This window comes from Spirosoma migulaei (assembly GCF_054776855.1).
The window spans coordinates 734563-792233 of the sequence record NZ_BAAHBG010000010.1 but is presented as its reverse complement, the minus strand read 5'-3'; the positions used below and the strand labels follow the sequence as shown (position 1 = coordinate 792233).

Sequence of the window (57671 nt, the reverse complement as noted above, 5' to 3'; positions counted from 1 at the left end):
GTAACGGCACCAATCACTGGCTTCGTAAGGGTACGAACCGTAGCGGCAATAACGGGTTCATGAGTTAGGCTGTCTTCGACCCGAACAATACGGCTGGTCTGGCCGAAAGCTGGCGCAATGGCCACAATGAATAGCGTAAAAAGAAGGATAACTTTCATCAGTACTTGCAGAATTTATCGGCAAGTAAAGGGTGAATTATGAAGAGAATTTGAAGAACGGCTTAAGGTCCAGCTAGAAAACGTCTTTGGTAGACGTTATCCATACAGGTTTTCGGCAACCCAAATAATTAGATAGGCGAATGGGGCCAGTAAAAACTGAGCTAGAATTGTGCCTAATACTCGGGCGAACAGAATCAGGATAATATAGCGTCGGAAATAGCCTTCACTGTATCGACCGGCTCCTACCTCATCAGCAAGCAGGGCGATAGTCGGATCAATAAAAAGTACGAGCATAAGCGTCGCAATTCCATTAATTAGTCCCGACATGGACGCGGCTGTTGAGCGTAGGCTTGGATTCAGATAGCCAGCATAAAGTGTTGCCAACACACTTATTGTGATAATAGCGTTGGCCAGTACATTGAGTACAAAAATAGAAAAAGGTACATTTCTATTTTTGCTAACAGTCTGCCAGTTAGCCTGATCAGGCCATTTCAAATACATTGGAATAGAGTGCATGACTCGGGGCGAAACGCTCCGAACGATCAACTTTCCGATCGAACGGTGATGGTAGTAGCTATCGACCGCTCGAGTCATAAGCCGCTGAAACGAGGGGAAAAATACCCCAGCCACCAGCGTAGCGAGTGTAGCAAAGCTAATAATCCACCGAAAATCTGCGATTTCATCAAAACGGCCCGCCCGAATATTTGTTTCAACAGTTTTGGCCAGTAATGGAGCCTGTAAGGTGTTTGCTAAGCGCGATACGAGCACCATAACATTGAAGAGCGCGAAGGAGACGGCCCAACGCAACGTTCGTAGGCCAACAATCCGCACACCGAGAGACAGGCTCGCTATTAGATGAATGACAAACGTAAGCAATGCCACCAGGGCAATCTGAGTACTCATCAATTAATAGGGTAAATCACGTTTGGGCCAGTCGAGCCGGAACCGTATCTGATCATACATCCAGTGACTTATTGGAGGAACAGGTTTCCCTTTTCTAAATAACTGATAGGCCAACTGATTTCTCTTTAAGCCGCGAATCACTTTGCTAACCAGATTCGATGATTTTTTTCGCACTAAAGTAAAGTACGACTTTTCAACGCTGCTCAGCGGCATCTGTTCTAATCGCTCATGCACATCAACAGGCAAAGCCAGCTGAAATTGAGCCTGCAATAGGCGTAGAGATTGCCGAATTGGATAAGTAAGCTGAAACCCTTCTGCCATATCCAGCAAAGCATGCCAGTTGATCGTAATGTCGGATTTTGTATAAATGACATAACTATCGGCTATCCAACGTATAGGGGGTGGTTCCGTTGTATTCCAGCCAAACCCGTGAACGAAATTGTGAAATAACTGATGGGTTGGCGATAGCGTATTTGTGAACAGACTGTTCGTTAGAGCCAGTGGCTGTTTTGATGCCCAGAATGAGGTATCTGCTCCCATGTAAGCGTGCTGAGATAAAACATTCCAGTGTAAATCAACATCCACTTTTCGAGTATCCCACAAATGCATGGCATGGTGTAGATGGCGGTATGTATACTCGAACTTGCTTGATTGTAGATCAAGAGGAGCTGCCAGAAGCACTTGTAAAGCCTGATCTGCCTCGGTAGTTGGTACTAGCACGTCCAGGTCATACATCAGCCGAACACCCATATCCTTGTAATACAGGAGTGAAAGCGGTATTCCCTTCAGTACAACCGTATCAATTTTCGCCTGATGCAATGTATTAATCACCTGCTTCATTTTCTCCAAAAAACGCTGGTTGGTCATCCAGGTGTACCGGTAAATACCTCGCAGGTGCGGAATCAGTGGATCACCGGACTTCTCCAGATTGCGGTACACTAGAGGCATCAACCGTTGCGAATCGCCATCGAGCGGATCGAAAATACTGGGTAGCAGGTTCTCATTGGTGGCTGTGAATTGGTCCAGCTGTCGGGCTTTTTTCCAGAGTTGCCAGCAAGAAAGTGCTTCGTTTGCCGGAAATAGGGCCGCTTTTAGTAAAAGAACCTGTTCAGGATGGATGTCGAATTGGGTAAAGCTGCGGGTCATAAGGAATTAGTGAATGGTGCGTCGATCAAGAGCGGCTTTCAAAATATGGGCAAACTCTTTCTGGTATTGTACCTGCGAGGCCAGGCCATTACGATGTAGGCGCCGGAGGGCTACTGTGCTGGGGAGCATGTGGTATTGCAGGCCAGCTTCTTTAGCACGAATAAACCAGTCGATAAAGTCACCGGTATGGTAGGCCGTATTGAACCGACCCGTTTTGTCAAACACCGACCGCCGGATCAGCATTGTTTGCTTTAACCAGCCGGGTTGTGGTTGTGGCGGGCAGCTAATGCCAGCCTGCACATCAGCTGGTAAGTCGGGACTGATAAATTGCCGGACATGCCCAAAACAAGCATCGACTGCAGGCTGACTTTGTAAATAAGCGATCTGCTGACGCAGCTTATCCGGAACCCAGACATCGTCGGCGTCCAGAAATGCAACCAGATCGCCCGAGGCCAGATCTATCGCTTCATTTAAGGTATACGCAACGCCCCGGTTTTCGCGCGTGTGTAATTGTATCAGAGAATTTTGGGCATAGGACGCTAATTTTTCAAGCGACGGATCGGTTGACCCATCGTTGATCACAATGATTTCATCGGCTTGACGAGTCTGTGCCAGGACAGACTCGATACATTCCACAACGTAGGGTGCCGCATTATACACCGGAATTACAACACTGATGGATAAACTCATTGGGTATCGGAATTTGGCGATTGTCGGAAATCAGCGAATTTGGGCAGGGTACGAACTCCCGCATCACTACGTCGTCTGTCGAGCGAGTATTTAATTGCTTTCAGTAATGTGCTTTTAACAAGGTCCTGATCGCGGGTATAGTTAGTATCATGATGGCGATAGAGCAGCATGACATCGTCTGTTGTTTGAATGTGTACACCCTGTTCTTTGGCCCGGTTATACCAATCCAGGTCTTCCCCAATTTTTAGCTCTTCGTTGAATAAGCCAATTCGGTGAAACACGTCAGTACGGAAGAGCCCTGCACCTAACAGAATATTCCAGACCGTTTGCGTTTGATCCGGGAAATGAAACCGTTCGGGATTGGAGCCATCCAGAAATACATACTGGGTTTTTCCAAATACGACTTCCAGCGATGGATCGGCCTCAAAAAGAGCTAGTTGGCGTGTTAATTTATAGGCCGGGAATAAGTCATCATTATCCAGAAACGTGACAAACTGCCCCCTGACGAAAGAAAAGGCGTTGTTACGGGCAGCAGCTGGTCCCTGGTTTTCCTGGCGATAGTATCGTACTACGGGTCCGAATGACTGCACAATAGCTGCTGACTGATCGGTTGAACCGTCGTCTACGCAAATGATTTCAACAGACTCGATTCCCTGATTCAGGACACTGGCAATTGCCTCCGCCACGAAACGCTCGGCATTATAAACCGGCATAATAACACTAACGAGTGGCTGGTTCATGAGTTGACAGGGATTGTAACGTGTTGAGAATTTGTTCCGGAATCTGGGTCAGATCAGTACCTGTCTCTAGCCAGAAAAGCGGCAGCTTGTGAACCAGTTGACTCATTTTCTGGAAGGTACGCTGATCGGCACGCAGGAGAGCAAGGGTGGATGGGGCCAGCGCTTTAAGGGCTTCGGCGGGCGTTGCTGATCGAATTGTAGTGGTTGTCGTGCCCGAGAAACGAGGGAGCATAATGGCTTTCAGCGGAAAACCCGCCGTGACAGCCTCCGGATAGTGTTGATGCAGATAGACCTGAAATTTTTGATCCAATGCTGCATCTGGATTAGCTACCAGTGGCTGAAAATGTGGGAAACGATGCAGGTTATCCACATTGAGCTTGGCAACATTGTACAAACTGTGTACAAACAAGGCCTCCAGGTCAATCATCACAAAATCATCACCAGCGTAGTGAAGAGCTGTGTTGATACAAGCCAGTGTACTGGTCGATTTTCCGGCACCACCGGCACCCGTCAGCAAAACCCCACCGGATACTGTGCCAACCGCCCCTGCGTGAACCAGCACATACCGACTCGTACGTTCCTGCCATTTGTGCAGTACATAACGAAACGGAAAACTTCGTTCCCACTCGGGCAATGTTGCCAAGTCGGTTCCCCACACAATGGCGATCTGTTCTGCATATGCTACCCAAGTAAATACGCCGGTATCCTGCTGGAAATAACCCGCGTAGCCATCTGTTAAGCCGTGAATCGTTCCATGCCCATCTGCCTGCTGCCAGTCCCAGCAGGGAGGGGGCAACATGATGGTCGACGTTTTATAGTCTATGACAAAAACGGTCAGATCTGCCGGGCTGGAAGGGATTTCCCGATGAGCAATGGCATTGGTGAAAAAATCAGCATGATTTGTTCCGATAAAAGCCACGTTTAGTGTTGTGCTTCCAAAATGGAATGAGCGGGCAGAGGGTTGCTGTCGATTTGACAAACAACGATCCAGAAGCTGTTGCGTAAACGCCTGAGCAGTTGGGAGGGCCGCTAGAGTTTGCATGGCTGTTATTTCTTAATGGGCCATCCTTCAACTGGGCTAACATCGTGGATTGGGTCAAGGGCCAGCAAATCAGCCATATCGGTATAAACCTCCAGAGTAGGGGGCGTAAACGGTTGTGGGTTCAGGGATATTGATGGGCTGTTAACGTTAGCAGGGATGCCCTCAAGAATTAAGCCTTCTGCTTCGAGTTGGTTCAGGAAATGGCTAATGGGCTGGCGGAGCGTTTCGGTATCAACTCCATATATACTGGTCAGATGAGCGAGTAGGGCTTCTGGAGAAAGACCCGATTCGAGCCCTTGCCAAACATGAAAGGAAGAATCGCGGAGGCTATAATAATGTCCCCGGCTCATGTTGACAATAATTACCTCGTTATCGAAATTTTCACTAACAATAGCAGGAGATATGATGTATTGGTTGACTATCATAACAAGTCGATGTAAGTAGGGATACGGTAGGGTTGTCAAAGGTAAGGAAGGAACAATTTAGTTAATGTGTCCAATTGTAAGATTTTGTTGAAAAATGAAGTCTCCGCTCAATAATGCACCTTACTCGATTATGAGAGTTACTTATGTATCTATTGATTAACCTCTAGGTTTGCATTATGAGTTACCAAGTTAATATAAATAAATGGGTGTTTTTAGCAGTATGATACTTATATTGTAGTTGTAAGCCGTAACGGTCTGCAATCTGTTTCACTAAAGCCAGTCCTAAGCCTGTCGAGTCGGGCCGGGCTGGGTTTTTAACAAATCGATTGAAGAGTTGACTCTCAGGGAAAGGGAGTGGATCGCCTGTATTGCAAATTGTTAGCTCATTTGTGGTTAAGTCAATATAAATGAAACCGCCAGCCGAGCCATGCCGTGCCGCATTTTTAAGCAGGTTAGTAACGAGCACGCTCGCTAGCTGCCGGTTTACATGTAGCAGTACACCAGGAGCGATTGACCGGTCAACTACCATGCTTTTGTGCTCGAAGAAGGGTTCATACTCATCAATGTGTTGAGTTACTAATGCGCTCAAATCCAGTGGCTCATCGGCCGAAAACTGATCATTCTCAACCTGTGCGAGCAGTAGGAGCGAACGGTTCAACTGACTTAGTCGGCTGAGTGCATCGGTGGCCCGTTGCAGGTGGGCGTGGTCAACTTCATTGAGCCGTTCCGACTGCATCAGGAAATCTAATTCTGCCGAGGCTACGGCCAGCGGTGTTTGCAGTTCGTGCGATGCGTTTTCGGTGAACTGTTTCTGCAACGAGAACTGTCGGCGTAGTTTCTGGGTGAGTTCGCTGAGTGACTGACTGAGCAAACTAAACTCCTGAACCCGACTTTCGGGAAAAGGCTGGTCGATGGCTCGATCGAGCCGGAAACTGCCGAGCTGATCAATTGTGGCATAAAATGGGCTCCACAATCGGCGGGATAGCCCCAAGCCTACGGGAACCGACAACGCCATAAGGATCAGTAAGCCAAGAATGATACCCACTGACATCTCGCGTGCTAGTTCATTGAACTCATAGTAAGGCTGCCGGACGGTTATCAGATACGTCTGTCCTTTTGCCGACACCGTTTGCCTGAGCTGGCGCATCTGAATCGGTTCATTATGATCTAACGAATCGAGCAGAACAATATCCGTAAATTCAGGGCAGATCGACGTTCGAGTGCGCTCAATGTGTGGGTTATCATCCCAATCAGAAAACTGATCGAAGGATTGATGCTGGAGCCGTTGCCTGGCTTGTTTTACTTCTGCCGTTAGAATCTCATCGACCTCGTGCCGGATTTTTCGGTGGATAAGCGCGTAAAATCCCACCGACCCAATCAGCGCAATAGCCAGTGCTGTTAGCAGCAGATAACGGGCGGTTTGATTAAGCAGACTCATGGCGTTCGGGTCGAGAAAACGTAGCCTGCACCGTAGCGTGTCTGGATATAATCGGGACAACCCGCGTTAATCAATTTCCGACGCAGATTTTTGACGTGGGTGTACAGAAACTCATGCGAGTCGGCAGCATCCATAGCATCGCCCCAAACGTGTTCGGCAATCGCCGATTTTGATAAGAGTCGCTCGGCATTCGTGACTAAAAACAACAGGAGCTCATACTCTTTGCCCGTTAATTTTAGATCGGTATCGTGGATGCTCACCCGCTGCTGGTCGGGCCAGAGCGTAATATCCCCCGCCTGCACCTGCGCCTGCCCACCAAACAGTCGTCGGCGAAGTACGGATCGTAGCCGGGCGTTTAATTCGGGCAGGTGAAAGGGTTTGGTCAGGTAATCATCGGCCCCAGCATCGAGACCCGTGAGTTTGTCGGCCAGAGCATCTTTAGCTGTTACGACAATAATGCCCGCCGTTGACTGCCGCCGTTTCAGCGCCCGAACCAGATCGAGGCCGTTTCCGCCGGGCAGCATCAAATCGACCACAATACAGTCGTAGTCATAGTCGTGAGCTTTTTCAGTAGCCTGCTGGTACGTGTCGGCCGTAGTGACTGTATACCCTTCACTTTCCAGATACTGGCATACGGCTTTCTGTAAATCAGGCTCGTCTTCGACTAAAAGAATTTTCATTCCGAAAAGTAGACTGTAGAATGAATAATGAATAATGTAAAATGGGTAATGAATTACCTGTTCATTCTGCATTCTGCATTCTGCATTGTTCATTCTACATTATTCATTATCCATTCTACATTATTACTGGCTCCACTCAGTAGGGGTACGATCCCAGCGGTGACCTTTCAATTCACGTAATAATTCAGGCGATAAACCAGCTCCATCACTCGCTGCGGTATTAGCCTCTACATTTCGAATCTGGCGCATACCGGGAATGGTCGTATGCACATCGGGATTGCTCAGGATGAAGCGAAGGGCCATTTCGGGCATGGTCATGCCGGCCGGGATAAGGGGCTTGAGGGCATCGGCATGGTCGACGCTGCTGTTCAGGTTCTCGGGCACGAAATAAGTCGAACGCCAGTCGCTGGCCGGAAACGTAGTTTCTTTCGTGAACGTGCCGGTAAGGGTGCCCTCATCGAACGGGACACGGGCAATGACGCCGATGTTCATTTCGCGGCAAAGTGGAAACAGATTATCTTCCGGATTCTGGTCGAAGATGTTGTAAATGACCTGCACCGCATCAATGAGCCCTGTGCGGATCGTGTTCAGGCAATTGTCTGGTTCCCAGCGATTCACCGAAACGCCCCACGCCCGAACTTTACCCTGCTGGGTGAGCTTCGTGACGGCTTCCTGCCATTCGTCGTGGTTGGCCCAACTGTCTTCCCAGACGTGAAACTGCTGCAAATCAATGGTTTCGACACCGAGATTCTTCAGACTTTTTTCGGTGTATTCTACAATGTAATCGGCCGGGAAGACATCTTCCAGTTTAAAATCCGGTTTCGATGGCCATTTACGATTTTTGGGTGGAATCTTGGTGGCGGCATACAACTGCTTGTCGGTGTTGTTTTTCAGTAGTTGATTAAGGATTTCTTCGCTAACGCCATCGGCGTAGGCCCAGGCGGTGTCGAAAAAATTGCAGCCCAGTTCAACGGAGCGTTGGAGGGCACGTAGCACTTCCTGTTTGTCGGAGCCAGTCCAGCCAGCGAGGCCCCACATACCATAGCCAATTTCAGAAACTTGCCAGCCCGTTCGGCCAAATGTACGGTAATTCATGAAGTAAGGGTTTTATTTAAACACAGAGCAGTGTACAATTTATCATTATACTACAAAGAACACTGCGTCATCAAAAGTATAAAGTAAGTTAGTGGGCGAATTACTAATAAAAAACTTAGTGTTCTCTTTCTCTCTGGGTTCAACTAGATACAAATCGTAAAAGACTATGCTGGTTCGTATTGTTCGTATGACGTTTCAGGAAGGTAAGCTCGCTGACTTTCATGCCATTTTTGATGCTTCCAAACAGCACATTCGCTCATTTCCGGGCAACTGTCATCTGGAGCTTCTACGCGACCCCGACCACCCCAATGTCCGGATGACCTATAGCCTGTGGTCATCGGCCGAAGCGCTCGAAGCCTACCGACAAAGCGATCTGTTTCGTACGACCTGGGCAGCAACAAAGGCCTTATTTGCCGAGCGGACAGTGGCCTTTTCGGGCGAAAAACTGGAAGAGGTAATCCCTTTTGACCGTATGAGTAAAATCACTTAGTGAATGTCTTCTCCATACCGAAAAACTAACTGTTAACTTCTCATGAGTCGCTGGCTATCTGTCGTTTATCTGACTATCTGCCTGCTGAATGGGCTGGCCCCACAGGCGTTTGCCCAAACTGCCACGACTACACTAACGGGCTCCGTAGCCGATGCCACTACCGGCAAACCAATGCCCTTCGCCAACGTATATCTGAACGGGAGTACGCGCGGCACATTGACCAATGAACAAGGCTATTATTCGCTCACGGGTGTACCACTGGGTACCGTAGAGATTGTGGCTTCTTTTGTTGGCTACCAACCCCAACGGGCCTCTTTACGCTTAACAACTGGCCAGGAGAACAGAGCTAATTTTCGCCTGAAACCAAGCGATCAGACCCTGCTTACCGTAACCGTTCGTGGCAATCAGAAGAAATGGGAACGGCACCTCAGGCAGTTTAAACGACAATTGCTCGGGGAACCCTTTGGGAGCCAATGCCTGATTCTGAATAGCGATGCGCTTAGTTTCAACGAAGAAGATGGTCATCTGAAAGCAACGGCTACTGAGCCAATTCTAATTGAAAACCAGGCATTAGGGTATAAATTAAGGTATGAGCTCCTGTATTTCGATGGGTCGTTCAAACGAGTGTTCTATGCAGGTACGGTACATTTTGACGAGATGAAAGCTGCTGATGAACGGCAGGCAAAACGCTTCCGACGGAACAGACTATTTGCCTACAAAGGCTCAACCCGGCATTTAATGGCCAGTTTAGTTGATGGTAACTACGAACGGGAAGGCTTTATGGTGTATCAGGAAAATCCGGATGTATTGCCGATGAGAACAATCTCCAACCGTATCGTTTTGGCTGGTTCTATTGCTACAGATACGACGAAAGGCCATCTGAAACCCTTAAAAGTAAAGGAATTAATACAGCCGGGGCGCTTGCCGTTTGAGCGACGATTACTATCGGATAAAACACTGATCGTTTTTTATACAAATGCAACCTCGTTCTATTCGCCCTATTCAGATGCACGCTATGCCTATTCAGAAATTAAACTACCTACTGGCGAAATACAACTGACAACAGATGGGACCATTACAATGCCGAATGGTATGGTTGCATCGGGATCATTATCTGACGACCGCCTATCCACAATGTTGCCTGCCGATTGGCAACCACCGAAACCAGATGCTGATCCGACAACCAGCACAACTGCTACAGTCGCGCAGGTGACTCAGGGGAAATTTCTGCTGCCCGACGCCCGACAAAAGCGGATCGCAACGGCATTTAATGAACGGTTCCAGGCATTGGCACCGATTCTGTTTGTACACAACGATAAACCCTTTTATGCCACTGGCGACCGGATGTGGTTAAGTGCTTATCTGCTCGATGCCGCCACAAACCGCCGTCCCCTGGGTGAAACTGCTATCCATGTTGACTTGCTGACACCCAGTGGGAAACTGGTACAACATCAGTGGCTACGCGTAGCCGATGGCCGTGCGGCAGGCAATTTTCGGCTATCAGATTCTTTGGTCTCTGGTACGTATCGGTTGAGGGCTTATACCGATGAAGACGATGGGCAGCGTCGGCCTGCTTTTGAACGCACGATTGCCATTACTAATCTGTTTCAGAGCACCCCTCCCAAAGGAGTTGACTCCGAGTCCAAACCGTTGGATGTTCAGGTACTGCCCGAAGGTGGACGATGGATAACGGGACTGCCAGCCCGATTAGGCATTAAAGTCACAGATTCGGAAGGCCATGGAATACCGGCCTCAGGGTTGGTTGTGACAAATGAGGGTAAAGAGGTTTGCCACCTGAACATCAACCCGTATGGAATGGGTAGTTTTAGTATGACGCCCGAAGCTGGTAAAAAGTATTATGCTGATGTAGTCTATAATAATCAACACCAGGTTGTTCTGCTCCCTCCGGCTGAATCCGAAGGCCTCGTGCTGTCAGCTGATGCTGTTAGCGATACTAATCTACTGGCTTTAACGATTACGGGTACCAATAGGCCGTCAATTGATTCCGTTTACGTGTTGTTTCAGCAACAGGGGCGCTTGTTCGACCAACGGAAAATCCTGTTGCAAAACGGACTGGCGCGCGTTACTTTACCAACGGAGCCCTTTCCCCCCGGTCTTGTTCAGATTACATTGTTCGACGCAGCGGCCCACCCGCAGGCTGAACGCTTGGTATTTATAAGCGAGCAGTTGTTGCCTGTTCGGGTACTCATCGAGTTAAATAAACCGCACTATCAACCCCGGGAACGGGCAATTCTGAGTATCAACCTGAATGACGAGGGATTACCTGCTATGGCTGCCCTGTCGGCGTCTATTACCGATGCTGGACAAGTCCCTGAGGATACCGCTGCGGCTACGATTAAAACACACATATTGCTGACGGGCGAACTACGTGGACGCGTCGAATTTCCTAATTTTTACGTGAAAGACAACTCACCCGAAACACGCCGGGCCACCGATGATCTGCTGCTAACGCAGGGTTGGCGCCGAGTGAGTGGTACGCCCGCTACTGAACTGATGGGCGGAGTATCGTTGATGGGACGAGTGCTGAACGCAAAAAATCAACCTATTTCGGGAGCACAGGTCATGGTAGCGTCTACGGTGGCAGAACATTCATTCGTGCGGTCAGCAGGAACGAATGATAAGGGGCGGTTTCGGCTGGCCGGTCTGGAGATTGCCGATACCATACAATTGATGACCCAACTCGCGGATCACCAACTGAAAAACTTTGCGGATAAAGATGCGCATCTGATTCTGGAGGGACCGTGGGTATCGTGGCAAGTCGATACCGTGAATGTGCATTCCAATTGGGCTATGTTGCATGCCCAGTTAGAGGCTGCCCGGCGTCGCCAGGAAAATGATAGCGATCTATATCGGGATAAAACGGCCAAGCTTTTGAAGGCCGTAACCGTGCGGGCAAGAAAACTGGATGACCGGCCTGGCGATATTCAGCGGTCGAGCTTACACAGTGAAGCCGACGCTACCCTTACGTTTGATGAAACATCGCCCCGATTCGCTAACCTCTACGAAATGATGCGGGGGAGAGTAGCGGGAGTAAACATTACACAACAACCTTTAACCGGTAGCTATCAAGTCGTTATTCGGGGCGTTGGTACACTGAAGAGTGGCTCCCAACCCCTGTACTTGCTCGATGGTATGACTATTCAGGATAACGATGGTACGGCGCTGCTTTCGTTCAATCCGGGTGATATTGAGCGCATTGAAGTATTGAAAAATGGTGGTACTGCGGGTATCTATGGCGTTCGGGGTGGTAATGGCGTCATTGCTTTTTACACGAAACGATTCCGGCCTGATCAACAAAAAAGCGCAGCAAAAGGGGGAATGAAACCCTTACAACTTATTGGCTACGCGTCGGTTCAGCGGGAGTTTTATTTGCCAAAATATGCTACCGAAACGCAGCCGGGTACGTTATCGGATCGGATTGATCGCCGGGATGTACTCTACTGGAAACCTCTGATGCAAACGGATAGCCAGGGACACAGTCAGTTGATATTTCCGTTGTCGGATGTTGTTCGCACAGTACGCGTGACCCTACAGGGGATCACGGATACAGGCCGACCGATAGCCGTTACCAAACTGATTCAGGTGCAATGAGCAACTGTTACTTTCCCCAGACTGGCGTAGGGGTTGCAGGCTCAAATAGTTCGTTGATATAATAATCCCGACGGTCGCGTTTATCGCATTCATCGCCCCCAATCGGATAGCGGCAAGTCGCATACACGGCCACATTGTCGGGATTCATCAGACTGACATACAGGCCATTTGTAAACTTCTCCGTTTTGTGTGCCCGATTGAGCAGGCAATGGCCAAGTTCATGAAATACCAGGCACTCCCGTTCATTGGTACTGGCTGTTTTCCAACAGAAATCGTCGGCATTAAGAATAATTCGAGGTGTTTTGCCATTTTCCAGAATGCATTGTCCGCAAACGTCTTCGGTTAGTACCGTCCCGAATGTAACGATCAGATTCGCCGTTGAAACGACCTTATTTCGTTTAGCGGCTTCATCCCGAAATGATTTTAGATACGGTTCAACCTCCACTGGCACGCTATACTGCACTGGCTCGGGTTGCGAACTTGACTGACAGCCTGTTAATCCGGCAAGTAGTAGTAAGATGACAAACGAAAACGGGCGCATAGAAACAGCTTAAAGCTACTTAAGAGTCGCTGGCACGAGTATTTACTTGTGCCAGTGCCCCTAAAACATCATTACATAATACTGACACAAAAATGTTTGCCCAAATTCATGAATCTGACGCTGGTAGGTGGGTTGAAAGCCGTAGCGTTCGTAAAACTGCATCAGTTTAGGGCGGGTGGCGTCGGTTTCAAGTTGCAGGATTTTAATGCCTCGCTGAAGACACTCCGTCCGGCAAAAATCAATGATGGCGGCAAATAGATTCTGACCGACAAACGCTCGTCGTATAGCTAATTTGTGAATAAAGCCTGAGGTGTTGGCGGGCACATCGGGCCAGTAAAGCGGGTCTTCCCATTGCAGAATAAACACGCCGGCAGGTTCTGGTTCGGCACTATCTTCACGATCGGCGTACAGCACATAGAGATTGCCCGTTGTATACTCATCCAGCAGATTTTCGGGCGTAAGTGTGTCGATCTGCCAGAGTTCCTGGCCACTGTCGACGAGCCATTGGCCTACTTCGCGGAGTACATTAAAGGCTAGCTCAGGCTGGTCGTTTCGGAAAGAGAATTGCATCAAAAAAACAGGTTGTTGGAGGGTTGTCACAGTTGCCCGGCGTTCAGGTACACCAAAAGCGTTATTGAAGATGCCTAACATTTCGACTGGCTCACAAGTTAAGCACGTATGACAAAGCTAAACAAGAAAATCCTGCAATCGTTGGGTAGTGGTTTGGTTGGTGCCTGCGCGCTGACAGTACTCCACGAAACGGCCCGCCAATTCATTGATGAGGCCCCTCGGGCCGACATCCTGGGCATGCGAGCCATTAAAAAAGTGATGGGCACCGTTGATGCTGAACCACCGGCCGATGAGGAACTTCACGACTGGGCGCTAGGCGGGGACCTCGTATCGAACATGCTTTATTACAGTCTGATTGGACTAGCCAAACCAAAAGATGCAGTACTGGCTGGAACGGCTCTGGGGCTCGTTGCGGGCGTAGGGGCAGTAGGGTTGCCTGGGCCGTTGGGCTTGGGAACAGCACCCAGTAGCCGAACACCAGCTACGGCAGCTATGACTATTGGCTGGTATCTGGTTGGTGGCCTGGCAACGGCTGCTGCGTATAGATGGCTAAAGCGTAAATGAAATCATTCGGTTACCTGAATGCCCTCGTCTTTTAGGTAGCGACCAATGTTAAAGGTCTGGTCATCCAGTAGTTCCAAATCGCGGTTCCAATCCATTGTGAACCAGGCGTCAGCATTCTTTTCGGTCACCATCGTTCCGTTCCTCATTACTTTATACGAAAGTCCATATTTTGACGTAGCCTACGTGTTCATCCGATAGAGACTATTCTTGAATTTAAATAAATATAGAGTTAAAGATTTGGCCAAATAATTGCTTTATTTATCAAGAGTTCTGCCAAGTCCTTCCTCTATCCATGAACGTTCGTTACCTGATTAGTTTGCTGATAAGCTATGCCTTATCCTGCCTGTCGGTGTATGCCGATTGCCAGATTCCCCAAGGTTCGTATACCTATAATTTGACGTATCAGTCGGCTTCACTAAGCTGGTCGTATTATGGGAGCAATTCTCCTACTTATCAACTGCAATGGCGTATATCGGGCAATGCAACCTGGACAACCAACCCAGTACTGACAACACCAGGTACTTCGTTGACAGGGTTGACAAACAACACGACTTACGAATGGCACGTGCGATCCATATGTGCCGCAGGTGATACATCGGCCTATACGAGTACGCAGACGTTTCAGACGAAATGTGATCTGCCGTACGCACTCCAGATAGCTAATGTCACTCATCAATCGGCCCAACTTGCCTGGTATGCACCAGTTAGTGGGGCCACTTATGAAGTACAATGGCGATCGGTTGGGGCTGCTACCTGGACAATCGTGCCTGGATTGACCGCCAACTATCTGAATCTAGCGAGCCTACCAGAAGACACTTCGTTTGAATGGAAAGTCAGGACAATATGCTCTACTACGGAAACGTCTGATTTTAGTACTGGACCCTCCTTTCGAACAATTTGTCTTCCGCCGTCGAATGTTCGTGTTACGCTGATTAACCCTGAAGCCGTTGAGCTTAAATGGGATAGCCCTGTAGCCAATGCACGTTTTGATCTACAATGGCGTCAGGCTGGCACAACCGCCTGGACATTACTAGAGGGAATCACGTTGGCCGAATACAGTCTGACGGGCTTAACGAATAATACGTCCTATGAATGGCAGGTTCGAACTGCCTGTTCGGCTACGTCAAAATCATCGTTCTCACCTATTCAGCTGTTTCAGACCAGTTGCCCTTTACCCATTAATCTGGTCAGCAACTTTGTAACGTTTAATTCTGCGCTACTCCAATGGACATCTCTGGCTACTGATCTACAATGGCGAGCTTCCGGAACTGCTGACTGGCTAACTGTACCGAGTGCTATATCGCCTTATTCGCTAACCGGTTTGACAAATAATACCGTCTATGAATGGCGGGTGCGTACGGTTTGCTCATCAACAGTAGCGTCGGCCTATACGTCGACGCAATTGCTAACCACTCAGTGCCTGGCACCTAACAGTACATACAGTAATGCGGATGATTTTGGTGGGTTTCGACTGAACTGGTATTCACCAGAGAGTGGGACATTTGAGTTGCAGTGGCGGGTATCGGGTACCGACAGTTGGTCGGTAACAACGGGAATTGTAGGAACCACGTATAATCTGACAGGGCTGGCACCCGGAACGACCTACGAATGGCGGGTTCGTAAAACATGCTCCACCACAGAATATTCTGGTTTTTCAGCCCCTCAATCCATTACAACAGGCTGTAGTATACCCACATACCCTCGAAGCGAAAGTGCAACTAGTACAAAGATTGATCTGGTCTGGAGTTCAGCCGAGCCAGGCGGAAGCTATGAAGTACAATGGCGAATTGTTAATACACCAAACTGGACAACAATCGCCGACATTACGGCAAAGCGATATACCTTAACCGGCTTGCAGGTAAATACGCAGTATGAATGGCGGGTTCGTAAAGTATGTACAGCTACGGTTGCAACCACATTTACGGATAGCCAAACGTTTACCCTCACTTGTGCGCAGCCCACATCGTTCAGCACCCGTAGTATAAATTTTTCCTCGGCTACGATAAGCTGGTCCGGCGCCAACAGCTATGCACCCTATGAGATTCAATATCGTCAGGCGGGGGCTACCGACTGGATATCCGTAGCTGACCTAAGTTCAAGTCAGTATTCAGTAAGTGGCCTCAATAATAACACAACCTATGAGTGGCGGGTACGGTCGTCATGCCCTTCGGTTGGGTCACCGGATTTTTCGGCAGTGCAAACGTTTCAAACGCAATGCAGTGGTCAGTTTTCTAATCTGTATGCCGGGAGTGTTGTTTACAACTCCGCAAACTCCGCCGTTTTATACTGGCAAATTGATGGTAATGCCCGACTGTATGAAATTCAATACCGGGAAACAGGCAGCGCAGACTGGATCATACTACGGCCTGAGGCTACTGAGGCTGATCCTTACTTTGGTGAGACGGCGTATAACTATGTCGGGAAGCAGTATACACTCTACAACCTTACGCCTGGCAAAACGTACGAATGGCGGATACGAGCGTTATGTACGCCCTCGATTTATTCTGATTTTGTTAATGGGCCGACATTTACAAGTGCTTGCCTGATCCCGCAGGACGTATCCGGTTTTCAGCAAAGCAATACAACGCTGGCAATATCCTGGTATGTACCACCATACGTAACCCATTACGACTTACAATGGCGACTGGTTGGTGCTTCTGACTGGAATACCGTAAGTGGGTTGACTGGTGCATCGTATACATTGACGAATCTGACGGCTGGCAGTACCTATGAATATCGGGTTCGACGGCAATGTTCGCCTGGTGTCGTCAGCGAATTTTCGGCACCCGTTGCCAGAACAATGCAGTGTACCATGCCCAATTCGCTTATGACCGAGACCATGTCAGGTTCGTCGGCACGGCTGACCTGGTCTTATTATAACGACGGTAATGACGGGGCGACTCATAGCAATGACCTGCAATACCGGGTTTTGGGTTCATCTACATGGACAACCGTGACGGGTGTTGTTGGGACTACCTACTCATTAACAGGAATAACAATAGGCGTGAGCTATGAATGGCGGGTCAGGGCTGTTTGCTCGCCCGGAATAACGTCTGATTTTTCTGCTCCCTCCACATTCGGACTAAATTGCTATCCACCTTCTGTAAATAGATACTATACCCAGATTGGGACTACGTCGGCCTTTTTATCCTGGAATAGTGGCTCCCCATGGACTAAGTCCTATTTACTTCAGTGGAGGACCCTGGGGACTACCGACTGGACGAGCGTACCTATAGCGTATAGTAGCAACAGTAGTAGCTTATCAAGCTATTACCTAACGGGGCTAACCAATAATACCAGCTATGAATGGCGGGTTGCTACGAACTGTGGTGATGGTTATTTGTCCGACTTCTCCTATACTCAGTCGTTTCAGACTGCCTGTCCATCCGTTCAGGATCTGGTAGTTAATTCGGTGGGGTCTACGAGTGCTCAACTCAGTTGGAGTGGTGCGAATTTGTTGCCACAATCGAGCTATCTCCTTCAGTATCGGGTTCGCGGAACAGTAGTCTGGACTGAAGTAAGTGGCATCACGAGCTCAACCATACAACTTATGAATCTGGCCCTTAATACAACCTACGAATGGCGGGTTCGTGTTGAATGCGAATCGGGTGTTGCCCTTAAATTTTCGCCCAGTAGCGCGTTTGCAACACAATGTCCTACGCCGGGCAATCTGTATGCGTATGATGTAACAACAAAGTCGGCTCTGCTTACCTGGGGTACGAATGCCGAAAATAGTGCCGTTAATCTGCAATGGCGACAGGCCTATTCAAACAGTGTATGGAATGAGGCAAAGCAGTTGACCGGATCGGCTTATGTGGTAACGGGGCTTAAATCGGCTACTCGTTATGAATACCGTATCCAGGGCGTCTGCAATGCTACTGATCAGGCCGTTTCCCCATCCCGGACCAGTGGCGAATTTATAACATCATCGCCTTATGCATCTTCTCTTTCCATTTACCCTGACGAGATATCGGCTCAGGCTGTTCGCCTGCAGTGGGTAGGTGGCCCGGATAAAACAACTTATATCCTCCAGTGGCGCGTACGCAACGCCGGCTGGACTACAACCGGCCCGCTGTCGGCAACGGGTTATTTACTGACGGGCTTAACGCCGAATACCACCTACGACGTTCGACTTAGCTACCTAGAGAATGGCGTGACGTATGAGGCTAGCAATAGTTTTACAACGCCTTGTACCCGGATGAATTTATTAAGCGCTGTTGATATTACGGCAACAACGGCCAAACTAACCTGGGCTGCTGTGGGCTTTCCGGCGTCGACACCATGGCAAGTATCCCTCCAGTGGCGTATGGCCGGTTCTACAATCTGGAATACAGTAACAGGCATAACCGGTAATTCGTATACCCTGACTGGTTTAAGCGATAACGTAACTTATGAGTGGCGTGTTCAGAACCTGTGTTCTGCCGATGTAACGAACGTTAGCTATCCGGCGTCGTTCCAGACAACTTGCCAGGTGCCAACGTCCACCGCTACGCAGAAGGTAACTACGGAATCAGCACTACTAAGCTGGAATGGATTTGGGCCAACCTATTCCGTGCACTATCGGGTCATCGGAACAACTGCCTGGACTACTGTGACCGGGTTGATGTCCACTACCTTTGTGTTGACCGGATTGGCGAATGATACCAATTATGAGTGGGCCGTTGCTACTGTTTGTACACCAGGTAGTAGCTCCGTATACACCCCTTTGCTACCGTTCAAGACCCAATGTCGGCTTCCAACGTCGCTCAGTGTAAACCTTCTGACTACCAGTCAGATACAATTGGTATGGGATAGCCCTGAGTCGGCCTATGAACTTCAATGGCGAGTTGTAGGAAGTACGACCTGGTCTACTAGTTCGGGTATTATCTCCCCATACACGCTAACGGGACTAATCACCGGGACAACCTACGAGTGGCGCGTTCGGGCTGCCTGCGCTGTAGCGGCTAACGGGCCGTTTGCATCCGGCAATTCATTTACGCCCCAATGTCCTTCTTACTACAATGTGTATAAAAATACGGTTGATATAACAGCCAATAGGGCCCAATTGACCTGGTCTGCCAACACTGCATTGGCGTACGGCTTGCGCTGGCGATCCGCCAGCAGCAGGGCTTGGATAGATGTACCCGGAAACGTGACGCCACCTTATACCCTAACGGGTTTAATCAATAATACAGCCTACGAATGGCAACTTCTCACCGACTGCCAACCTGCAGATGGCTCGTCGGCGTTTTTTCAGACGCATTGCAATGCGCCATTCCGTTTGCAAACGGAGGATCTAACAACAACATCGGCGCGGTTAAACTGGAACGATTCAAGAGATGGAATGGGGTATGAAGTTCAATGGCGTTTAGCTGGTACGTCCAGTTGGAACGTTATTTCCGGTATTACAAGTACTAGTTGTCTACTGTCTGGCCTGACGAATTATACCGATTACGAATGGCAGGTACGTTCCCAATGTGAGAACGAAGTTCTATTTCAATTAACAGCGTTGTTTAAAACAGTCAATGCATGTTCATCGGAAATTCTCTATACCATCCGTGACGGCTCCTGGGATGATCCAACTATATGGTCCTGCAATCGACTCCCAACGAGTACTGACAAGGTGAAACTGAATCACAAGCTCGTCATTCCAAACGCCTACGTAGCTAAAGCATTGACTATTTACTACGAAACGGGTGCCAGGCTCACGTTTGGAATAGGAGCAAGCGTAAACGTGGGGAAATAAGCTTATTATAAGGTTTTTTCGACAGGATTAACAGGATAAAACAGGATTGCAGAATAGAGTAAAATCCTGTTTTATCCTGTTAATCCTGTCGAAAAAATAGCTGTATTAGGATGAACACAGCTTAACAAACCTTAGTAGCGCAGTCATCTTCGGCAACGATCTCCGTTTCGAGTGTCGCGTGGCTTATCTTTTGATGTTCGAGCCGATGGCGGGCGTCGTGCTTCAGGGCAACGATCTGTGAATCAGATAGGCCCGGTTGCAGAACAAGGTGAGCCGTAAGGGCATTTTCGGTCGTGCTCATGGCCCAAATATGTACATGGTGCACATCTTTTACACCCGCTACCGCGCGTAGGTCGGCCAGTACGGCTGCGAGGTCGATGCCCGCCGGTATACCATCCATAGACAGGCGCAGGCTATCCGTCAGTAATCGCCAGGTGGAGCCCATAATGATAAGGGCAACGAGGATACCGATAACCGGGTCGAGCCAGGTCCAGCCCGTGTAGTTGATCAGAATGCCAGCCACAACTACGCCCAGTGAAACCAGCGCGTCAACGGCTAAGTGCAGGTAAGCGCCTTTGGCGTTCAGGTCGTGCTCTCTGTTGCGAAAAAAGAGCAGGGCTGACACCGTATTAACAACAATGCCGACCGCTGCCACCCACGCCACGGACCCGCCGGCCACGGGTTCGGGATGGCGGAACCGCTGAATGCTTTCCCAGAATATAGCCCCAATAGTAATCAATAAAATGACCGCATTGGTCAGTGAGGCCAGCACCGTGCTTTTGCGATATCCATATGTAAAACTCGGCGTTTGCCGAACACGCGCCAGCCGAAACGCCAGCAGCGACAATAACAAACTTGCTACATCGCTGAGGTTATGGCCCGCATCGGCAATGAGTGCCAGGGAGTTGTAGTAAAATCCCAGAGCAAATTCAACCACCACATATCCCGCGTTCAAAATGGCCCCGATGATTAACGCCCGGTTTATGGATGTTAGAACGGTAGGGCCGTGACTGTGTCCCGCGTGGTCATGGTGATCGTGCGCCATATATAGTTGTGTAGCGCGGACGGAAGTCCGCGCTACTTATCAAAGTTTAAGTTTAATTCCCCCATTAATAATACGGCCATCAGTAGGGGCATAGATGTCCGTGACAAAATTAGGCTGCGTTATTGTACCATTTACCAAGGGTTCGAAGCGCGACTGCCGTACATCAAAGAAATTCTCGAAGTTAATAAAAATGCTACCCTTTGTGTTGTGGCCAAATGACCATTTTCGCTCAATCATATAACCAAACGTCCAATAGGCGGGTGTGCTGGTACCATTTGTCCGCTGCTGAGTGCCAGAATAAAAAGCTTCGAAACCGGTTTTCAGCTTCTCCGTTTCATATAGGGTTGTAAAATAAAGCCTGTGCTTTGCGGTCAGCGGAAGCATGCCTGTCAGGTTATCGTACTGCCGTTTTGTATCAATAAACGAGTAGCCCAAAAAACCATGAATATCGTGATAAACCAGGCGCACGTTCGTTTCAAAACCGCGTGTCGACAGGTGCCCGTTGGCCGTACGGAATGCCGCAAGACCACTTGTCGACAAAACCGTCAGGCGATTTAGCTGGGTGTAAAAAAACAGCTGATTAATTGACAGTGTGGTTTTATCGCCCAGCTCGGTTCGGTAGTTAATGTCCCAGTTCAATCCCATCGACGATTCGGTTTGATCATTGCTGATTGACCGTAGATTCACATTCTGGAAAGACATCCGTTCGGCATCTTCGGTGAAAATAGTTGGAGCTTTGTAGCCCAGTCCACCACCCAATCGGCTTGTCCAATGGGCAGATGCGTGATACAGCAGCGAAAAACGGGGCAGCAAAAACAACTTCGGACGAGAGGAGGCCGCCCCGCTAACCGTTGTAGTCACAGCGTCGGCACGAAGGCCCGTTTCCAGGCTGAACTGGTCGGAGAGTGTGAGTGTGTTCTGAAGAAAAACGCCCACAATAGCTTGTTGATAGATAGAGCTTATCCCCAATATGGTGGGTGGAATTTCTATCTGAAAAGCATCTGTCCAGACATTCAGGCCAGCAATCCAATCGGTTTTTTTCTGGTGTTTAAAATAACTGACTTCCGAAAAAGACGATTGCTGTAGGCCATCAAACCGGTAATTGGGTAAGACAATAGCGCGTTTGAAACGACTATAGCTATTCTTGATTGTCAATAGGGCATCGTTACTAAACCGTTTTTCCAGCCGAAACTGAGTAGCTAGCCGTCGGGAGTCATTGGCTTCGGTATACCCAGTTATGGGTTCACTCCGAATGGATGGCAGATAACCACCTATCCGATGTTCATTCACCCAGATTATGCCTGCCGAAACCGTTGTGGTAGCGTTTGGATACCAGAAGAATTTAGGCTGGATGGTTGTACGAGCCGTTTGCGGGAGGTCCGAAAACTGATCGTTGTTGACATCGTACACGCGCTGCAGATTACGGGTGGCGTAAAACGTGAGCCCTACTTTTTCATTGCGCTGGGCATAATAGGCGTTCAGGTCAAGACCAAGGGCAGTCGTGCCGTTAATCAGAAAGGACAGGTCGCGCTCACGGGTAGGTTCTTTCGTGACTAGATTGACTAATCCAGCAATAGCACCACTACCGTATAAGGTTGATTGACAGCCTTTCACAAGTTCAACCTGTTTCAAATTCAGGGGTGGCACCTGCATCAGGCTCAGGCCGCTCGAAAATCCACTATAAAGTGGCAACCCGTCCTGCAGCAATTGCGTGTACCGCCCATCCAGCCCCTGGATCCGAAACGTAGCATTGGCTGATGTGACGGATGTTTGTTGCACTTGAATTCCCGGACTTTCGCGCAAAATAACCGCAATATTTGCGGGCTGCATATTCGCCTTTTCGTCCAGCTCCTCGCCGTCGATCACTTCAACACGTGTTGGTTCGTCGGCAACACTTCGCCCGCTTCGGGTAGAGGAAACCGTAATTTCCTCCAGCGCTTCTTCGGAGGGATCGAGTAGAGCCTGAAGGGTATCCGTACCAGAACTTGCGATGGTATGATGGATGGATTGAAAGCCAACGGCCGAAATTCGTAACCGATAGGGGCCGGATGGCGGTAGTTTCATCTGTGTGAAACCAGCGGTATCGGTAGCTGCGCCGATTGAGGTGCCAACCAATAGAATTGTAGCACCGGGAATAGCTTGTTTGGTGAGGGCGTGACGGACAGAAATCCGTAGGGTATCTTGTGGAAGTGCCGTACTACCACCCAAAGCAATGTGAGAAAAGAATAGAAATAGAATAACGTTTTTCATCCTGTAGGGAGAATAAATGGAACATGCCGACTGATGGATGACCAGCCGGGAGAAAATCCATGAAAAACGGTTATACTTTAGGCGGCTGCCAGATGGCGAGCGCTACATCGGAATGGCTAGGCGACTGATAAACAAAGGCTTGCTCGTCAGGAGTAGTTGCATTTGGAGCCAGCGTAAGCATGTAGCTGAACGAACGGGGAATTGAAAAGCCGAGACAAATGGTGCAATGGCAGAATGGACTACAGGGCGCTTTGTGTCCGTGGTCGTCGGTTGAGTGCGAAGTGGATGTGCTGGCTGTCTGGTCCGATTGCGCATGGCAATCTGCATCCGGGCAGGGTAGGCCGGTCAGCAGCAAGAGCCAGAACGAAAAAAGACACACGATCGCTTTCATGCCAGCAAAGGTAGCAGGCGGGCGAATGCAACAGGTAGTCAAAAAGGGATGAACGCTTGTTTTTGCCACCACAATGCGGTTAGTTTGTCCTAACGTTCTTTGTTTTCCGTCAAACAAGCTAATGGTTTTCCTGAGAGGTTCAGGAAATGAAAAAGGAATCGTGTGAAATTCACGAGCAGACGTTGCTACTGTCAGTGACCATTTAGAAAAGGGTTTGCCCTCGATGTCCATTGTCCCGAAACGGTTCGCCGGTGGGATGAGAAGGACGGCAAATACCGTCACAAGCCAGGAGACTTGCCCTTAGCTTTGCTGATTACGCCCACACGAAATTGGGTTTATCAAGATTGACCATCTCGTTCTTTTCCCGCCCTCTCCCCGAGGACGGAAGCGGTGTGTCATGTTGATAATTCTCTGATGTAGTGGTAGGTGTATGGAGTTCGGCATCGAACGCGATCAACCATTTTATCCAGTAACAACATGATCGCACACAATCTCGGCTATCCACGAATCGGTAGCCACCGCGAACTCAAACGGGCCTGTGAACAATTCTGGGCCAACAAAATCACCCCTGAGCAGCTTCAGGACGCCGGTCGACGCATTCGACAGGCTAACTGGCTGACCCAACAGCAGGCTGGCATTACGCTGGTTCCCTGCAACGACTTTTCGTTCTACGATCAGGTACTCGATATGTCCCTGACCGTTGGCGCGATACCGAAGCGGTTTCGGCCGCTGCTCGATCAGTCGCATCAGGCTGATGCTGATCTATTAACGCTATACTTCGCTATGGCGCGGGGGTACCAGCAGAACGGGCTGGACCTGAAAGCGATGGAAATGACCAAGTGGTTCGATACCAATTATCACTACATCGTGCCGGAGTTTACGGCCGATCAGACGTTTACGCTGCTCTCTGAGAAGCTTTTCGACGAATTCGAAGAAGCCAAACAAACACTGGGCACCACGCCCAAACCCGTATTGCTGGGGCCGGTTTCGTACCTGTTACTTGGCAAAGAGAAAGAGCCCGGCTTTGATCGGCTCGATTTGCTCGATCGGTTATTGCCAGTTTACGAGGTTATCCTGAGCCGCCTACAGGCGCAGGGTGCCGACTGGATTCAGCTCGATGAACCTACGCTTTCACTGGATCTGACGGATGATCAACGGGCGGCTTTTGCCAAAACCTACAACCGGCTTCGGCTTCAATTTCCGAAACTCAAGCTGCTGTTGGCTTCGTATTTCGAGTGCTACGGAGCCAATCTGAATATGGTTAGTCAATTGCCGGTCGATGCGCTGCATCTGGATCTGGTCCGTTGCCCCAATCAGCTGGACGATATTCTGCAAACCGATTTTGTCCATAAACAAACACGCCTGTCGCTGGGTGTGGTTGATGGTCGTAACATCTGGATCAATAACCTAGAAACCTCGCGGGCAACGATTCAACGAGCTGTCGAAAAAATTGGACAGAACCGAATTCTCATTGCGCCGTCGTGTTCGCTGGTACACGTTCCCTGCGATTTAAATTCAGAAACGAACGAGCAGGGGCTAACGCCCGAAATTAAGCAGTGGATGGCCTTCGCCCGGCAGAAACTGGATGAAGTAGCAACCCTGGTGACGCTGTTCCGGGAGCCGACGAACGCGCAGGCAACCGCAACATTGGCAACTAACCAAACTGCCCTAATCGCCCGCTGGCAATCGACGCTGATTAACCGCCCGGCTGTGCAGGCACGTCTGAGTCAATTGACCGAGAAAGATGCGCAGCGTCTGGACTCATTTGCCCAACGGCAACCACTGCAACAGGAACGACTGCAATTGCCACTGTTTCCAACAACAACGATTGGTTCGTTTCCCCAAACGGAATCCGTTCGAGCCAACCGCGCGAAGTTTAAAAAAGGCGAATTAACCCTGGAGCAGTACGAAGACTTTATTCGGACTGAAACCGAACAGGCCATTCGCTGGCAGGAAGAAGTTGGGCTGGACGTGCTGGTTCATGGCGAGTTTGAGCGCAACGATATGGTCGAATATTTCGGCGAATTGCTCGACGGCTTTGCCTTCAGCGAAAACGGCTGGGTGCAGAGTTACGGCTCCCGCTGCGTGAAACCACCTATTATTTATGGGGATGTTTATCGACCCGCACCCATGACGGTACGTTGGGCGCAGTTTGCGCAGTCATTGACCAGCAAACCTGTTAAAGGAATGCTTACGGGCCCCGTTACCATTCTGCAATGGTCATTTGTTCGCGATGATCAGCCCCGCCGGGACACCTGCCTGCAAATTGCGCTGGCTATTCACGATGAAGTTGTTGACCTGGAAGCGGCTGGCATTCGGGTTATTCAGATTGATGAACCTGCCATTCGGGAAGGGCTTCCGCTGCGGAAAGAGAACTGGAAAACCTACCTGGAGTGGGCCGTACGGGCATTCCGGATTTCGGCCTCGGGTGTGCAGAATGAGACCCAGATTCACACGCATATGTGTTATTCGGAGTTTAACGACATGATTGATGCAATTGCCAATATGGATGCTGATGTGATCACGATCGAAACATCGCGGTCGCAAATGGAACTGCTGGATGCATTTGTCAATTTTAATTACCCAAACGAAATTGGACCGGGGGTTTATGATATTCATAGCCCACGTGTGCCAACGGTAGCTGAGATGGTCGATCTGCTCCAGAAAGCGACAAATGTGCTGCCCATTCGTAACTTATGGGTAAATCCGGATTGTGGCCTGAAAACACGCCGGTGGCCGGAAACCGCCGAAGCACTAAAAAATATGGTGCAAGCTGCCCAAACAGCCCGCGAATTAGTTATTGAGTCAGTATAATCACAAATGGTCTTCGGTCAGCTAGCTGACCGAAGACTTTACCTTATTCTTCTATGGATTTCTGCGGACCTTACGATCAATACCTTGCTGAACGGGATAAGCCTTTTCTGCATGCCCCGTTATTGGCGGGCTGGGAATTCAGGCAAAAAACGCCCCTGGTGACCGAAAAAGGTGGGTGGATGTCGTTAGCCAAAGCGCAGGACTGGGTATTGCCCGCATCAATGCGTCAGGATTTGCTAAGCGATGCCTGGGCAGTTATCATTACAGATACCGACCAGCTTATTCGATACGTGAACCCCCATTTTGAAGCAATGACGGGTTATGCCAGCCAGGAGGCCCTGGGTCGCCGACCAAATTTTTTGCAGGGCGAAGGCACATCTCTACGCACTCGGCAACATATCAGACAGGCTATTGATCGGCAGAAATCAGTACGTGGACGGTTGCTGAATTATCGGAAAGACCGAACGCCTTACTGGTGCCAGGTGGTAATTCGACCGATCGTAAACCGGCAGAAACAGGTAGTGAATTATATCGCCTTTGAACAGGAAGTCGAAGCCAATGGAACGCCAATTGTCCGGTAAACATGAACATACCGCCTGCCCGCGCTGCCACCAATTATTCGAGTGCCGCGTGGGGAGCATTAACTTGTGTCAATGCCAGTCAGTCCAACTAACTGACGAGCAACGACAGTATGTCAGATCGGCTTATCAGGGTTGTTTATGTGCCGACTGCCTGGTGGCCGTCCGGACGGAGTATAACCACCTGACTCACCAAACTACACTAACTGATTTATTACGTGGGCATTAACGAAACGCCAGAACTAGAAGCCCGAATTGCAGCGGCAGAAACCCGAATCTTCAAAGCTGTTTTTCCCAGTACAACCAATCATTACGATACGCTTTTTGGGGGAACGGCCCTGCAATTGATGGATGAAGTGGCCTTTATTGCCGCCACCCGGTTTTCACGGAAACGCATGGTCACGGTATCGTCCGATAAAATCAATTTTACCAAGTCGATTCCGGCGGGTACTATCATTGAACTGGTTGGCCGGGTTGAGCATGTGGGAAACACTAGTATTCGGATTGCCGTCGAGATTTATGTCGAAGAAATGTATTCGATGGAGCGGCACAAAGCCATTCATGGAACATTCACGTTCGTAGCGCTTGATGAGGATAAAAAACCAATTCGTATTGTTTAACAGAACGATTTAATTTTTCTGACAGGATTTACAAGATTAGCAGGATTGGTTCTCGCCCGTCAAAATCTTGTAAATCCTGTTAATCCTGTCAGAGAAAATCATACTCCGGCCACCGGAAACCATGAATTATAAACTGACAACGACGCTAAAAAAAGCAGATACCGAAGGCCGAATTCCGGCCTATACCCTGGACCAGTACATTCGTCAGGAGCTATCGCAGCAATTAATTGCCAGGCTGACACCCCATTTGCCAATTGACCGAAGTACTGACTTTTTACATACAAATCAGGAAACCGTTGATTTTACAACTGAGCTTATTTTCCTGAAACCTCATCAATGGCAACAAGTAAAACAGGCCTTAACTGGAACGCTCGAATCGCTGCCGCCCGAGCAGCAATGTTCGGTTCAACAATTGATTAGTGAGGTGGACCAAAGTTGATGTAAGGTAGATGTAGCCTATTGATCAAGGGTAAATTTTCTTTTTGCAACATTGTTGCAAAAAGAAAATTTACCCTTACTTTTGCCCTATGGCAAGTCAAACTAGAGCTTACCTCATACACTTATGACATCAGCTCAACCAGACTACGAAATTATTATTGTTGGCGGTAGTTACGCAGGTTTAAGTGCTGCTTTAGTGTTAGGTAGGTCGTTGCGCCGGGTATTAGTGTTGGATAATGGCCAGCCTGCTAACCGTCAAACGCCACATTCGCACAGTTTTTTAACGCGTGACGGGGCAACTCCTGCCGAGTTGACGGCTATTGCCCGCCAACAGGCACTGGCGTACTCAACGGTAACGATCAAAACAGCCACTGTTACAAGGGCAATCAAGCAGGATACTGGATTTATCGTCTCAACCGATGCCGGTGATTCCTATTCGGCCGGTCGATTGCTGCTGGCGACGGGGCTAACCGACCAGATGTTACCCATTCCTGGTTTCGCGGAGTGCTGGGGTATTTCGGTACTGCACTGTCCGTATTGTCACGGCTATGAGGTGCACGGGCAGGCGCTGGGCGTGTTGGCAAACGGCGATGCAGGTTTCGGGATGGGCCGACTGATTCACCACTGGAGCGCTAACCTTACGCTGTTTACGAATGGCCCGTCTACGTTATCGCCGGAGCAGACAGCCGCTTTGAAACGCCATCAAATCACAATTATAGAGACACCAATTTCGGCCATTCCTCATCAGGACGGCCAGTTAAGCGGATTGTTGTTAGCTAATCAAACACATTACCCATTGGCCGCCTTGTTTGCACGACCTCCCATGCATCAGGCGTCTACGCTTGGCTGGCAATTAGGCTGTTTGCATGACGACATGGGTTTTGTGCAAGTTGATGACTTTGGCCGAACCACTATTCCGGGCGTATTTGCCGCTGGCGACACGCACACAATGATGCGTCAGGTAACGGTGGCCGCCACCAATGGTATGCGGGCAGCCGTGACGATCAACAAAGAGATGCTTGAGGAAACCTTTTAAGTTGAGGAAATTATTCTCGTCGGGTTTTAACCTGGCGAGAATAAAAAATACGCTATGCTGCCGTACCTTTGTGGCAGATGAAAATCGCACTGGTCTATATCCTCCTGATTGCAACATTGCTGCCGACGGTCAGCCAGTGGGGGACCATTGCGTATTATCATGCCAATAAGGATTACATTGCCCGCGTCCTCTGCGAAAACCGTGATAAACCGCAGTTGCACTGCGACGGTAAATGTTATCTGGCTAAACAGCTGAAGGCCCAGCAGGAACGGCAGGACAAAGACATGACTGCCCGTTTGCAGCATCTGCCCATCATTACCTTATTCTGCTCCGATATCAGTACGTTTCTGATGATGCCGCAAAGCATTCGCCTGTTTTTGCATCAATTACCGGCTTACTTACTGCCGGACTATCGCGCAGCCCTGTCCTCGCTGTTTCAGCCGCCCCAATTATAGCCTCTTCCCATCTTGCTCTTGTGTGACCCCGATGGGGTCAAATGTTTATTGCAACTATGTTTTTCTATAAACATCTGACCCCGACGGGGTCACACAAAATGTACTTTAATTCCAATTTGATTGATTGCTTACTTTTAAATCGATTGCAGAGGAATACTTGTTATATTACTCAATATACTGATATCTAGTTGATTAGATAGGATAGTTCTGGTTCACTTTTTGCTCTTTGTATTGAAAGAGCTCTTTAATGCGGACACTCGTACTTTATAGTTTACTGGTTGCGACAATGCTACCGACGGTCAGTCCGTGGGGAGTCATCGCGCATTACCAGCTTAATAAAGAGTACATTGCCCGTGTTCTTTGCGAAAACCGCGATAAGCCTCAACTACACTGTAATGGTCAGTGCTACTTAGCCAAACGACTAAAAGCACAACAGGATAAACAGGATAAAGAAACAACCGAACGAGTGCAGAATATACCTGTTATTCAGTTGTTTTGTGAAGCGGCTCTTCCCTTTCAGTTCGTTCCCATCTGGCAACTGCTTCAGTCCGTTGGGTTTTCAGATTACTGTTTTCCCGTCTATATAGCCCCGTTGATGGGCTTGTTTCGCCCTCCACGCGTTTAAGTCAGGCCTAAACCTATACCATAGGTTTTTCTAAAATGACTGCTCCAGTGCTAAAAAATAAGCATGGGTCAGTCAATTCGTTTGACTTAAACTAAAACTTTGTGAAAATTTATAAATATCTCATAGCCTGTTGGTTATGTGTAGTACTGACCTCGAATTCGTTTGCGCAAAAAGGATTGCAGGGGCTTGTTTTTGATGCCCAAACTAAGGAGCCTTTGCCGGGTGTAACCCTCTCCTGGGCCGATGGTAAATCCGGTGCTGTTACCGATGCAAACGGCCATTTTTCGGTTGCGTCGAGTACCACAAAAGTCGTTGTATCGGCAGTTGGTTATCGTCGGCAGGAGGTAACGCTTGTGGCTGGACAACCACTACAGATTGCGCTTGAACCAGCTGCTGAAGATCTCCAGACGGTGGTAGTGACCGGGAATCGCGAGGCTGCGCTACGGACCGAAACGCCCATTGCGATTTCCAAACTCTCGGCCAAACTGATCAACGAAACTAAGCCGACGAGCATCTACGAAGTCATCAATAAAACGCCGGGGGTGCTCATGGTGAATCTCAATAATGAGCAGCACATGATGGCTATCCGGCAGCCAATGACGACCAACGCCTATTTCCTGTACATGGAAGATGGCGTACCTATTCGGCCAATGGGTGTGTTTAATCATAACGCCCTGCTCGAAATGAATCAGTTTACGGTCAGCTCCATTGAAGTAGTTAAGGGCCCGGTATCGTCCATTTATGGGCCGGAAGCCGTAGGCGGTGCCGTGAATTTCATTACGCAACGGCCAACGGCGGTTCCAACTGCCCGCGTGGGTATTCAGTTCGATCAGTGGGGATATAAACGGCTCCAGTTTGGTGCTGGTGCCCGGCAGGGTAAGTTTGGGATTTATCTGGGCGGTTTCGTATCAAAGCAGCGTGATTCGTGGATGGCCAGTTCTGACTATGACAAGTCATCGTATTTCGCCCGGCTCGAATATGCCTTTACGCCCAGAACTCGCCTGACGGGTACGTTGTCGTATAATGATTACAATTCGCAAACCAGCGGGAGTGTAGACAGTACCGCGTTCTTTGCCCGGCAATATGTCAGCACCACCGATTTTACGTACCGCAAAACGTTCTCGTTACGAAGCCGATTGACTTTAGAACACGACTGGAAGGACGGCTCTCAGTCGTTCATTACGGCTTTTGTACGGAACAACAGCGTGGGTCAGAATCCGGCCTATTCCATTCGGTGGACAACGGGTGCGGCAACAGCTACGGGGCAGATCAACAGCAATGATTTCAAGAGTTATGGGTTCATTGCCCAGCATACGCAAAAACTGACCTTCCTGAATAGTAAACTGATTGTAGGAACCACGCTCGACCTATCGCCGAATACCTATTATGCCTACCAGACCGACCTGACGACGGAACTCCGGGCCGACAAAAAATCGGTGATCAAGTACACGCAGGTGAAAGAGCGACCCGATATTCAACTGGCTAATTACCAGGCCGATATTCATAACGTAGCGGCTTATGTGCAGTATGATTTCGAGCCACTGCCCAAACTGCGCCTATCGGCAGGCTTGCGTTACGATCGCATGGCGTTTGATTATACGAATGCGCTCGACAAGAGTTCGGGCGGGAAAGACTATAGTCAGGCAACGCCCAAAATCGGTGCAACCTATGATCTGGGCAATGGCAAAGGGCTATATGCCAACTATGCCAAAGGTTTTTCGCCACCAGCCCTCACCTCGATTTTCCTGAAACGAACCACGCCCACGGCTTCGGGGGATTTATTCTACTACAACCTGCAACCCGCCAAATTCGACAACATGGAAATCGGCGGCTGGGCGTCGTTGATGAACAACAAGGTGTACGTCGATGCTGCGCTTTACCAGATGAATGGCACGAACGAGCTACTCAGCATTCGTCAGCCCGATAACTCAACCGATTACCAATCCGCAGGAAAGACATTGCATCGGGGTGTGGAGTTAGGCGTTACCTATCGACCGTCGAAGCAGGTGTTTTTTCGTTTTGGGGGAACGCATGCGGTACACCAGTTTGTCGAATTTACGCTGAGCCAACGGGCTTCCGATGTCATTCAGAACGTAAACGGAAAGGATATGCCATCGGCTCCACGAACGCTCTGGAATACCGAAATCAGCTATTATCCAGTCTGGCTGAAGAATTTCCGGACATCGGTTGAGTGGCAGCATGTAGCGAGCTGGTATCAGAACCAGACCAATATGGTCAATTATGGCGGGTATGATTTCGCGAATGTCCGGGTGGGTTACCAATGGAAAGACATCGAGGTGTTTTCGAATATCCTGAACGTAACCAACGCACTCTTCGCCACCAACGCCACGCGCGGAAACAACGCCACCGACCGAACAACCTACACGCCTGCGGCTCCACGCACGTTTGTGGTTGGCGTTCAGTACAATTTTGCGGGTAAACGCTAAACGAAGTCAACCAATTAAACCCAGCTATGATGAATACGCTAACTGGATTAGCCTTTGGACTCACGCTGTTGGCTAGTGGCTGTCAGTCAACATCGAGTGAACATCACCACCCCGATTCGCAGCATAAATCAATAATCGAAGGACCCGTCGCTGAACTGGAAAAGCAGGTGCTGGCTACCCACGATAGTTTGATGCCGCAGATGAGTGAACTGATCCGACTCAAAAAAGCTGTAACGCTCCATCTTGAGAAGACCACAGATGCAACAGACGCAAAACGAGGCATTGCGGTGACGGCTCAATTGGATAGTGCCGATCACTTAATGACCGATTGGATGCACGAGTACAATGGCGATACACTTAAACAGCTTGACCAGACCAGGGCGCTTGCTTATCTAAAGGCCGAACAGACGAAAGTTAATGCGCTACGCGATAAAATGCGAAAAAGCATTGCTGAAGCAACAAGCTATCTGGATTGACATAAAAGTTAATGGATAATGAATAATGTAAAATGGATAATGTGAAATGAATGGCGGGTAATGTTTTGATTTTCAGGGATTTGGTTGCCAATTAGTCATTATCCATTTTACATTATCCATTAGTTTAAATAACCTAAAATGATGACCTACTCATTTCTATTTTCGATTCTTGGCTGGCTATTGAGCTGGCTACCAGCTACCGAAACAGCGGTATCTAACCCCCAATTCGTGGGTGCCGTTCCCCGATTAACGACCGATGCCTCGGGCAATCCACTGCTCAGTTGGGCCGAAAAAGAGGGCGATAAAGGGAGCGCATTTTATTTCGCCCTATCGACGGATGGTGGGCAAACCTTCGGTCAGAAAGTTCGGGTAAAGGCCCCGGCCAATCTCTCGACTCATGCGGAAGGTATGCCAAAGATTGCGGCTAAAGAAGACGGTACATTGGTGGCCGTTTTCGAAGTGCCGAATCCCACGCCAGCGTCGCGCTTCGCGGGTGATTTGCTCTATGTTATGTCGTCCGACAAAGGCCAGACCTGGACTGAACCCAAGCCCGTTCATCAGGATGTGCGGCCTGGAACGAGCCATTCGTTCAGTGACATTACACGCCTGCCCAATGGTGAAATCGGTGTGGTTTTCCTGGACGAAAAATTAGCTGGTCAGGAAGGTCGCCCGGTTGTGTTTGCCCAGACGACGAAAGGAAAAGGATTTGGTGCCGCTGTGCTCGTCGATAATAATGCCTGTCAATGCTGCCGGACAAATGTATTTGTAGATGCAAAGAAACAGATTCACCTGACCTACCGCGATTTGTTACCAACGACCAAAACCAGTGAAATCGCTTCCCGTGATATGAGCACTGCTGTTTCGACGGATGGCGGTAAAACATTTAGCAAACCGCAAGTTGTGTTTGCCGATCATTGGCAGGTCAACGCGTGTCCGCATGCAGGGCCCGTCGTCGCGCAGGTGGGTAATGACATTCTGGCGACCTGGTTTTCGGGTAAGGAAGATGCTGCTGGACTACGGCTTGCCCGTTTCGGTTCTGACAAACTGGTGGCCAGTGTGTTATCAAATCGGGCGAAACACCCTCAGGTAGCGACCGTTGGTGGACGACTGGTGTGGGTTTGGGACGAGTCGATTTCCAAAGATGGTTCCAACGAAATGGGCTCGTTCGTGCAGCGAATTGGCATGCGGACCGTTGCTGGGGGAGCGGTTAGTCCAACCGTGTACCTTACGCCAGAATCGGTTGATGCTACCTACCCGGCTGTGTTGGGCACCAAAAATGGAACCCTGGTTGCCTATGAGCAGACGAAAGATAAGCAGAATACGGTTATTGTCGTGCGATTAATGGAGGCACTTTGATGGGTTAATACTGATTGTCCCGGTCGGGTGAGAAGCGTCTTCCTACACGCCCGACCGGGATGATTAGTACTACAAACAAAAATAGATAAAACCAAAACTCTCTAAAAAGGCTTTTTACCTAAAGCCGTACAGAATTCCGTCGGCTACTGAACGAACGGATGGAATCATCGACACTGGAACCGCATAAAGCCCGCCGGGGCGAAAAGACAACCCTTATTGGTATTGGTATCAATATTGGCCTGGTGCTGGTGAAAGGAATTGCCGGTTGGCTGGGTCATTCCTATGCCTTAATTGCCGACGCTATCGAGTCAGCCACAGATATTGTGACCTCCCTATTTGTTTGGGCGGGGCTACGGACGGCCTCAAAAGCCCCCGATCAAAACCATCCATACGGTCACGGCAAAGCCGAGCCCTTAGCGACTATCGTGGTTTCACTGGCACTGGTGGGAGCCGCTATTTTGATTGCGGTGCAAAGCATCCAGAAAATTCAGGTACCCCACGCTATTCCGGCACCGTTTACACTGGTCGTACTGGCGGGTGTGGTCATTGTGAAAGAGGTCTTGTTTCGACGTATAGAGAAAGTCGGTAATGAAGTGGAAAGCAGTGCGGTTAAAGCCGACGCCTGGCACCATCGCAGCGATGCTATCACCTCGCTAACGGCCTTTATCGGCATCAGTATTGCGCTTATTGGCGGCCCCGGTTACGAAAGTGCCGACGACTGGGCTGCACTGGTGGCTTCATGCTTTATCCTGTATAATGCCTATCATATTTTCCGCCCGTCGTTTGGTGAGCTGATGGACGAAACACCAGTGGGTGACTGGCAACAGGAACTGGAAACCATTGCCCTGACCGTGCCGAAAGTAACCGGCATTGATAAATACCGGGTTCGGAAAGCGGGCTTTGAGTATTTTATCGACTTACACGTAAAAGTACCGGGCCACTTAACCGTTAGTCAGGGGCACGAGATTGCCCACGCTGTGAAAGCGGCCATCCTGGAAGCCCGTCCTGCTGTTTATGATGTACTTGTACATATTGAACCGGCCTAGCTACAAAGGCCACTTAGCTTAGTCTAATCCAAATTCATGTTACTTTCGCTTTTGTTTTGAAGAGCCGCTATGCGAATTTTAATCGTTGAAGATGAGTGGGAGGTTGCTTCACTCATTAAAATTGGTTTGGAGGAGTACGATTTTGAGGCTGATATTGCGGGCAATGCAATGGAAGCGCAGAAGCAACTCGCTGAGCGCGACTACGACAGTGTAATACTGGACGTGAATCTGCCGGTAATCAATGGGTTTGACCTGTGTCGAATGATTCGGAATCGGTTTGAAACCCTGCCGATTCTGATGCTGACCGCTTTTGGCAGCACCGATAGTAAGGTGAATGGCTTTGAAGCCGGAGCCGACGATTATCTGGTAAAACCATTCGAGTTTCGTGAACTGGTAGCGCGTTTGCGGGCCCTAAACCGGCGCAGTAATGCAGCTACACCTGCCGAGGTAACGGTACTTAAACTAGCGGATCTGGAATTCAATTTGCACAGTAAGACCGTAAAACGGGGAAATCAGAAACTTACTCTAACGGCTCGTGAATTAGCTTTGCTTGAGTTTTTTATGAAAAATCAGGGCCGGGCCCTTACCCGAAACGAAATTACGGAGCACGTTTGGGATATAAATTTCGATACCGGGACCAACCTGGTAGATGTGTACGTCAACTACCTGCGCAAAAAAATAGACCGGGATTTTCCGCTTAAACTGATTCATACCATTAGCGGTATCGGCTACATTATGCGGGCTTCTGATGATTAACCAATGAAAATACGAGCTCGTCTTTCGCTTACGTTCGTAGGGGTGGTAGCAGCTATTTTGGTGCTGTTTTCGTTTGTTGTGTACGCTACATCCGAGTATTTTCGGCAACAGGATTTTTACCTCCAGTTAAGCGACAAAGCAAAAAACGTGGCCCGACTCCTGCTGGATGAAGATGAGATCAATACCCGCCTGCTTCGGATTATTGAACGAAATAACATCACGGCCCTGCCTGAAGAACAGATCAATGTCTATGATCAGAACAACCAGATACTGTATTCAACCCGCGATAGTTCGATCGTAAAACCCGAGGTACTAACGCTTATCCGTGAGAAAAAAGAGGTGTTTTTTCGAAAGCCTCAGGCCGAAATTGTTGGGTTTACGCACCAGCATCAGAACCAGGAATATGTACTGGTGGCCTCGGCTTACGATCAATATGGAATAGAAAAAATCGGCCATTTACGGACCATTATGATCGTGGGTCTGGTTTGTAGCCTGGCGTTAGTGGGTGCAGTTGGGTGGGCTTATGCAGGTCGGTCACTTCGGCCGATTTCCGATGTTGTTCGGCAGGTCGATCAGATTACCGCGTCGAACCTAAATCAGCGCGTAACCGCCGGTAATGACCATGATGAACTGGCTCAACTGGCTCACACGTTCAACCTAATGCTCGACCGGGTACAGGAGGCCTTCGAAGTGCAGCGAAACTTTGTCGCGAATGCGTCGCACGAACTGCGCACACCACTCACCATTATTACGGGGCAAATTGAAGTGACGTTGCTGAAACGACGAACGGTTGAAGAACACGAAGCCAAGTGGGCCGCAGCCCTGGAGGTCATCCAGCGGATGAATAAACTGACCAACAATCTGCTCGACTTGACGCTGGTGAGTTTTGGGGCTACTCCGTTGAAATTCAGTGAAGTATCTATCGATGAAATTATTTATCAGGCCGCTCAGATGCTCATGAACCGGCAGCCTGATTACTCAGTCGTTTTCTCGTTTGATGGCGATATGGATAATGTTCAACCCTCGTTAACACTGGAGGGAAACAAGTCGCTGTTGTACTCGGCTTTTTTTAACCTGATGGAAAATGGCTGTAAGTTTTCGGAGAAAAAACGGGTAGACGTTATTCTCGGTGCCAATGAACGCTGGGTAACAGTGGCGTTTAAAGATGAGGGGGTTGGTATTTTAGAGTCGGACATAAAAAGTATTTACGAACCGTTCTTTCGGGCCGAAAACGTCAAACGGGTGCACGGGCATGGCGTTGGCTTGCCGTTAACCTATCGAATTATTCAATTGCACCGGGGCCAAATTCATGTAGAGTCATCCGTTGGCAAGGGCACTACGTTCCTTGTTCGTCTGCCCAAGACGTTCTAATCGGTTTCTAATCAACTTCTAATGGGTCTCTCATTATCTTCTAACAGACCCTTAATTAAGCCTGTATAAATAGATACGAACTTTGTTGCGTGGAATTTCGAGTGGTGATCTAATCCGTTTCGAGTCATGAACAACAACGTCAACGTTACTACTAAATCCAGCAAGCTTATTAACTGGCTAACCGTCTGGGGCTTTATTTTTTCCGTTATCGCCTATAACCTCTACGTCGATAATCGCCTGAATCGAGACTGGTATCGTACTCAGTATAAGGCCGAAAGCCAGCGGGCCGACTCGTTATATACCGAGAAAGTTCGGTTAGAGAAACGGTTACGTCAAATTGAGGAAGCCAGAGAGGAAGGCATATCGGCACGGTAGAGCCCAATAGACTTCATCTATAGATGGAATCTTGGTGTTAATTGATATACAACCAGAAATTGACAATGAGTAACAGACAATCTATTTTTCAACCAATTGACTTCAGCAACCTCCAGGGCGACGTTCGGGGTGGTGCGATTTCATTTCTGGTAGCCGTTCCCTTGTGTCTGGGTATTGCGCTGGCATCTGGTGCGCCACTGTTTGCCGGTATTATTGCGGGTATTGTCGGCGGCCTTGTCGTTGGTATTGTTAGCCGATCGTCACTCAGTATTTCGGGGCCGGAAGCGGGACTGATTGTGGTTACCCTGAGTGCTATTGAAACACTGGGGTCGTTCCCCGCTTTTTTGCTGGCTACCTGTATAGCGGGGCTTATGCAGGTTGGTTTAGGCTTTGCGCGGGCCGGTATTGTGAGCAATTTTTTTCCATCGTCGGTTATTAAGGGAATGCTTGCCGGTATCGGTATTATTCTCATTGTGAAGCAATTACCGCATCTGGTGGGTTATGATGCCGATGCTGCCGAAGGATTTGCGCTTTTCCAGCCCGGCGGTTTCAACATCATTGAGCAGTTGAATATGGCCCTGGGGCAATTTAGTGGGGTCGCTATTCTGATTGCGCTGGCATCGTTATCCGTATTTTATTTGTGGGAGCGTCCTGCTTTTCGTAAACTATCCTTTACCAAAAATATACCGGCTGCGTTAGTCGTCGTGTTGTTGGGCATCGGTATCAATGAGCTCGTTCGTGTGGCGTTTCCGCAATGGGCACTGCGGGGTAATCATTTAGTGCAATTACCGGTTCCAGAAAGTCCACAGGCGTTTTTCCAACTATTTACTTTACCCGATTTTTCTCAGTGGACAAACCCATTGGTGTATACATCGGCAGTAGCTATTGCGCTGGTGGCAAGTCTGGAGGCACTATTAGCCATTGAAGCCAGCGATGAACTGGACCCTCTCAAACGAAAAACCCCGGCCAATCATGAATTAAAAGCGCAGGGCATTGGTAATCTGGTTAGCGGTCTGATTGGCGGTATTCCACTTACATCGGTTATTGTGCGGAGTTCCGTTAGTATCAACGCGGGTGCGCGGACTAAACTAGCCGCACTGATTCATGGGACCTTATTGCTGGTGTGTGTCGTAACACTACCTACGTTGCTAAACAAAATTCCATGGGCTAGCCTGGCCGCTATTCTGCTGGTAACGGGCTACAAACTGGCTCGAATAGAGATCGTTAAGGCTATGTATGCCGAGGGAGTATCTAAATTCATTCCCTTTATCGTGACCATTATCGCTATTCTACTGACCGATTTGCTGACCGGTATTGGTATAGGCATGGTTACGGGAATTGTCTTTATCCTGCATGAGCATTATCAGAATACCCACCGCGTCCGGACTGAGTGGGATAATAACGTGACGCGAATTCACGTGAGCTTAGGAGACCACGTGTCATTTTTGAGCAAGGCTAAACTGCTGAAATTACTGAAGAACGTTCCCGATAACTCGATTGTAGAAATTGATGGAACCGGCTCTTCCTATATTGATAGCGACGTGATTACAGCGATCGAAAACTTCGCTACGGCCGCCCGTCAGCGGAATATCCAGCTTGTTTTTTTACCGGGTCGTGTAGCTGATTCGTCGTTTGTCAGGCTATCGAAGGAGTTCACTAATCACTACCGGACTACCGGTTCACAGTTTCACTTACAGCCTTAGGTATCATAACTTCACCTGCACCGTCAGGTAAAACCCGCGGCCATCGGAGGGTAAAATGCCGGGGCCAGGATAACCCGTTGCCCGGCGGGTGAAGTAGGCCGTATTCGCCAGGTTGTTCAGGCTACCCTCTAACCGAAACCGACTGAACTGGTACGAAAGGCTGGCATCCAGGATAGTATAGGCCGGAATAAGCCCGAGCACTGCCGATACACCGCCTTCGGTTGCGTTGGTCGCGTCAGAAAACTGGTTGGACAGGTGTGTATACTGAAACGAGGCTTTCAGGTTTTTATAGCCTATCCGAATGCCACTTTTCAAGTTTACGTTTGGGACAAACTCCACCTGATTGCCCACGACTCCGGCAATTTCGCTGGCTTTGTAGGTTGAATGGATCAGGGCTACGTTGGCAAATAAAACCCCGCTCAGGTTTGGATTCGATGGATTCACTAGCCGAAGGAAATCACCTTCCGCATAGGATTCAATCCCCATGATAACTGCCTGGCCAATATTGCCCCGGCGACGGAGAACACGGTCGTTGGCATCGTAGAACTGGACTTCGCCAATCCGGTTATTGTAATTCAGATAAAACGCACTGACGTCGAAATTGTATAAGGTAGTCTGCGTGCTGCGGATACCGGCATCGAGCGAATACCCTTTTTCGTCCTGCATGTTAGGGTCAATCACCGACGATGGATTGGAAATACGCATATCAGTGAAGGTGATGGACCGGTAATTCTGAGAAAGATTCCCGTAAATGTCCAACTGGGCAACGGGTTTGTAGCTGATACCGATGCCACCGAGCAGAAACTGACGCCCGTTAGTGCGTAATTCAGTTGTACTGACCGAGTTAATGATGTTCCCCGCCAAATCGCGAGTTATCGTGCCATAAAAACCATCGGCTGTGGTTTTAATGTACTCGAATCGAACACCCGGCGTAATGGACAGTTTATCGCCGATGTAGAAAATGTTTTCGGCAAAGGCGGAGACGTTTCGGTTCGGGAATTGGTAGTCGTACGAAATGGCGTTGGCATCGCTGATGAAGTTGAAATCGGCGTCTTTGCCCGTACTGCCTAATCCCTGTACGCTATGGTTATAGCCATGATAATAGCGGCTACCCACCAGCAGTACCGCCTGTTGCTTCGCTACGGAATACCGCTTTAAATACCGGGCTTCGGCGCCATAATTCTGAAAGTCGCCTTTGATCAAATCACGCTCGCTGTTGTCATCGACGCTGGCCACCCGGTTGGGCCGGAACCCTAGTGAATAGCGGTACGCATACAAACCAAACACCCGCAGGTTAAACTCGTTATTCGCGTTGAACTTATGATCGAAATGCAGGGCGGGCATTGTCCAGTTCACCTTAAACCAGTTACGCTCCCGATTGCTTTGCCGTGGATCTTCGCGAAACATAGCATCCGTGAGGCCACCCGGTTGCTGGGCCAGGTAACTCATCTGAGTCAGATCGAAACCCAGGGTTGTTTTCTCCGAAAAATGGTAGTCGATATCGGCGAAGGCGGTGTAGTTGGTGAAGTGCGAATTGGGCCGCCAGCCATCGCCTTTTTTGTATTGAAAGAAGGTGTAGTAACTCAGTTTGCCAACCGTACCGCTGGCGCTGGTAAAGGCATTGTAAAACCCAAACGAGCCAATGGTTTGCCGAGCCGTTAACTCAAACTTGCGATCGGCTGCGGGCTTTTTCATGACAAAATTTAGCAAGCCACCAAACTGCGTGCCGTATTGAAGTGAAGCGGCTCCCCGGACGATCTGAATCCGGCCAACGGCTTCGATAGGGGGAGTGTAGTAGCTTTCGGGGTAACCTAATGCATCGGCACTGATATCGTAGCCATTCTGACGCACGTTAAAGTTAGAGCTTCGGTTGGGGTCCAGACCACGTCCGCCCACGCTGAGTTGCAGGCCTGCTCCTTCGTTTTCCCAGATGTTCAGACCGGCCACGCGGGCGTAAATCTGGCGGGCATTGTTCGTCGAGAGATTTGCGACTAGCTGTTCCGGGATAATCACTTCCGATTTCTTACCCTCGTAGATGCCCATGCTTTCCACACTTCGCATCCGGGTAAAGCCAAAATCCGACTGTTTATCGGTTACGGTCACTTCAGCCAGCGTTTCCTGCCGACTGGCTAGAAAAATGTTTACTGACTGATCGCGCCCAGCCAGGGTAATGGTCAACGTGGTGGCCTTGAAATCAGGCGAACTGGTATTGAGTACGTATTGGCCGTTAGCCAAATTTGTAAAACTAAATCGACCCAGACTGTCCGTTACAGCCTGCCGTTTTCCATCGTTTAGGTAGATGATACAGCCTTTCACGGCCACACTATCTTGTTTCCCCTTCACCGTTCCCGATAGCTGGTACTGGGCAAACGTGGTTTGGGAAAACAAGCAAAAGACAAAAAAACTAAAAACCGTAAATCGTATCATTGAAAGAAGTAATCCACTCTTTATTGCTAAATGAGTCTTGTTTGTTAGCGAGATTGATGGTCGGCTCCACGAGTGGTTTTCCTAACCGTCCGTTAAGCGCCACATAGGAATCCACATAGACCTCAGGGTTTTGAAAACCTTGCCGGGTATAATAATCCCGGAGTATATGAGCGTATTGCAGGAGCATGTCGGGCTGTGTCGACATCATTTTTTCCTGCAAAGGGGTCAGAAAATTCGAGTTGTTAACAATGGTTTGGTGCCCCAAATGATCTTTGACTGTGAACTGCGCATAGCCTGCTTTTTCCATTAGCATCACCCGCCATGAAAATCGATAGCCTTGCTCGGTCCAGAACAGTTCGCCGGGATACAGCAGGTAACGGAACGGAAACGCTAGTTGAATCGCAAAGAAAATCGCAAGAAGACATGGCAACACATTCGCTACAATTGGCTGATACACATAGAGTCGTTGTGGTCGTAGAAACGAGTAGGGGATGGCTAACCATGATCCTAATTGCTGACTAATTTTCTGGTGAAAACTGGCGGAGAAAAAGATCAGCGCCGTTACAATCATGATATACGGAAACATGCCAATAGGAAACAGCAGGGCCGTTAATCCATGAAAAACGACTACAGCTGCGTACGCCCAGGGGCGCGTTGGTCGGTTCCAGAGCAGCATGGGAATAAGCAGGTCGTACAGGCAACCGAACAGGCTGAACACGTAAGGAACCCAGGGGTAGTTAAATAAAAAACCGATAAGCGGAAGGTCATTATGGGCGGGCAGCCAAATACGTAGGGGTTGAGCGTTTATTAACCAATCGCTGTTCACTTTCGCCAGTCCGGCAAAAAAATACAATAGGGCAACAAACAGCCGTAAGGAATCGAGACACCAGGCTGGAATCTGGTCGGCCAGTAAATCGCGACGTCGGTAGGCATCGACTGAAAAGTACGCGTGGGCGGGTAAAAAAATCAGCAGGAAACAAACCATACTGGTAAAATAGTAGTGGTTCAGGTACGTGCTTTTGTCAATCAGTTCGATGTAGGTAAAGCTCAGAAACAGAATCACAATGGCCACCCGGTACATTAATCCGATAGCCACCAGTAACGCCGACAGGCCGCAAATTGCGAAGAGAACGTAGGTATAAGGTCCTAGTGGCTTAACATACTCGAACCCATAGAATGGAAAATAATAATGTGGGTTGATATAGAGTTCGGCAATCCAGCCCTTACTCCAGAAACGAACAATGCTCCCGAAGAGCATCAGTCCGAACAGAAGCCTAAAAACGGCCAAAGGGGCCGCTGAGGTGGTTTTGCGTAAATAGTGCTGCATCTTAATGCATGTCATTTAATAGTCATTCTTTGTCATTACTAGTCATGAATGGTAATCAACAGTTGTGGATAAGGAAACATGGACAACTGAATGACCATTCATGACTACCGAATGACAACGTATCTAGTCTCCGTCGTTATCGGTGTATGTAATCGTGATGCTCATTGCCGATGTCATATCTACTTTCAACATCCGAACGGCCTTCTGCATTTCGGTATAGACCGCAACGACAGCCGCATCATTCGTTTTGACCTCATCGGATAGGTTTGCTTTGAGCAGTGCAAGTTTCTGATTCACCAATTCGAATTGGGCATTTACTATATCGACCAGCGATTTGCCGGTTTGACTGTCTTTGGCGCCAATACCGTTGAGGTAGGTTTTAAGGCTTGGACCTTCCTGCCCAGTTTTCACGCTTTTGCCATTAAAGAAGTCGATAGAGGCCTGATGGGCCGTTTTTGCCAGCGCGAGTGATAGGTCCTTCTTGTAGTAAGCCTCCACTTTATCGGGAGAGACAGTACCATTGGTCATGGCCCCTGATGGAATCCCAACTTTCCCCGACCGGATGTATCGCTCATAGTTCAGTACGTAGCCATTGATCAGTTTTGAGGTTGAGCAACTGGCGTTCAGGGCGGTACAGTTGATGAATGTATCCCGGTAGCCACCCGTGGTCCAGGCGGTATAAACCGTTGTAAACTGCGCATTCATCTGGGTCGTGAGCCGTTTCAGATAGGCAATTCGCTTAGCAGCATCCGTTGCCGTTGTATACCGGGCTACTAGTGCGTCGTCAGTTACCTCCAAGCCATTGATGAGATAATCTAAAGCTGGAAACCCCTGTTTGGGGTACGATGCTGGTACATCAAACGTACCTGAACCAGCCGCTACGTATTCTTCGATACCGGTAACGCTGGTTGGGTAAATATTGAAAAAGTTTCGGAGCGTGTACTGCTCTGCCGGACCAACGTCAAACAGTTCAACCTTCTGCCATTCGGTATACGCATCGACCCAGGCTTGCCGAAAATCGGTCAGGGAAGCTTTATCAGGCTTGGCCGCAAACGCATCCGATTTGGTAACCATCGCATCGAATTTTGTTTTGAAGTTTGCGTAGCTGGGCACGATAATGTTGTCCGCTATATTTGTCAGCATCGCTTTACGATCACTGCTGGCCTGATCGGTTGGTGTTGTGGGAGTAGGCGTGGGATCATTGCTACTACCGCCTGAGCAGGCCCAAAGCACAGCGACAAACGTGCAGGCAAACCCAATTTGTTTCCACTTAACTTGTTCCATGAGGTAAAATAAGGACAGAGTGGTACGTCAAGTACCACTCTGTGCGTTGAATTAGATTATAATGATTCTGTTGAAATGTGGGGCAATAAATTGATACCAAAAGAGACCCTGGAATCAACAGAACCAGCCCTAAGTCAGTTTATGGTAAATTGAATTTCGTTTTAATCGCGCTAGAAGCCGCGTCAATCTTGGCATTTGTTAATCCCCAAAATCCGTTTGGTGCTGAGTAGATCAGGTTGGTCAAAATACCATCAGAGAAGGCTGCATCGGCATTGTTTAGTTTAGCATACCGCAAGCTATAGATAAAACCAAGCCCCTCGCCCATGGCGTGTGCCCGAGCGGCATCCGTAGTGCCCGACTTCCATTTACTCAGATAGCCTAAGGCAGCCCCAGAAATAGCTTTTTCCATGGCTTTGTGAATGAAGGTTGCCTGCTCTTTCAGGGTTTTTAGATCATTATTCACAATAGCCGCCCGGCCTGTCAGCAATGCTTTATGAATCTTCGGAAAATCCTCCTGGTTGTATTCCCACAGATATGAACCAATAAAACTTTCGCCCGATGAGGTCGTTGTCGCTTTGCCGCCGTAGACTGGGTTTGCGGTGATGATACCGAAAATTTCATCCCAGTTTTGTTCGAGCAGCGTATAGTTTTTACCCGCTACCAGGGTGCTATTATCGAGCGCGAGATTCTTGTCGCTCAGCAGGACGTTTCCGATGTAATCGACCTGAAACGCACCAATAAGACCCTTTTGGATAATCTGGCCATATTCAATGCCTTTTTCATCAACCAGGTAGGTGCCTAGTTTACCTGCTTTCCCTTCCGAAGCTGTAGCTGATACGGATTTGCTGACTGTAGCAATAGCTGTAAACCCTGCTTCAATGGTTTGCCGTTCTTTTTCGGCATCGGCTGCTGCCAGTGATGATGCCGTTACGTTGCGTAATTGAATTCCCGACGAGTTGAGTGCTGAGTTAGCTGTACCCGAAAATGGGCTGCTCGTGTTCGAAAACATATTTTTCAAAACTGTAGCGTCCAGCGTTGCCCCTGTTCCCACTGCGGTACCATTGTAGGTATTGATCGCCCGAAACATGGCCAGCCGCGTACTTCCTGTTGTTAGGTCAACTGTTTTAGCCCCATTATTATCGACAAAGAAGTTAGCGTAGGTCGTGGTATCGGTCAGTTTGGCGTAGTCAATGGTTTTGCGAAGTTGAGGAGTAACCGTTGTGGGGTTCTCTTCGTCCTTACAGGCGGATAAACTGGCTACCAGTAAAACAAAAGGCGTGAGCCGAACTAGTAAACTTGAGGTAAGCATATATAAGCTGGTTTGATCGAGGCATTTATCGGCCACAAAGGTAAAGCCTATTTAGACTAATTATAAAACTATTCTTAAGATTTGTTCTAAATAATATTTTAAGTATCTGATTGATAGGGAATTATTTAGGAAGAAATTTAGTTTGTATACATCACTGGATTAGTAAATAACGGATTATTTATATCGTATACTTGAAATTTTTACGACAAAAAATCGTTAAAAAAATGTTAAATTGATTGACCTATATTGGTTGATTATGTGATAAATCAGTAAATTTATCTCCTGCTAATCTCCACAGTATTCTGGTTTCTTCGCTTACTCAACTGATATAAAAGGCAGCCATTCCAACGGTTTTAGTAGATACCGGGTCACTAGTTTATCCCATAGTACACCGTAGTCAGTCGGTGCCAATGCTTTTTCTTTATCCGCCGTTAACCTTAATAAATGCTGAATTGTCATGGCTTTTCATCCCATAAATGACTTCAGGTTACCGTTATCGACTCCTCCTACTGTTTGGATCGTTGATGACGACGAAGATGATCAACTATTTATCCGTTCTGCCTTTAAAGAGACCCATAAGCCTATCCGGGTGCATGCGCTAACGGATGGCGATCAACTGCTCCCGCAACTAACTGACTGTGAGGAGTTGCCTTCACTGATTTTGTTAGACATCAACATGAATCGTCAGGATGGATTTGAGACATTAAATCAAATTCGGAATACGCCCGGTTTTGCTCATTTGCCGGTTGTCATGTTGACCACCTCGACGGATGCTTCCGACTGTCGGCGGAGTTTGGCCTTAGGGGCTAATCAATGCCTGACCAAACCCACCAGCTACAGACAACTGGTTAGCCTGGTTAAGGAATTAACCAGCGATTGGGAATTGGCGTGATTGCATCACCCTAAATTTTTCATACCTCGTCTGAACCAACTTCACCCGGTATCAGATTCTGTAGGTATGTCTTCACTACTACGTTTAGAACTCAACACACCCATTAGTGACGATCGCCCGGTATTTGTATCGGGCAATTTTTGCGATTGGCTACCCGACTTGCCTCAGTTTCAGATGCAGGCTATCGGGCCTGGTCAGTTTGTGTATGAATTTCCGAAGGGCATGGCGCTGCCAAAAACGCTGGAATACAAATACACCCGTGGCGGATGGGATCATGTTGAGTTAAGTGCATCGGGGGAGTCGGTCGGAAACCGGACGGTATCGCGGTCGGTGAACTCAAAACGCGAGTATGTACCGCATTGGCGTTGGTTCGGGATGCCATTCAATCCGGCATTTCTGCCCAAAATCGAACTGCTTGGCGATACATTTAAGGTCCCTAAACTCGTTCAGACCCGCCGGGTTCATGTGCTTCTCCCACATGATTATGATCAGACCAGGCCGGGTGAGGCACCCAAACGGTATCCCGTATTGTATTTGCACGATGGCCAGAATTTGTTTGGTGGGGGTGTGGGCTACGGCAGTTGGGAAATAGACCAGAAAATGGCCTTGCTGGCCTCCCGAAACCACCATGAAGTCATCCTGGTGTCTATTGATCACGGGCACGACGAACGCATTCGGGAGTTTACGTTTCACCGGACCCGCGCCGGTACCGGCAGGGGCCAGTACTACCTGGACTTCATTCACCAGACCCTTAAACCCATTGTTGATCGAAGTTTTCGGACGTTGCCCGATGCGGCTCATACGGGTATTGGCGGGAGTTCGCTGGGCGGGTTAATCAGTATTTATGCCGGTCTCCTGCATCCCGAAGTGTTTGGTCGACTGATGGTCTTTTCTCCCTCGCTCTGGATTTCGCCCAAAATTTATTTTGATGCCATTCGTTTTGAGGCACCCGTGCCCATGAAAATCTACGTGTATGGCGGAGAGCAGGAGTCGCGCTACATGGTTCCTAATATTCAGCGTTTTAACGAGTCATTGTCCCGCCAGCAGTACGGTGGTAATCCAATTGATATTCACCTCTCTGTTGACCCAACCGGAACACACCAGGAAACCCACTGGGGCCGTGAATTCCCGAAAGCGGTGGAGTGGCTGTTTTATTGATATTCATGCGTTTGATGTTCGGAGTTTGTAGTTTGATGTGTAATGCACTGCAATAAACATCAAACTACAAACTCCGAACATCAAACTGCTTTTAAACATGTTTTATGAACATTATCCTAACTACACAACCCGCCACCACTGGCGATTTAATTATTCCGGTTGAACAAACCGCTGAGCTTACTGATCAATTAGCCAGTCTTGCCCAAAAACTGACTCTGTCTGCTGCTGTTCTACAACGCGATTTTAAGGCCGATGCCAAAGAAGTACTGATTCTGTACAGACAGGACGGGAGTAAAATATATCTTCTTGGGATAGGGGATAAGCCACAGGAAATGGACTGGTTGCGGGCGTTTCGAAAATTGATTTTCGATCATAAAACCAAACTGCCGGAGCAACTTAGCATTGATCTGTCCGCAGTTGATGCTGATGTCGTTGAGGCTGTGGTACTTGGGGTTCGATGGGGTGGGTATGATCTCAAGCTCTACCAGACCGATAAACCTACTCCCCCTGTCTTCTTCTCCGAGGCTGGTCAGTTAGCGCTGTTCATAAATCCTAATCAGCAGACTGTTGCGCAGGAAGCACTAACTCGTGCTGAAGCCATTGCCCAAACTCAGCGGCAAATCCTGGACTTGATGAATGCGCCTGCCAACTATAAAATTCCCCAAACGCTGGCCGATTGGGCTGTTTCCTCCGGAGAGGAAAACAACTATGCTGTAACCATACTCGATAAAGCCGAACTGGAAAAGCAGAAACTGGGGGCCTTGCTGAGTGTGAGTCAGGGAAGTGATGTACCACCCGTATTGATTGTGACTGAGTATAAGCCAAAAGGCGTTACGAATGCATTGAAAGTGGGTTTAGTAGGCAAAGGCGTGACCTTCGATACGGGGGGCGTGTCCATTAAAACTTCGGCTAGTATGCACCTCATGAAAAGCGACATGGGGGGAGCTGCGGCCGTGTTAGGGACGGTAGAAGTAGCGGCTAAACTAAAACTGCCAATTCACGTAATCGGCATTGTGCCGGCAACCGAAAACTCAACCGATGGGCGTTCAACCAAACCCGGTGATGTGGTGACAGCCTATAACGGCAAAACGATTGAAGTCATAGATACCGATGCCGAAGGGCGCGTTATTCTGGCCGACGGATTAGGGTATATGGTGAAGAACTTCCAACCCGATATACTAATTGATCTGGCCACCCTGACAGGTAATGTTATTGCGGCTTTGGGCTATCACGCGGCTGGTTTATTTACGCAGAATGATGAGTTAGCCAATAAGCTGACCGAAGCCTCGAATCAAACAGGGGAGCGACTTTGGCGGTTACCTGTTTGGGATGTGTACCGCGAGGATATAAAGTCGGATGTGGCCGATCTGAAAAATTATAGCGGGAAGCCAGTAGCGGGCGCCATCAGTGCGGCTAAGTTTCTGGAAGTCTTTACCGAAAATCATCCCGCCTGGGCGCACCTCGACATTGCCGGAATGGCCTTTGCGGATACTGAATTTGGTTCGCAGAAAAATGCAACAGGATTTGGTATTCGGCTATTAATAGCGTATTTACGGGCATTAATTTTAGAAACTCGGTAAGAAAAGTTCGTCGTTTGGTCTTTTGGCCGTATATTTTTCGTCAACATTAACGAGTACGTTGTATGAGCCAGTTGTCTTTTTTGTGCATTGCCACCTTTCTGAAGGGGCACGATTTCATGAAAGCCTGCAAAGAGTTGGGCAATACCGTCTATCTGCTAACAGATCAGAAACTTGCCAACGAATCCTGGCCGCGCGAGGCTATCGACGAATTCTTCTTTTTACCCTCTCCCAGCAACGCTCCCGAGGATCTGGAGCAGATGATCGTGGGGTTGGCTCATGCCATGCGCTCGCGTAGGATTGATCGCGTAGTGGCACTAGATGACTTCGATGTAGAGAAAGGCGCACTCATTCGGGAGACGTTTCGTATTGACGGTATGGGGCAGACAACGGCTCGCTACTTCCGCGATAAGCTGGCCATGCGTACCCGTGCGTTTGCCGCTGGTATTCGCGTACCTGCTTTTAGTTCTCTTTTTCATGACGAAACGGTAACCGCTTTTTTGCAAACAACCGAATCGCCCTGGCTGATTAAACCGCGTTCCGAAGCCTCAGCAACGGGTATTCGGAAAGTGCATTCGCTGGAAGAAGCCTGGTCCGCTATTCATTTGCTGGGCGACAAACGACATCATTATCTGATCGAAGAATTTAAGCCAGGTAAAGTTTACCATGTAGACGCATTGTCGGTCGATGGCAAGGCGGTTTTTACGCGGGTAAGCCAATACTTGGCAACACCTATGGAAGTTGCGCATGGGGGAGGGGTATTCCGTACCGGAACACTGCCGCTTGGTACACCCGAATCAGCGGCTCTACAACAGATAAATGACCAGGTGTTAGAGGCCTTTGGCATGCGATACAGTGCGTCGCACTCGGAGTACATTCGGGGTGATCACGATGGGGAATTATATTTTCTGGAAACGGCCTCTCGGGTGGGCGGTGCCCACATTGCCGAGATGGTTGAAGCGGCATCGGGCGTAAATCTTTGGCGTGAGTGGGCCAAACTGGAAGTGGCCGTTGCGCATAAAGAACATTATATACCACCCGTTGATACCGGTCATTACGCCGGATTGATTGTATCGCTCGCCCGTCAGCAATGGCCTGACTTATCGGTTTTTACCGAGCCTGAGATCTTCTGGCGGATCAACCGGGAATACCACGTTGGGTTAATCGTAAACTCCGAAAGTCGGGAGCGCGTCCTGACCCTGCTGGATGAGTACATGCACCGGATCTATGCCGAGTTTCACGCATCGGCCCCACTGCCTGATAAACCAACCAGTTGACTGTAATGTGGACATCTTGTCCGCATAGCCGAAGGCTAAAAATGGCAATTAAAACTGAGCCTTCAGCTATACGGACAAGATGTCCACGTTACTAATTCCTCAACGTATCCTTTTTGGCTTTTCCAACTGGCACCGATACACCGAATGCCCGTGGGTCGCTGGGGGGAAGAGTTTTTCGTTTTTTATTGTTCTGAACGGGTGGCAATGGGTTTGTTGGCGTTTGCGCCGTCATACCACCACCCGATATCGGCGTGTCGACACCCGGAATGGCGACCTGCTTTTGTACAGGTTCCTGAGTAACGGTTTTAGTCGAATCGTTTTGGGCGAAACAAAGAGAGCCAGTCAAGCTGGCAGCGAAGAAAAACAGGAGCGTACGCATACGAAAAGATCAGTTGTTGAGTAAGCAGATGCCAACTAAATTATTGGTAATCTGGTATCCTATCAACTCTCGTTCATGCGTAAAGTTTTGAGCTAATCCTACAATTCATCAACCCGCACAAACTGATAGCCTTTCTGGCGGAGTTGAGTCAGAAACTCGTCCAGATGATCATAAAGTTTATCCGTTCGGCTGGAGGCTGTACCGATGTGCATCAGTAACATAAATCCGTTCAGGCCAGCCGCATTTTTTGCTTCATAGGCCCGAACTGACTGTAGAATTGTCTCACTGGTTCGGTAGTTTCGGTCTTCGGGCGTTGTGTAATCAGCATGACTCAGTGTACCGGGGGTGTAATTGATCAATTGAATTCCTTCGGCCTTCGTCCAGACCGCAATGCTATCATTATACCATTCGTAAGGTGGCAAAAACAGGCGGATGCGCTCAGTAGTGAAATGAGCCAGAGCCGCGTAGTTTGCCCGCAGGTCTGTCACAAACTGCTCCTGACTAACGAGCAGGCTGTCGCGCTTCCGCCAGTCGCAGTATAACAGATGCTGATCGGAGTGAGGACCGATGTAATGGCCTTCCCGGGCTAATTGCTGGATTAACTGCCTAAACGCCGGATTTCGCAGAAAACGGCCCGTCAGAAAAAACGAAGCCCGAACGCCGTGCTTCCGCAACGTTCGGGCTATTGTTGATCCGCCATCGGCAAACTCATCGCCGGTAAAAACTAGAGCCAGTCGCTTGAGGGCTGTATCGCCCCGAATTTTAGCGCCTTTGAAATAGGTTGACTTTGAGTCGATTACCTGGGCCTGACTGGGCTTTTTAAGTGGCTTGCGTGCTTGTTTAGGTATCGTGACTTTGCCGGAGGACTTTCGGTTTTCGGCTTGTTTGGCGGCTAGTAGATAAATGAGAGTTGCGGTACCATCCATGGTGGGCTCATTGGTGCTGTAGTCGCCGTAATCGTCGTGATAAACGGCTACTCTGCTTTGGAAGGCCGCGTACTCATCGGGCTGATACAAGGTAATGCCAATCAGGTTTCCATAAATGCTGCCCCGTACAGGCCCATCTACCAGACCGCCGTCAATAGGATATTGCTTAAGGTGTGTAAAGGCCGAATGTGGGTCTGCGGGAGTATCGGCGTTGGCAGGTAGACCATAGACGAAACTCGTTCCCCAGGGATTACAACCGAATAACCAATCGAAATTAGCCTGTTCGAGGGCTTCATATTGCCTGTCGCGGGTGAGTTGCCGATACCAGAAGCATTGCGTAGCAAATGAGGTTGTGAGGTTATTGCTGCACCAGGTAAAGGGAACACCCCGGTAAAATGCATTCTGTTTTGCCCGTTGCCAGATGATATCGATGCCTCGTTTGTAGAAATCCGTAACCGTTTTTCGTTGGTTGGTGGGTAGTTTTTTTGCCAGCTCTGCATGACCGACGTTCACAAACGGATACCACTGATAATGGCGGGCCGTATCGTTTAAAATCCAGGGTGTAACCGGTTCTTGCCGCGCAAAATCCAATGCTGTTGTTTGCCATTTTGTAGCTAGCTTGCCCGTTACCCCGGCTGCATTGAGTTGCTCAACGGTGGCCAGTTCCATATCGTCCGTGTAATTGTCTTCTTCATAGAAATATGGTGCCCGGCCGGGAGCTGTCTGACAATTACCCGGTTTATCCAGCCCGAGTTTATAGGCCGATTGCGACCGTTGCCAGAGTTTTTTGGCATAGTCAGGCTGGCTGTTTCGTAACAGCTGAAACCCTAAGGCCATGGCGCTGCTCACTTTCCCAGCCGTAGAAGCCACGCCCGTTGCCCGGTTTTTGTATCTGAACATGCCCTGTGGCTGACCCGAAGCGAAGTAAACCGGGCGTTCGAGACCTTTCCCGTAAAAATTATCCTCTTTTGGGATGCGCATCCCTGCATGGTCACGGTCGTCGCCGAGCTGATTGAAGAGCCAATCTTCTCTGGGGTGCATTTTTAGTAACCAATCCAGACCCCATTGCGCTTCGTCCAGCACATCGGGCTGCCCATTGGCTCCAATTAATCCATTTGCCTGATGCTGATCGGTAAAGGCTGTTGGGAAGTCGCGCTGAGCTGCGAGCAAATGGTAGGTGGCATTAGCAGAGGTTGTTACATACTGCAAATAATCCGATGCATCATGCCAGCCGCCCGATACATCCACATGCGTACTGTCGGGCATGGGGCCGTAGAGGGAATAGCCGTCATGAGTATGGCAGGAGTCTTTCAAATAGGGATTGTACCCACTTCGCTGCTGACGCATATACCGTAAACAGAAGTCAGCCGCCCCATCATACACCTGTTCATCGATTCGAAAACTGGGTGACCGGGTACCATCCTCCGTTTGAAGGTAATAGCGACCAGGTTTTCGGATGGTCGAAAAATCGAGCCGGTAGGTTTGCTGAAAGGGGCCATACCCACCAAACGCTTTACCTGCCGGTAACTGCTGGATTTTTTGATTCGTCTGTTCATCAACGAGTTGAAAATGAGAAAGTTGTTTGTCGGTCAGACTAGCCCAGACGGCTATTTTAGGGCTGTTGGGCCGGTAGCCAAGCAGGTTAATCCGAATAACGGCTGGTGGTTCTTCGGTGTGGCTGATAAATGCGATTAGGCTGGCCAATAAAACGGTAGATAGAAGAAGGCGAACCGGCATAGTGGGTTGTGGGTTTTGGTGGTGGTAGAGACAAGGCATGCCTTGTCTCTACGTTTGTTATGACGTTACGTCTGGTTCGTTAAAAAATCGATCCTTATCCCAGTTTTCAGGATTTGATTCTATATAATCATTGATGCGTTGGTATTCACCGTCATTGCGAATAATATGATCATGAAAACGCCCCTGCCACCCGAAATCCAAACCCAGTCGATGGGCATGTTTGGTAACCGCTGATTTGTATGATCCGATAATAGATGAAACCGAATTTTTACCCTGATTTTGAAAGCGTTGTTGGGATGGTAATTGGGTGGATGGCGGTGGGATCGGTAGAGACAAGGCATGCCTTGTCTCTACAACGTTCGGAATGATTGGATTTTCATTCAATATCAATATTCCATGTACGTGATTAGGCATGACGACAAACGATCCCAATTCGATCTGTTGGGCATGACGCCGTATTTCATGCCAAAATACATCGGCCAAAATTCCTATATTCGACAAGTGCATGTTGCCCTCTTGAATGCTGCCAAAATAATGCTGGCGTTGAGCAGTACATATCGTAATAAAATATGCCCCTGCCCAACTATAATTCCACCAGGCCGCCCGCGCCGATGCCACGCGGTATTTGTTTTGAAACCTGTCCATTTATATCTTTTTCAATAAACCCATCATCATTTCCTCAAAATAGGCGCCATTATAGGGGCCAAACCAGTTCATGTCGCGGGTTTCATAGGTTGATCGATTGTAATAGGCATCGGGGGTGACATAGCCGATGTAGCCACCATCGAAACTGGTAATCATTAAGTTAACGCCTTTTTGAGTTGCCAGCGGGTTGAAGTCGGCCACGAACTCACCCGAAAAATCGCAGGGGGTGCCCAGTAGTACAGTTTGGCCAATACGCAAGGCTTTCAGGTCGGATGGATAATCGCCGTAGATGGCGTAGAACAGCCAGGGTCGTACCCGCCAATTGCCAATGACACGCGGGTGCGGTTCGCGCAGACCCAGCGGCAGGGTGAGAATGGATAAGGTACTATCAGTTTTTGTCTGGATTTGGGGCACGGCTCGTTCGATACGCAGGGCCAGATCGCCTGCATAATTTCTGATTTCCTGGAAGTCGGTTTTACCCCGTGCCTGTGGACCTGTGCTGCCAACGGCTCCCGCCATAAAGACGGCAAAATCGGCCGATTTCTTCTCTAACCGATCGACCAGCGAGCCCGGATAATCGCGGCTGAGGTAGTTCCACATAGCGTCCTCATAGAGGGTGGCATGACCGGCAAATGTGCAGAGCAAGGCCGATTCGCCTGAGTTTTTCTTTAGCTTCAATAGCCGGATCATCCCGTCGAGCGGTCGTGTTGGGCCCGAGTTCCCAATCCGGTTGTAGATGTGATCAGTGGCATCCGTCTGGCCAAAGCCAACCTCCACGGGAGCCATATTCGTTTGTGCATCCCGAATGGCTTGTAGAATGCCGTCGGTAATACGGGGCACTATTTTCTCATCGTACCCTCCCGCAATTAACTGACCGACTAAACCGGGGGCCCATCCACCGATGCTGTTGTGCGAGTGAATGGCTCCGGTATACACATTCTCCCAACGAAGCCCAACTTCCGGCAGCCGTTTCCTGAGCGCTTCCACTACCGTTGGGGGGGTAATGAGTAAGTCTAAACCAATCATAGCGACTTTGGTACTGCCATTATCCAGTACAATGGCTCGTGCAAAAATGGAATCGGCAACTATGTGCCAATGTTTACCACGCCGGGCTCCATAGCCACCCGTGGGCGTACTGTAAGGGGGCGTAATATTGGCTTTGGCCCAGCCAGCCCGTAGTGGTGCTTTCCCTTTTACTGGAGAGGGAAGTTGTTCCAACCGTTGCTTGGTTTGGGTATAATAAGGCATTTGCTGGTAGGGCGTTTCATCGACCGGGGCCAGACTAACTGCCAGAAACAGCACGATAAATACGACAAGCCCTAACAGGACTTTGAGAAGAATACGGATGAATTTCATATAGGGTCGCCTTTGGGTGCGAATTCAACCGCAAGCAACAAAAAAAGAGACGGATGAGAAAGGGGGAATTGGTAGAAGTAGTCAAATGGTTCTCTCCCGGTCGGTACTACACGCAATGACTACTCTGACAAAAAAAGGCACCGGAGAAAATCCCCGATGCCTTCCGTCACCCTACCGGTTTCCCGGCCTCCCTATATTATATGTTTATTACAGGAATGGAGCTGCAATAGCTAATACCTGCGCTTTGGTCAATGGTTCATCAAACGCTCCGCGTAAGTTGTCTTCTGAAATAGCGGATACATTTGGAAGCGTTTTTAAATTAACGGTTCCCTGCATGAACGTAGTGTTCGTGGTGTCAGAAACCCAGCCTTTCAGACCCAGCATCCGACGAACTTCCGACGCGTGCCGGGCTTCAACGGAGTGAATTTGTAAGGCTACTGCCAAAATAGATTTATCGTTAATAAGTGCAGGAGCCTGTCCTTTATACGCCTGGACCCCCGTATCTTCTAGGGCACGTGCTGTAGCTAAAAATGTAGGATAGCTTGTAAATGTTCCAGCCGGAAACTTAAAGGTTGGTTTGGCTATCGCAAGTGCGCCTAAGGCACTTTTCAACAGCGCTACGTGCGCTGTTTCATGTTTGCTAATCTGCGAAATAACGGTTGTATCAGTAGAAGGTATCAGGCCAGATGTAGCCAGGCCGGTACGATAAAACTCGTCTTCCAGGTATTCCAGTGTCAGCGCAAAATTAGCCACATCGATAGCCGCTTGCGAAGGCGGTGTCGTTGTCTGAGCCAGTGCTTTATTCAACGTACCGGCCACAATAGCTGGTATGCCCGCTGCAATCAGATTGGAGCTAAATTTGAGTAGGTTCCGGCGCGAATAAAAGCTGTGCCGATCACTAAATTCGGGATCAACCTGCTCAATATCAGAGATTAATTTGAATAAATTCATAGCGTTGTGTCAGGTTTATTTGGGCAGATTGGTGGCAGTGATGGTCGTTTTTACGTACTTCTGAGCGATGGGTAATACCGTTGCCGGTGGATTAGACACATCGAGACCCGTAGCCGGAGCTACCACATCATCGCCAGCAAAATCAGCCGACTTCGGATTGAGCAGATCCCGGATAGCGGCTGCATGACGGGCTTCAACCGATACAATCTTCCCGGCAACTGCCAGGTAGTCTGGATTTGTAATCAGTGGGCCAGCACCATTATAAGCGGATACCCCCAGATCTTCAAATGCTTTCGCCGTGTTCAAAACACTGGATCGATCCGTGAACGTGATCGAAGCAAAGTTGGGCGTTAGGCCTGCAATGGCATTGGTGCCTAAGGCTGCTTTCAGGAATTCGCGGTGAACAATTTCATGATCGCGGATATCCGTTAGGAGGGTTTTCTCCGCATCGGTCATGCCACTGTAGGGAGTTGCAATTACCTGTGTATAAAAAGCGGCTTCTAGTTGTTCCAGCGCGTAAGCGTAGTTCAAAATCCCAATGTCGCCCGTGCCTAAATCCACAGGAGCCATTACTGTAGTTGGGTTTTCTTCGCCCTCTTTACACGAGGCCAAAATCGCTCCCCCGGCGGCAAAAGCTCCAGCATAACGCAAAAATAACCGTCGGCCTACCCGAACCGGCTCTAATTGGCCTGGTAACATAGTCAGACCTGATTCATTTTGTTGCTCTTTCATAACGGACTAATTAATTGTAGCAAATGCTTCCCATTTTTCAGGGGACTCGATACACTTACGACTACAGATGAAATTTGGATTTTAGTAGTAATA

The 57671-nt window shown here is 49.0% G+C and carries 50 protein-coding genes and 1 riboswitch (1 of these 51 running past the window's edge); of the genes, 24 read left to right on the top strand and 26 right to left on the bottom strand.

The genetic code is table 11. The features are described from left to right. The 10 genes from ACYVGO_RS13825 to ACYVGO_RS13780 all read right to left on the bottom strand — a co-directional run. A protein-coding gene (locus tag ACYVGO_RS13825; protein ID WP_460969758.1) for a TonB-dependent receptor crosses the window boundary here: on the bottom strand, positions 1-158 show its 5' portion. Its footprint begins 2038 nt before the window's first position; only the first 158 of its 2196 coding nucleotides appear in the window; it begins with the start codon at positions 156-158; its stop codon lies beyond the left edge, outside the window. A gap of 96 nt (positions 159-254) precedes the next feature. After that, positions 255-1061 carry a lipid II flippase family protein gene (locus ACYVGO_RS13820; protein WP_460969757.1) on the bottom strand — a complete coding sequence of 269 codons (807 nt, stop codon included), beginning with the start codon at positions 1059-1061 and terminating at the stop codon, positions 255-257. 3 nt (positions 1062-1064) lie between these two features. Then, entirely contained in the window at positions 1065-2207 is a 1143-nt protein-coding gene (locus ACYVGO_RS13815; protein ID WP_460969756.1) for a nucleotidyltransferase family protein, read from the bottom strand. Positions 2208-2213: 6 nt separating this feature from the next. Beyond that, positions 2214-2897 carry a glycosyltransferase gene (locus ACYVGO_RS13810; RefSeq protein ID WP_460969755.1) on the bottom strand — a complete coding sequence of 228 codons (684 nt, stop codon included), beginning with the start codon at positions 2895-2897 and terminating at the stop codon, positions 2214-2216. After that, positions 2894-3637, bottom strand: coding sequence for a glycosyltransferase family 2 protein (locus ACYVGO_RS13805; protein ID WP_460969754.1), 744 nt, complete (start codon positions 3635-3637; stop codon positions 2894-2896). Before ACYVGO_RS13805 ends, ACYVGO_RS13810 begins: the two co-directional genes overlap by 4 nt. After that, positions 3618-4679, bottom strand: a complete 1062-nt coding sequence (locus ACYVGO_RS13800) for a hypothetical protein (RefSeq protein ID WP_460969753.1) — start codon at positions 4677-4679, stop codon at positions 3618-3620. The genes ACYVGO_RS13805 and ACYVGO_RS13800 overlap by 20 nt, the downstream gene beginning before the upstream one ends. Positions 4680-4684: 5 nt before the next feature. Next, entirely contained in the window at positions 4685-5104 is a 420-nt protein-coding gene (locus tag ACYVGO_RS13795; RefSeq protein ID WP_460969752.1) for a PqqD family protein, read from the bottom strand. Positions 5105-5285: 181 nt separating this feature from the next. Then, on the bottom strand, positions 5286-6542 hold the full coding sequence (locus tag ACYVGO_RS13790) for a sensor histidine kinase (protein WP_460969751.1): 1257 nt from the start codon (positions 6540-6542) through the stop codon (positions 5286-5288). Then, complete coding sequence (locus ACYVGO_RS13785) at positions 6539-7222, bottom strand: response regulator transcription factor (RefSeq protein WP_460969750.1); 684 nt, start codon at positions 7220-7222, stop codon at positions 6539-6541. The genes ACYVGO_RS13790 and ACYVGO_RS13785 overlap by 4 nt, the downstream gene beginning before the upstream one ends. A 123-nt stretch (positions 7223-7345) precedes the next feature. After that, positions 7346-8317 carry an aldo/keto reductase gene (locus tag ACYVGO_RS13780; protein ID WP_460969749.1) on the bottom strand — a complete coding sequence of 324 codons (972 nt, stop codon included), beginning with the start codon at positions 8315-8317 and terminating at the stop codon, positions 7346-7348. A gap of 166 nt (positions 8318-8483) precedes the next feature. Between ACYVGO_RS13780 and ACYVGO_RS13775 the strand changes: the two genes are divergently transcribed. Then, positions 8484-8807 (top strand): putative quinol monooxygenase, encoded by a 324-nt coding sequence (locus ACYVGO_RS13775; protein WP_460969748.1) that lies wholly within the window; start codon positions 8484-8486, stop codon positions 8805-8807. 42 nt (positions 8808-8849) lie between these two features. Next, complete coding sequence (locus ACYVGO_RS13770) at positions 8850-12419, top strand: carboxypeptidase regulatory-like domain-containing protein (protein WP_460969747.1); 3570 nt, start codon at positions 8850-8852, stop codon at positions 12417-12419. 7 nt (positions 12420-12426) lie between these two features. Here ACYVGO_RS13770 and ACYVGO_RS13765 read toward each other — a convergent pair whose 3' ends face one another. Then, entirely contained in the window at positions 12427-12960 is a 534-nt protein-coding gene (locus ACYVGO_RS13765; RefSeq protein ID WP_460969746.1) for a hypothetical protein, read from the bottom strand. 60 nt (positions 12961-13020) lie between these two features. Beyond that, entirely contained in the window at positions 13021-13530 is a 510-nt protein-coding gene (locus tag ACYVGO_RS13760; RefSeq protein WP_460969745.1) for a GNAT family N-acetyltransferase, read from the bottom strand. A 108-nt stretch (positions 13531-13638) separates the two neighbouring features. Here ACYVGO_RS13760 and ACYVGO_RS13755 point away from each other — a divergent pair, with 108 nt between their 5' ends. Continuing rightward, positions 13639-14094, top strand: a complete 456-nt coding sequence (locus tag ACYVGO_RS13755; RefSeq protein WP_460969744.1) for a hypothetical protein — start codon at positions 13639-13641, stop codon at positions 14092-14094. A gap of 2 nt (positions 14095-14096) precedes the next feature. On the opposite strand, the gene ACYVGO_RS13750 is transcribed toward ACYVGO_RS13755, so the two are convergent. After that, positions 14097-14240, bottom strand: a complete 144-nt coding sequence (locus tag ACYVGO_RS13750; RefSeq protein ID WP_460969743.1) for a hypothetical protein — start codon at positions 14238-14240, stop codon at positions 14097-14099. A gap of 146 nt (positions 14241-14386) precedes the next feature. On the opposite strand from ACYVGO_RS13750, the gene ACYVGO_RS13745 reads away from it, so the two are divergent. Further along, the gene (locus tag ACYVGO_RS13745; protein WP_460969742.1) at positions 14387-19819 is read left to right on the top strand and encodes a fibronectin type III domain-containing protein; all 5433 of its coding nucleotides are present in this window, start codon (positions 14387-14389) and stop codon (positions 19817-19819) included. Between the two features lie 121 nt (positions 19820-19940). On the opposite strand, the gene ACYVGO_RS13740 is transcribed toward ACYVGO_RS13745, so the two are convergent. From ACYVGO_RS13740 to ACYVGO_RS13730, 3 genes are all read right to left on the bottom strand, one after another. Continuing rightward, positions 19941-20864: a cation diffusion facilitator family transporter gene (locus tag ACYVGO_RS13740; RefSeq protein WP_460969741.1), complete on the bottom strand. Its 924-nt coding sequence runs from the start codon at positions 20862-20864 to the stop codon at positions 19941-19943. Positions 20865-20903: 39 nt separating this feature from the next. Next, complete coding sequence (locus ACYVGO_RS13735; protein WP_460969740.1) at positions 20904-23114, bottom strand: TonB-dependent receptor; 2211 nt, start codon at positions 23112-23114, stop codon at positions 20904-20906. A 70-nt stretch (positions 23115-23184) separates the two neighbouring features. Then, positions 23185-23505 carry a DUF6660 family protein gene (locus tag ACYVGO_RS13730; protein WP_460969739.1) on the bottom strand — a complete coding sequence of 107 codons (321 nt, stop codon included), beginning with the start codon at positions 23503-23505 and terminating at the stop codon, positions 23185-23187. Between the two features lie 105 nt (positions 23506-23610). Then, a riboswitch (cobalamin riboswitch) is annotated at positions 23611-23821 on the top strand. A 161-nt stretch (positions 23822-23982) separates the two neighbouring features. Here ACYVGO_RS13730 and metE point away from each other — a divergent pair. The 16 genes from metE to ACYVGO_RS13650 all read left to right on the top strand — a co-directional run bounded on the left by metE (position 23983) and on the right by ACYVGO_RS13650 (position 39601). Continuing rightward, positions 23983-26319, top strand: a complete 2337-nt coding sequence (gene metE / locus ACYVGO_RS13725; RefSeq protein ID WP_460969738.1) for a 5-methyltetrahydropteroyltriglutamate--homocysteine S-methyltransferase — start codon at positions 23983-23985, stop codon at positions 26317-26319. A gap of 53 nt (positions 26320-26372) precedes the next feature. Further along, positions 26373-26900 (top strand): PAS domain-containing protein, encoded by a 528-nt coding sequence (locus ACYVGO_RS13720; RefSeq protein WP_460969737.1) that lies wholly within the window; start codon positions 26373-26375, stop codon positions 26898-26900. Next, the gene (locus tag ACYVGO_RS13715) at positions 26878-27126 is read left to right on the top strand and encodes a cysteine-rich CWC family protein (RefSeq protein WP_142771040.1); all 249 of its coding nucleotides are present in this window, start codon (positions 26878-26880) and stop codon (positions 27124-27126) included. The genes ACYVGO_RS13720 and ACYVGO_RS13715 overlap by 23 nt, the downstream gene beginning before the upstream one ends. Then, positions 27116-27517 (top strand): acyl-CoA thioesterase, encoded by a 402-nt coding sequence (locus tag ACYVGO_RS13710; protein ID WP_246859435.1) that lies wholly within the window; start codon positions 27116-27118, stop codon positions 27515-27517. Before ACYVGO_RS13715 ends, ACYVGO_RS13710 begins: the two co-directional genes overlap by 11 nt. Before the next feature lie 121 nt (positions 27518-27638). Next, positions 27639-27956: a hypothetical protein gene (locus ACYVGO_RS13705; RefSeq protein ID WP_460969736.1), complete on the top strand. Its 318-nt coding sequence runs from the start codon at positions 27639-27641 to the stop codon at positions 27954-27956. A 123-nt stretch (positions 27957-28079) separates the two neighbouring features. After that, complete coding sequence (locus ACYVGO_RS13700) at positions 28080-28991, top strand: NAD(P)/FAD-dependent oxidoreductase (RefSeq protein WP_460969735.1); 912 nt, start codon at positions 28080-28082, stop codon at positions 28989-28991. Positions 28992-29068: 77 nt separating this feature from the next. Continuing rightward, positions 29069-29446: a hypothetical protein gene (locus tag ACYVGO_RS13695; RefSeq protein WP_460969734.1), complete on the top strand. Its 378-nt coding sequence runs from the start codon at positions 29069-29071 to the stop codon at positions 29444-29446. 247 nt (positions 29447-29693) lie between these two features. After that, positions 29694-30071, top strand: a complete 378-nt coding sequence (locus tag ACYVGO_RS13690) for a hypothetical protein (protein WP_460969733.1) — start codon at positions 29694-29696, stop codon at positions 30069-30071. Between the two features lie 101 nt (positions 30072-30172). Beyond that, positions 30173-32518 (top strand): TonB-dependent receptor, encoded by a 2346-nt coding sequence (locus tag ACYVGO_RS13685; RefSeq protein WP_460969732.1) that lies wholly within the window; start codon positions 30173-30175, stop codon positions 32516-32518. A gap of 26 nt (positions 32519-32544) precedes the next feature. Further along, entirely contained in the window at positions 32545-32994 is a 450-nt protein-coding gene (locus tag ACYVGO_RS13680; protein WP_142771046.1) for a hypothetical protein, read from the top strand. Between the two features lie 138 nt (positions 32995-33132). Beyond that, positions 33133-34350, top strand: coding sequence for a sialidase family protein (locus ACYVGO_RS13675; RefSeq protein ID WP_460969731.1), 1218 nt, complete (start codon positions 33133-33135; stop codon positions 34348-34350). A 158-nt stretch (positions 34351-34508) separates the two neighbouring features. Next, positions 34509-35396, top strand: a complete 888-nt coding sequence (locus ACYVGO_RS13670; RefSeq protein WP_142771048.1) for a cation diffusion facilitator family transporter — start codon at positions 34509-34511, stop codon at positions 35394-35396. A 69-nt stretch (positions 35397-35465) separates the two neighbouring features. Then, on the top strand, positions 35466-36152 hold the full coding sequence (locus ACYVGO_RS13665; RefSeq protein WP_460969730.1) for a response regulator transcription factor: 687 nt from the start codon (positions 35466-35468) through the stop codon (positions 36150-36152). Between the two features lie 3 nt (positions 36153-36155). Beyond that, positions 36156-37523 (top strand): HAMP domain-containing sensor histidine kinase, encoded by a 1368-nt coding sequence (locus tag ACYVGO_RS13660; RefSeq protein WP_142771050.1) that lies wholly within the window; start codon positions 36156-36158, stop codon positions 37521-37523. Between the two features lie 126 nt (positions 37524-37649). Continuing rightward, positions 37650-37898 carry a hypothetical protein gene (locus ACYVGO_RS13655; protein ID WP_142771051.1) on the top strand — a complete coding sequence of 83 codons (249 nt, stop codon included), beginning with the start codon at positions 37650-37652 and terminating at the stop codon, positions 37896-37898. Between the two features lie 65 nt (positions 37899-37963). Further along, on the top strand, positions 37964-39601 hold the full coding sequence (locus ACYVGO_RS13650; RefSeq protein ID WP_460969729.1) for a SulP family inorganic anion transporter: 1638 nt from the start codon (positions 37964-37966) through the stop codon (positions 39599-39601). A gap of 3 nt (positions 39602-39604) precedes the next feature. Here the strand turns inward: ACYVGO_RS13650 and ACYVGO_RS13645 are convergent, their stop codons facing one another. From ACYVGO_RS13645 to ACYVGO_RS13630, 4 genes are all read right to left on the bottom strand, one after another. Then, on the bottom strand, positions 39605-42028 hold the full coding sequence (locus ACYVGO_RS13645; RefSeq protein WP_460969728.1) for a TonB-dependent receptor domain-containing protein: 2424 nt from the start codon (positions 42026-42028) through the stop codon (positions 39605-39607). Then, entirely contained in the window at positions 42006-43355 is a 1350-nt protein-coding gene (locus ACYVGO_RS13640) for an HTTM domain-containing protein (RefSeq protein WP_460969727.1), read from the bottom strand. Before ACYVGO_RS13640 ends, ACYVGO_RS13645 begins: the two co-directional genes overlap by 23 nt. Before the next feature lie 123 nt (positions 43356-43478). Beyond that, positions 43479-44639: an imelysin family protein gene (locus tag ACYVGO_RS13635; RefSeq protein WP_460969726.1), complete on the bottom strand. Its 1161-nt coding sequence runs from the start codon at positions 44637-44639 to the stop codon at positions 43479-43481. A gap of 139 nt (positions 44640-44778) precedes the next feature. After that, positions 44779-45948, bottom strand: coding sequence for a DUF4856 domain-containing protein (locus ACYVGO_RS13630; RefSeq protein WP_460969725.1), 1170 nt, complete (start codon positions 45946-45948; stop codon positions 44779-44781). Between the two features lie 457 nt (positions 45949-46405). Here ACYVGO_RS13630 and ACYVGO_RS13625 point away from each other — a divergent pair, with 457 nt between their 5' ends. The 4 genes from ACYVGO_RS13625 (at position 46406) to ACYVGO_RS13610 (ending at position 50852) form a co-directional block, all read left to right on the top strand. Continuing rightward, on the top strand, positions 46406-46840 hold the full coding sequence (locus tag ACYVGO_RS13625; RefSeq protein WP_142771057.1) for a response regulator: 435 nt from the start codon (positions 46406-46408) through the stop codon (positions 46838-46840). A gap of 66 nt (positions 46841-46906) precedes the next feature. Further along, positions 46907-47998, top strand: a complete 1092-nt coding sequence (locus ACYVGO_RS13620; RefSeq protein ID WP_460969724.1) for an alpha/beta hydrolase — start codon at positions 46907-46909, stop codon at positions 47996-47998. Positions 47999-48102: 104 nt separating this feature from the next. Further along, positions 48103-49578 carry a leucyl aminopeptidase family protein gene (locus ACYVGO_RS13615; RefSeq protein WP_460969723.1) on the top strand — a complete coding sequence of 492 codons (1476 nt, stop codon included), beginning with the start codon at positions 48103-48105 and terminating at the stop codon, positions 49576-49578. 62 nt (positions 49579-49640) lie between these two features. After that, positions 49641-50852, top strand: a complete 1212-nt coding sequence (locus ACYVGO_RS13610) for an ATP-grasp domain-containing protein (protein ID WP_460969722.1) — start codon at positions 49641-49643, stop codon at positions 50850-50852. 91 nt (positions 50853-50943) lie between these two features. On the opposite strand, the gene ACYVGO_RS13605 is transcribed toward ACYVGO_RS13610, so the two are convergent. The 6 genes from ACYVGO_RS13605 to ACYVGO_RS13580 all read right to left on the bottom strand — a co-directional run bounded on the left by ACYVGO_RS13605 (position 50944) and on the right by ACYVGO_RS13580 (position 57578). After that, a complete protein-coding gene (locus tag ACYVGO_RS13605) occupies positions 50944-51231 on the bottom strand; it encodes a hypothetical protein (protein ID WP_142771061.1) in 288 nt (95 codons plus the stop codon). A gap of 98 nt (positions 51232-51329) precedes the next feature. Further along, positions 51330-53894, bottom strand: a complete 2565-nt coding sequence (locus tag ACYVGO_RS13600) for a glycoside hydrolase family 9 protein (protein WP_460969721.1) — start codon at positions 53892-53894, stop codon at positions 51330-51332. A 57-nt stretch (positions 53895-53951) separates the two neighbouring features. Then, the gene (locus ACYVGO_RS13595; protein WP_460969720.1) at positions 53952-54539 is read right to left on the bottom strand and encodes a transposase; all 588 of its coding nucleotides are present in this window, start codon (positions 54537-54539) and stop codon (positions 53952-53954) included. Beyond that, entirely contained in the window at positions 54540-55895 is a 1356-nt protein-coding gene (locus ACYVGO_RS13590; RefSeq protein ID WP_460969719.1) for a neutral/alkaline non-lysosomal ceramidase N-terminal domain-containing protein, read from the bottom strand. 207 nt (positions 55896-56102) lie between these two features. Next, on the bottom strand, positions 56103-56846 hold the full coding sequence (locus tag ACYVGO_RS13585; protein WP_460969718.1) for a ferritin-like domain-containing protein: 744 nt from the start codon (positions 56844-56846) through the stop codon (positions 56103-56105). 15 nt (positions 56847-56861) lie between these two features. After that, complete coding sequence (locus ACYVGO_RS13580) at positions 56862-57578, bottom strand: ferritin-like domain-containing protein (protein ID WP_142771066.1); 717 nt, start codon at positions 57576-57578, stop codon at positions 56862-56864. Positions 57579-57671: the final 93 nt, after the last annotated feature.

Bases quoted from the DNA above. Each gene is read 5' to 3' on its own strand.
- ACYVGO_RS13815 (WP_460969756.1), bottom strand. From the start codon at position 2,207: ATGACCCGCAGCTTTACCCAATTCGACATCCATCCTGAACAGGTTCTT.
- ACYVGO_RS13625 (WP_142771057.1), top strand. From the start codon at position 46,406: ATGGCTTTTCATCCCATAAATGACTTCAGGTTACCGTTATCGACTCCT.
- ACYVGO_RS13720 (WP_460969737.1), top strand. From the start codon at position 26,373: ATGGATTTCTGCGGACCTTACGATCAATACCTTGCTGAACGGGATAAG.
- ACYVGO_RS13735 (WP_460969740.1), bottom strand. From the start codon at position 23,114: ATGAAAAACGTTATTCTATTTCTATTCTTTTCTCACATTGCTTTGGGT.
- ACYVGO_RS13650 (WP_460969729.1), top strand. From the start codon at position 37,964: ATGAGTAACAGACAATCTATTTTTCAACCAATTGACTTCAGCAACCTC.
- ACYVGO_RS13630 (WP_460969725.1), bottom strand. From the start codon at position 45,948: ATGCTTACCTCAAGTTTACTAGTTCGGCTCACGCCTTTTGTTTTACTG.
- ACYVGO_RS13605 (WP_142771061.1), bottom strand. From the start codon at position 51,231: ATGCGTACGCTCCTGTTTTTCTTCGCTGCCAGCTTGACTGGCTCTCTT.
- ACYVGO_RS13615 (WP_460969723.1), top strand. From the start codon at position 48,103: ATGAACATTATCCTAACTACACAACCCGCCACCACTGGCGATTTAATT.
- ACYVGO_RS13765 (WP_460969746.1), bottom strand. From the start codon at position 12,960: ATGCGCCCGTTTTCGTTTGTCATCTTACTACTACTTGCCGGATTAACA.
- ACYVGO_RS13635 (WP_460969726.1), bottom strand. From the start codon at position 44,639: ATGGAACAAGTTAAGTGGAAACAAATTGGGTTTGCCTGCACGTTTGTC.
- ACYVGO_RS13715 (WP_142771040.1), top strand. From the start codon at position 26,878: ATGGAACGCCAATTGTCCGGTAAACATGAACATACCGCCTGCCCGCGC.
- ACYVGO_RS13760 (WP_460969745.1), bottom strand. From the start codon at position 13,530: ATGCAATTCTCTTTCCGAAACGACCAGCCTGAGCTAGCCTTTAATGTA.
- ACYVGO_RS13665 (WP_460969730.1), top strand. From the start codon at position 35,466: ATGCGAATTTTAATCGTTGAAGATGAGTGGGAGGTTGCTTCACTCATT.
- ACYVGO_RS13675 (WP_460969731.1), top strand. From the start codon at position 33,133: ATGATGACCTACTCATTTCTATTTTCGATTCTTGGCTGGCTATTGAGC.
- ACYVGO_RS13770 (WP_460969747.1), top strand. From the start codon at position 8,850: ATGAGTCGCTGGCTATCTGTCGTTTATCTGACTATCTGCCTGCTGAAT.
- ACYVGO_RS13590 (WP_460969719.1), bottom strand. From the start codon at position 55,895: ATGAAATTCATCCGTATTCTTCTCAAAGTCCTGTTAGGGCTTGTCGTA.
- ACYVGO_RS13585 (WP_460969718.1), bottom strand. From the start codon at position 56,846: ATGAATTTATTCAAATTAATCTCTGATATTGAGCAGGTTGATCCCGAA.
- ACYVGO_RS13700 (WP_460969735.1), top strand. From the start codon at position 28,080: ATGACATCAGCTCAACCAGACTACGAAATTATTATTGTTGGCGGTAGT.
- ACYVGO_RS13680 (WP_142771046.1), top strand. From the start codon at position 32,545: ATGATGAATACGCTAACTGGATTAGCCTTTGGACTCACGCTGTTGGCT.
- ACYVGO_RS13750 (WP_460969743.1), bottom strand. From the start codon at position 14,240: ATGAGGAACGGAACGATGGTGACCGAAAAGAATGCTGACGCCTGGTTC.
- ACYVGO_RS13595 (WP_460969720.1), bottom strand. From the start codon at position 54,539: ATGGACAGGTTTCAAAACAAATACCGCGTGGCATCGGCGCGGGCGGCC.
- ACYVGO_RS13670 (WP_142771048.1), top strand. From the start codon at position 34,509: ATGGAATCATCGACACTGGAACCGCATAAAGCCCGCCGGGGCGAAAAG.
- ACYVGO_RS13820 (WP_460969757.1), bottom strand. From the start codon at position 1,061: ATGAGTACTCAGATTGCCCTGGTGGCATTGCTTACGTTTGTCATTCAT.
- ACYVGO_RS13655 (WP_142771051.1), top strand. From the start codon at position 37,650: ATGAACAACAACGTCAACGTTACTACTAAATCCAGCAAGCTTATTAAC.
- ACYVGO_RS13660 (WP_142771050.1), top strand. From the start codon at position 36,156: ATGAAAATACGAGCTCGTCTTTCGCTTACGTTCGTAGGGGTGGTAGCA.
- ACYVGO_RS13620 (WP_460969724.1), top strand. From the start codon at position 46,907: ATGTCTTCACTACTACGTTTAGAACTCAACACACCCATTAGTGACGAT.
- metE (WP_460969738.1), top strand. From the start codon at position 23,983: ATGATCGCACACAATCTCGGCTATCCACGAATCGGTAGCCACCGCGAA.
- ACYVGO_RS13810 (WP_460969755.1), bottom strand. From the start codon at position 2,897: ATGAGTTTATCCATCAGTGTTGTAATTCCGGTGTATAATGCGGCACCC.
- ACYVGO_RS13640 (WP_460969727.1), bottom strand. From the start codon at position 43,355: ATGCAGCACTATTTACGCAAAACCACCTCAGCGGCCCCTTTGGCCGTT.
- ACYVGO_RS13580 (WP_142771066.1), bottom strand. From the start codon at position 57,578: ATGAAAGAGCAACAAAATGAATCAGGTCTGACTATGTTACCAGGCCAA.
- ACYVGO_RS13785 (WP_460969750.1), bottom strand. From the start codon at position 7,222: ATGAAAATTCTTTTAGTCGAAGACGAGCCTGATTTACAGAAAGCCGTA.
- ACYVGO_RS13755 (WP_460969744.1), top strand. From the start codon at position 13,639: ATGACAAAGCTAAACAAGAAAATCCTGCAATCGTTGGGTAGTGGTTTG.
- ACYVGO_RS13730 (WP_460969739.1), bottom strand. From the start codon at position 23,505: ATGAAAGCGATCGTGTGTCTTTTTTCGTTCTGGCTCTTGCTGCTGACC.
- ACYVGO_RS13610 (WP_460969722.1), top strand. From the start codon at position 49,641: ATGAGCCAGTTGTCTTTTTTGTGCATTGCCACCTTTCTGAAGGGGCAC.
- ACYVGO_RS13775 (WP_460969748.1), top strand. From the start codon at position 8,484: ATGCTGGTTCGTATTGTTCGTATGACGTTTCAGGAAGGTAAGCTCGCT.
- ACYVGO_RS13740 (WP_460969741.1), bottom strand. From the start codon at position 20,864: ATGGCGCACGATCACCATGACCACGCGGGACACAGTCACGGCCCTACC.
- ACYVGO_RS13745 (WP_460969742.1), top strand. From the start codon at position 14,387: ATGAACGTTCGTTACCTGATTAGTTTGCTGATAAGCTATGCCTTATCC.
- ACYVGO_RS13705 (WP_460969736.1), top strand. From the start codon at position 27,639: ATGAATTATAAACTGACAACGACGCTAAAAAAAGCAGATACCGAAGGC.
- ACYVGO_RS13800 (WP_460969753.1), bottom strand. From the start codon at position 4,679: ATGCAAACTCTAGCGGCCCTCCCAACTGCTCAGGCGTTTACGCAACAG.
- ACYVGO_RS13695 (WP_460969734.1), top strand. From the start codon at position 29,069: ATGAAAATCGCACTGGTCTATATCCTCCTGATTGCAACATTGCTGCCG.
- ACYVGO_RS13600 (WP_460969721.1), bottom strand. From the start codon at position 53,894: ATGCCGGTTCGCCTTCTTCTATCTACCGTTTTATTGGCCAGCCTAATC.
- ACYVGO_RS13690 (WP_460969733.1), top strand. From the start codon at position 29,694: ATGCGGACACTCGTACTTTATAGTTTACTGGTTGCGACAATGCTACCG.
- ACYVGO_RS13790 (WP_460969751.1), bottom strand. From the start codon at position 6,542: ATGAGTCTGCTTAATCAAACCGCCCGTTATCTGCTGCTAACAGCACTG.
- ACYVGO_RS13645 (WP_460969728.1), bottom strand. From the start codon at position 42,028: ATGATACGATTTACGGTTTTTAGTTTTTTTGTCTTTTGCTTGTTTTCC.
- ACYVGO_RS13795 (WP_460969752.1), bottom strand. From the start codon at position 5,104: ATGATAGTCAACCAATACATCATATCTCCTGCTATTGTTAGTGAAAAT.
- ACYVGO_RS13805 (WP_460969754.1), bottom strand. From the start codon at position 3,637: ATGAACCAGCCACTCGTTAGTGTTATTATGCCGGTTTATAATGCCGAG.
- ACYVGO_RS13780 (WP_460969749.1), bottom strand. From the start codon at position 8,317: ATGAATTACCGTACATTTGGCCGAACGGGCTGGCAAGTTTCTGAAATT.